Source organism: Paenibacillus sp. NPDC058071, assembly GCF_042885235.1.
In the GTDB taxonomy this organism is placed as follows: Bacteria; Bacillota; Bacilli; order Paenibacillales; family Paenibacillaceae; genus Pristimantibacillus.
Genome location: NZ_JBHVSK010000004.1, coordinates 57672 through 115342, shown reverse-complemented (window position 1 = coordinate 115342; position 57671 = coordinate 57672). Strand labels below are relative to the sequence as shown.

Below are 57671 nucleotides of genomic sequence, written 5' to 3'. Positions count from 1 at the left end.
GCAAATGCTTCTGGACTTTCATAACCGTGCTCAAGCGCAATATCGATAACCTTGCTATCCGTGCCGACTAGCTTCTCAGCCGCCAGCGTAAGTCGGCGGTTTCGAATATATTCGGTGACAGTAAAGCCGGTCAAAGTATGAAACATTCGCTGAAAATGATACTTGGACGACATCGCAGCCTTGGCGATATCATCGATCTCAATGTTTGTATGAAGATGCTCTTCAACATAATCAATCGCTTGCCGCAGCAATCGAAGCGACTCCATTCGCTTCCCCTCCTTTCACATTCAGTATAGAAAAGCGGCTCTATAGCTTCCTGTTCGAGAATGCTTTGTTTTGTCCGGGTGAACTTCGTTGCTTACAGACACTTCAATTATAAGGGATAATAAGCAGGAAAAAGATGTCTCTCTGAATATATCGGCGAAAAAAAGAAGAGCCAGTCGCAGCCAGCTCTTCTTGTCTTATACCGGAGACCAGTATCTCCCGCTGTGTAAATCGGTTTCTTGGAGAGCGCCGTCCGCTTCTTTTAAAATAGATAAGCTCTCGCCTTCGGGAGCACCCCATGATATCCCTAGCAGCAGCCCCTCATCGGAACGAGCAAGAAACAGTACTTCAAACAAGCCCGGTTCGTCGCCGCTATCGACTCGCCATGTACTGAACTCGTCATATTTGGCAGGGTAATCCTTGAACAAAACGGCATTCCTTTTGATATAAGCAATGCTTGCCAGCATATCATCCCCTTGCCGCTCAAACACGAACAGCGCGATTTTTTCTTCGGCCGATTCGGCCAGAAGGCTGCTCGCTTTGACCTTCCGCTTTTTGATCGCCTCGACCTGCGCAATCGTTTCGGCATCCGCAGGCAAGTATTGGCCCGATGGAGATTGGCTGTCTGTTGCGCTTTTCAAATCAATCAGCGCACCCTTACCGATAACCGCATCCTTTACTAACAAATAGGATTTATCCGGAGCAAACTTTCCGTTCTTCGCCTTGTAGACGCAGCCCTTCATATTGTTGAAGTTATACATATTTTGCCGGCCGTTGTCCTGCTCATTCGCTTCCTGGAGACGGACAAATTCGATTTCGATCCATTGTCCGTTATTGCCAATGGCCGCTTTGAATTGCTCCGGATGTTCCGGATCGGCCCCCGATTCGCTCGGAATCGTAATGAGCTGTTCCCCCGACTCATCGGCAAAACCAAACACACTTTCCAGCTGTTTGAATGCTGCCCGCTCCGGTTTAGCTTCCTCCTGATGTTTTTTATCAGGCTGCTGCTCGGCAGGCTGCTGCTCTGGCGCAGCCGTTTCTTCCGTATGATTGTCAACCGCCGGGGATGACGAGGGTTCATTTTCAACAGCCGCATTATTACTGCATCCTGCCAGCAAAACGAAAAGCAACACCGCTCCGATCCATATGCCGCTCTTTCTCATCTTTGCCCTCCTACAAGTTCGTTGTAATGGCTACCCACAGGTAGGCCTTATCCACCGTGACTTCGATACAGCCGATCACTTCGCTACGAGCAACCCGTCCGCCAATTCCTGCATGCGCTCACGGACTGCTGCGTTATCGCCGACATAAAAAAGCAAGATATTAGCCACTTGGTACTTGCTATGCGTTACAAAAGACGCTGGAATATCCTCGAATTCGATCCGTCCTTTTGCAGCATCTTGGCTGGAAGGAAAGACATAAAAGCTTATGAATGTATCGTTGTCAATCGCGTAAACCTCCGGTTTAACGCCATTCAAAGTCCGTATAAATACGTTATCCGGGCTCAACCCCTGCGGTTCGGTTAACGTGATGTCAAATGCGGCAAATGCTTGTTTAAGCTGCTCCGCGGTGATGATTACCGCCTCTTCATTCGAATGCTCGCGATTCGTACAACCCATTATAATAACAACCATCAACAAGCAGACAAGCATCGCCTTTCTCACCCTCATACCCCCTCTTTAATACCCATAATTTAGAACGTGGGAAAGAATAAGGATGTTTCAGCTTTCTCCTCATAAACCTTTGCTTATTCATCACGACTGTTCGGAAAACGCAAAAAAAGCCCTATCCCGTTAAGGACAGAGTTCGCTTGCTTCGGCAATTCAGCTATTCCACCTTATCGTTGAGCAGCACCATATGGACATGGTCTTCCCATTCTCCATTAATCTTCAAATACTTTCTCGCCAATCCTTCATCAGCAAATCTAAGCTTCTCGACTACCTTAAAGGAAGCAGCGTTGCGGGGCATAATATTCGCCTCGATTCGATGCAGCTTCAATTCGTCGAAAGCGTACTGGATCACGCCAGCGAGGGCTTCCGTCATGAATCCTTTGCTCACCTCTTCGTGATCCAGACGGTAGCCCAAGTGGCAGGACAAAAAAACGCCTCTAACGATATTGCTTAGGGCAATGGAGCCGATTATTCGCGCTGGCTCCTCACGCTTGTAAATCCAGAACTTAGCAAGCTGCCCCGCCGCCATCTGCTGAAGATCACCAGCAACCAGATCTCGCTGCGCCTCAAGCGTGTAATAGTCGGCCGTTCGTACCGGATCCCATTCCCGCAAAAAATCCCGGTTTCTCAGCACATAGTCCAGCACCTGTTCGTCCTTCGAATGATCGGAAGGCTCTAACAAAAGTCTCTCCGTATACAAAATCACTTGATGTCCACCGCCTTTTCATTAAAACAGGAACAACATTATATATAACTTTTCCTGAACGATCAAATGTAATCGGATGGAGGAGCAGTGGTTCTGTCACGGTGTCTCTAGCAACGATTCGACTTGCAATATAATTGGCCCGTCTATTTGAACGAAAGAGGAGCTGCAAACAGCGCAAGCGTAAGAATCGCCCCACGGCAAGATATGAACGCTCTTCTCCGCTATTTGGCCGTTATCCAGAATGCGGAACCGGCTGCTCTCTCCTTTGTCCTGAAGAAACGAGAATGAATGCAGGGGAATTTGAAGTCCCTCTCCACTCGTTTTGATTAGGCTTCTTTCATCGTCCATAGCCGAAAAAACTGCTGCGGCCGCTCCTCTTCCTTCAATCCGGCAAGCATCGAGCTTTCTTCCGGGGTGAAAAAGCGCTCCGCCAAGTCCATGTCGACAGTGCGCACCTGCTCGATATCAATACCCACTTCACGATCATGAAATACAGCGGCCACCCACTCTCCTGAATGGCTGAAGTTGAAGAAGGGACCGCCCTCGGCCAAATAAGGTTTTCCGTATGGGCCTATTCGGAACCCGATCTGCGAATCCGATAGCCCATATGTCCGTTGCAGCACTTGACGCACTAACACTTCCGCCAACAAGGAACGGTGCTTGTCGGCTTGAAGGCGAAACCTCGTTATCCGCTGCCTTCGCTCTGCTGAGATGCGGTTCAGCCCGGATTCCCACTGATGCGACTCAATCGTTTGCGGCACTTTAACGGCAAAAACAATCGGATGGGTTTTCAAGGACCAGACTCCTCCCGTTCGACACGCTTAGTTCGGTTCAAGTATAAGTACAGTTAGCCTTTCGCAATTCGGCTTGGTTCTCGGCTTGCAAGCTCTTCGATTAGTGCTTTTAACTTCACCTGGCTCATCGAATCCAAACGAGAATCGACCTCGCAAAACGATAGCTGCTTCGTTATCTCGTTTGGAACGGCAACGCAAAACAGGCCGGCTTGCTTCGCGGCTAACGACCCGTTAGGGGAATCCTCGAAAGCGACAGCCTCGTAAGGCTCGATACCAAATTCAGTTATTACTTGAAGATATAATTCCGGGTCGGGCTTCACCTTTCTAACATCCTCGCGAACGCGGATACAGTCAAAATAATGTATTAAGTTAAGCTTGGTCAGATGGTCCACTACCCATTCCCTCGATGAGCTTGAAGCTAACCCCACCTTTAACCCTAGTTCCTTGGCAGCTTTCAAGTATTCCTCTACGCCGGGCCGAGTCTGCTCGCCCGCAATCAGCCTCTCGTATTTCGTTCTGCGCAAGCTGCTAATTTCCTCTCGATTTAGCGGCTTGCCTGCACACTCGTCCAAGTAATCATAAGGATTGAATTTAGAACTGTCCGTACCCAGCCATAAGCTCCACATCTTTAAATCCAATTGATACCCGTGTTCAACATAGATCTCTTGAAAGGCTTTGAATTCTGGCGTCTCGGTATCAAATATGAGACCGTCGAAATCAAAAACAACCGCTTTAATCATGCAGACATTGCCTCCTTGGCCCCGGCTTGTTTTACAATGAGCGATTTACATTTTTGTTTTTCATTGTACGTCAGCTGCGTTCGTCAATCAGTTGTTCCAGAAAATCGGCAAATGTCGGAGCATACTGCTCGACCTCATCATTTATTAGGTCGTAGCGCATGACCGGCAATTCACCCTGCTCATCCCGGGAGGACGTATCAAAGAAATAAAGCTCGTCGCTATCTGGAACGAATAGGTCCATTCTGTGCGGAAAGCGGCTCACCAACCAATCTTCGCCTAAATTCAGCCGATGGATGTATAAAATATCGGTGTCGTGATACTCCCTGTGTTCCGGGTCACCAACCTTCAAAATCCAGCTGCCGCTCAGCAGGGCGTTTCCGTAATGAAGCAGCCACCAACGGTAAGACGGCGGCAGTCGGAATCCTAGTTCTTCTTCCACTTCAACGATCCAGCTCTCTTCCGCCACGTCATTGGGAAACCATTTTAAAGCGGTCGTCGTTTGCAGTTTTTCTGCCAAACGTTCATACATAAATTTCATCCTCTCTTAATATGCAGTTTCACTTCATAAACATCCCTGTTATTTCCATTATAATGTTCGTTTTCTACGAGTCTACCTCCTTTTCAAAGAAAGTGGCGTTATTGCCTTTAGGTGAGGGGAAGAGCTGCGGGTCAGAGGGTTCTTCCAATCGCCATTAAAAAATGACTGCCCAAGAGTCGAGCAGTCATTTTTTATTATTTACTTCAAGTATTCATATTCTCGTATTCGCTCTTAGTCAGGCCGAATACATATTCATCAAAGGATTGCCCTTTTGTAAAAATCATATTTCTGAGCCTGCCCTCTAGAACGAACCCCAGATGCTGATGAAGCGCGATTGAACCTTCGTTGAACGCATAGACATGACCGTTTACTTTCTGGTAGCGAAGCTCTCCGAAGAAATAGTTGATCAGAATCTTGACGGCTTCTGAAGCATATCCTTTACGCCAGTGTTCTCGGAAAATCGCTACGCCGTACTTGAAAGTACCATGCCGCATATCACAGCCATGCGTACAAATGCTTCCGACAATCTCGCCGTGAAGCGTTTCAATCGCAAGCATGATGTTATCGCCATTCGGACCTTTAGCCGACTGCTGCTCTGCCCAATTCTTAGTGCCTTCTTCAGACCTTGGAAAATAGATCATATCGTAAAGTCTGGCATTTTCCGAATCGAAGTCGTTCTGGTGAAACCTTTCCCAGTCTGCAGGCACAATTGCACGCAGCCTAACTTTATTGCCCGACCAGATATTATTATTGTTATTGTTCATATAGACCCTCCTTATTTGATTCCTGCAATCCCTCTCCTTTGCAAGAAAGAAGGCGGAGGAGATCTTATACGAGGATCTACTTTTCTGGTTGTGACTACATTGTTCTCAGTCCCTTCCTATTACCAAATTATAGCACTGGGGTTGAATATAGAAAAGCGGGGTTGCTAGCTCTTTGCTTTCGTATTCATTTAGGGATGGATGCGTATGTTGGCCGTCATGTCTCCGCAAGCTCCGCAACCAGCGTCCCGTCGCTCTCAAAAGATAAATAAAGCGTTTTGGTCACGATTTGTCCGTTGTTGAAGCTGACGGAAACCGTGATCTTCTCGCGAGAGGAATCGGCAGGATTGACATCTGGATTGCTAGCCATCTCCATAGAAACGTACCAAGGCTCCCAGCTTACAGCAAGCGATTGATCGCCCAATTCCTCATAATAGGCCGCGGTAACCTGATGGCCTGTTTGCTGATAAGAACGAGGGCCTCGCTCCACCATGATAGAAAAGCCGCTCTTCGTTGTCTTCGCTTCATTCCTTGCCCGGATATATTCGGGATCCTTATCTCTCTTAATCATGTCTGTATAAGATAATTCTCCGAGCTCGCTTGTATAGGTTACGGATTTAATGTTATCGCCCGATACGGTAAAGTAACTTGAACCTTTTAAGTAAGTGTTGTAGGTGATCGTGCCATCATCCTGCGGAATCGCTTGATCTCGTATAAGTTTTCCGAATGGCAGCTCGACCTGCGTTCCTTCCGAGATGCGTATTTTATGACTTTCCTGATCCGCAGCGTAGGCTACCATTGTGAACGAAAGTTGAGCCTGCCCTCCCTTAAAGATACTGCCGCCTGCCAATAAGCATAGAACTAGTACGACAGCCGTTACGCTTATTTTCAAGTTTAATTTTGCCCTTCTGCCGAACCGGCCGTCAGCCGATGCTTCCTCTTTCTGTTTGAGAAGCAGCAAATCGTTCAACATTCTCGCTTTCTGCGATTCGCTGGGCGTTATAGCGTCAATCGAGTCCTTCAATCGATCTGTCTTCATGGCGATGACCCCCTGTCAGGTTAAGTTGCAGCTGTTTCCGTCCGTTGCTCAGCCTTGCGCGCACCGCACCGTCTTTAATGCCGATAAGCTCTGAAATCTCTTTGCTCGAATAGCCTTAGTAGTAGAAAAGATAAAGGACCATTTTGTATTTTTCGGGAAGCGCAAGCAACTGCTCTAGCACTTCCCCTGTCGGAGGCTTCTGCTCGAAGATACGTTCGGATATCCGGCTAAAAGCAGAGCGGTTTCGTTTCCACCAATATTTCAATGCATTTTTGCAATGATTTTGTGCAGTCACGATCAGCCATGCTTTTTCATGCTCTTCATCCGCAAAAGTCGGACCTGATCGAATTAGCTTAAGGAATACCGACTGAACGGCATCTTCCGTATCGGGGACGTTTTTCAGAAACATATAGCAAACCCGGAAAACAGTCTCCATATGCCTGCGGTACATCTCCGTAATCTCGTCGTTCGTTCTCCGTATAGGAACCTTCATACTTTCCCTCCCTTCATAAGTAACACAAAGCAAAACGCCAAAATGTTAAATTTGGAAATTTTAAGTTTGCAGCGGTTACCCACGGGGCTCTGTGTGGCGCTGTTTTACAAAAGAGACCCGTCGGCTATCGGAATGAGGGATACGTACAGAGAGAGGTTAAAGTAAAAAAGGGGCTTGTCCGCCGCTCGAACCAGAAGGTGTGGAGACTGTGCTTGGAGACCGCGTGCGGCATATAGAAGAGCGCCCGATCGGGGCGCCCTGTAAATTCGACTTACAGGTGATGCTCTCTTTTAAACTCAAAAATCGCATCGGCCGCCTGCCGGTATCCTTCCGATTTCCGAAAAGATTGACTCATCTTCTCAGCGGCGGTCCGGTAAGAGAGTTCGCTTAGCGCCTGCTCTGCAGCTTCACGCAGCTGACGAGCAGTTAGACTCTGCATTTGCAGGGCGATGCCCGCTCCGATACCGGCAACCTGTTTCGCAATAATTGGTTGATCCGCGCTTTGCGGGATGACGATCAATGGAACACCATAATAAAGGCCTTCATGGGTGCTGTTCATACCGCCGTGTGTAATAAACAGCTTAGCCTGCTGCAGAACAGCCGTTTGCGGAACGTAATTGCGGACGATGAAATTTTCAGGAATATCGCCTAAATCGGAGATTTGGACATGCGCTCCGATCGACATGACAACGACGTGCCCGGTGTCCCTGAACGCCTCAAAGCAAAGCTTATAGAAATCAGTAGACCGGTTAAATACGGTGCCTAATGATATGTATATAGGGTTCGTGCCCTTGATTGCGGAAAAATCGAAGCTTTCTTGCGTTATTCGCGGAGAGATGGACGGACCCACAAATTTAAAAGAGCGATCCAACACATCGCCATCCGGTTGAAACGCTCTTGTTGTGTACACGATAGTCAGCGGCGCAGGGTTGCAAAAGACTTCATAGGGAGAATCAATTTTCACGCCGTAACGTTCCTCTAAGCTTGCCTTCAGGCTCTGATATTTTTCTTCGATAGGCTTCGCGATTTCGGCAGGTACATCTTTATAGAAGTGTTCCAACAGGCTGTCGAAAGCCTCTTTCGTCTGCGCAAAAGAAGTACAGGAACTGATGGCAGGGAGCTTTAGCATTTGAGCCAGCAGCCGGCCGCAGCCAAACATGGAATCATGGATGATATAGTCGAAGCGCTCTCCTCTAATTTGTTCAAGAACGCTTGGGATCACGATATCCGCCGTCAGCAGGAGACCGTTGACCCGTTCGAGCAGGTAGGTTCTTCCGCCTGAGATGAAAGCTTGTATAAACTTCTGATCATCAAAGGTTCGTACCGAAGCTCCTGTCTGCTCGATGCGTTCCCGATACGCTTCTATACAAAAGTACACGACCTCTTCTCCACGCGAAAATCAGCTCTTGCACAACGCCGATCGTTGGATTGATATGCCCTTCCGATCCGCCGTTAATCACCAACACACGCGCCATTGTCGCCACTCCTTTAAATATACCGTTTCAATAGGTTGTAAAAGGAGACACGGTTGCTTCCCCTTATCGCCGCTCACTCATGGATTCAAGATTATCATAGTACAAGAATTATAAATTTCAAAACGCAAATGGGACGTGTGCCAACCTCTGTCCGAGAGGGGGACTTACGCACCTTCGCTTATGCCGTTCCCGAGAAAATGCCCTCGCATCCGTGAAGGTGCTTCCCGACGACGAGGAGTAGCGTAAGAACGAAGAAGGGTAGCCGGGACAATAATCCCGGCTACCCTTTAACTTTGCAATATAGCGTCTCTCGAATCATTGCTGCATCCCGTCGTCGATCCGTTTCATAAATTCTTCGACGGCGCTGTAGCCGTGCTGCTTCAAATACCAATTGTTCGCCGCCGCCTCGATCAAACCGGCCACGTCGCGTCCTGGCTGATGCTGAATTTCGATATGCGGAATTTGAACGCCGAGATATTCCTTGAACTGAGGCGCAACCTCCAAATCATTGTTCAATGAATTGCCCTGCCATGGCGTCAGCTCGATATCTAGCACAATGCGCGTCTCGTCCTGAAACGCTCTGCGTCCGTACTGGCGCACCACATTAATCAATCCAACGCTGCGCAGGGCGAGAAACTCGCGTGATGTCTCATTATGGGACCCGAGAAGCGTCGACGGACCGAGCTTTTTAAGCACCACGATATCGTCAGCCACAAATCGATGTCCTCTTCGGATCAGCGTGTGGGCGGTCTCGCTTTTGCCAATGCCGGATTTGCCTCTAAGCAAAATGCCGATACCGGAAACATTGACGCATACGCCATGAATCGACACCTCCGGCGCTAAAGCTTTCACAAGGTAACGGTCCAGCTTGGCGATAAACCCCGTTGTCGTCTCGGACGTTCTCAGCAGCGGGATGCCCTCCTGTTCGCAGAACAGCGTTAGATAGGGAATCTCCTGCTGTCCCGACGTCACAATAAAACATGGCGGATGATATTTTACAACATTGCCGATATGATGCAGACGTTCTTCTACTGTTAGCGTCAATAAATAGTTAATTTCCTTACGGCCGAGCACCTGCACCCGCTCCATCGGAAAAAAATCGAAATACCCGACAAACTCCAGCCCCGGCCTGTGCGTCCGAGGACGGGTAATGACGCGATCCATTTGGCCCGCTCCTGCGAGCACCTCCAATTGGAATGCTTCCGTTAAGCTTTTCACCGTGATTGTCTTCATGCGCTCTCCTCCTTCAGCATGGCATACCCGGCAATAACAGTTTATAAAAAGCAAGGCCGTCAGAGCAACTTTTCTGACGGCCAACGCTGGTGCAATCGATATTATTTAAGCATTTGGAACACTTGCTCGACATCCTTGTCTCCGCGGCCGGACAGGTTGACGATAAGAATCTGATCCTGGCTCATCGTCGGCGCCAGCTTCTTGGCGTAAGCAATCGCATGCGCGCTCTCAAGAGCAGGGATGATTCCTTCCGTGCGGGACAGCTCCTGGAAAGCCTCCAATACTTCCTCATTCGTGACGGTCGCGTATTCAGCCCGGCCCGTCACCTTCAGGTGGCTGTGCTCCGGTCCGATGCCTGGATAGTCAAGACCAGCGGCGATCGAATACGTTTTCTGCGGCTGACCTTCCTCATCCAGCAGTACCAGACACTTGAAGCCATGAATGATGCTTGGAACGCCTTGCGTTAAGGTTGGCGCTTTATCGGGCTCGACGCCGATCAAGCGGACGCTCGGCTCGTCGATGTAATGGGCGAACGCGCCGATCGCGTTGCTGCCGCCGCCCGCGCAGGCTACCACCGCATCCGGCAAACGACCTTCCTTCTCCAAAATCTGCTGCTTCGATTCTTCACTGATAACCGCCTGGAAGTGCTTGACCATCGTCGGGAACGGATGCGGGCCCACTGCGGAACCGAGCAGGTAGAACGTATTTTGATAATTGCGGACCAGATCGTCCAGCGCCTCGTCCACCGCGTCCTTCAGCCGTCCTTGTCCCTTATTGACTGGAACGACGGTTGCGCCGAGCAATTCCATCCGGAACACGTTCAGCGACTGACGCCGCGTATCCTCGGCACCCATGTAAATGACGCACTCCATATCGAACATGGCGCATGCCGTCGCCGTAGCGACGCCGTGCTGTCCAGCGCCGGTCTCGGCAATAATCCGCTTGGCGCCCATACGCTTGGCAAGCAGAATCTGGCCAATGGCGTTGTTAATCTTATGCGCGCCGGTATGATTCAAATCTTCGCGCTTCAAATAAATTTTGGGTCCTCCCCAAACTTTGGACAGCCGCTCCGCATACGTCAGCGGGCTTTGACGGCCCACATATTCGCGCAGATAATAGCTAAGCTCTTCTTGGAATTCGGGGTCATCTCGAAACTTGTAAAATTGCTCGCTCAAATAGTTGAGCACTTCTTGCAATTCCGGTGGGACAAAACTGCCCCCGAACTCTCCGAAGTATCCTTCTTGCTGCAGCTGTTGATCCATAAGTAAGCGCCTCCATCAATGGAAAAAGTAATGGTAATCTATTCGTCTATATTACCATAAATTCCAACTATCGATGAACACTAGACGCTCAAAATAGAAAGAAAGCGATCATACGAATGGACTTGTCATGTCAAATCATCAAATCTTTATTCCGAGTATGTTCTCGCGGCAAAAAGAATTAGCGGAAGCGAGCTTTTATTTCCGGGCTGTTCAATCTCCAGAGGACCACGATCGGGAGAATAATCCCGAGCAAAAATCCGACACTGTGCCATACCGCGTACTCAGCGATTCGCAGCACGATCATGACGATGGACAGAACGACGGCCGCTCGCAAGCTTGCGGGTTTGGGCGTGCTTAAACGCAGGGCTACAAAAATAGCCGCAACGCCCAATACCAGCATAGCTATGCTTAACGACTTCTTGACCGCATCCGCACTGCCGAACGAGATAATGCCATTCACAATGTTCAATCCGCCCGAAAAATATAGCAAAAGCTGCACGATCCATAAAGAGGCGGGCCGATTTGAACTATCATGCTGACCCATGTTCATCCTTACCACTCCTGTTCCGATGGTTTGTTGAGATGAGGCAGCAGACATCTGTGTAAGCTGCAAATCTGGCCGTACCCGCTCAACTCCCATGGACATCTTTTCCGTATTACTTAGTATGGACGGCCTTGTCCGAAATCATTCGCACTCTCGTTCTCCTGCCCGCTAAGCTAAGCATCTCGGCTAGACTCTGCTTCCCTGCTGTGTCGCCTCCTGCTTGATTGCACAGCAAAAGCTAACGAATATCTCCCAGCAGCTTTGGAATTCAGTCTATGGAGAATGACCTCCTTCATGCAACGCCGAATAGCGCCATCAAAGACTTTGGCTACGTACAAAAGGCCTCCGATTCATCGGCGGCCTTTTGTGGAATGATCCTATTATTTTTAGCATCAAACCTAGTGAACGTCTAATGATTTCGCCCTGTCCTTCGCATGAGCAGCTTGCCCTCCAAGCGGTTTCGCTGCTTGAGACAGCAAGCCTGCGACAGTAACCGCGATAAGCACGACAATCAGGGCGCGAAGGAGTCCAACCGATTCACCGATTACTCCCAGCAATGGCGGACCGACAAGGAATGCGAGATAACCGACGGTCGAAACAGCGCCAACTCTCGCCGCTACTCCGCGCGGATCGTCCCCAGCAGCGGACAGTCCCACCGGAAAACCAAGCGCCGAGCCAAATCCCCACAGTACAATACCGACAAATGCGACCGTATAGCTCTGTCCCAGAATAACGATCAGCAATCCTGCAATCGCAAACAGCGCGGAGCCCCGCAGAACGGCAACTCTGCCGAACCGGTCGAGCAGAAAACCGCCTGCCGCACGGCAAATCGTCATCGCCCCAACAAAGATGCCAAAGGCGAACGAACCCATTTCCGGCGTTACCTTGTAGCCGTCCACAACGATAAGCGGTAGCCAGTCGTTTGCCGAGCCTTCGGCAAATGCCATCCCGAGCACAATGATGCCAATCAGCACCGTACGCGGTTCTTTCCATACGGCCATCCGTTCCTTCACGCTCATTGGCGGTTCACTCGAATCGCTGCCCGATTCCTTGCCGGTGCCGGCTGGTACGAGCCGGTACAAGTATAGAGTAGACAGCACGACTACCACCGCGGCAAGCGCCATGTGAACATGAACGGGAATACCGACTTTCGTTACAGCGGAACCGGCCATCGCGCCGAGCAGCGTACCCACGCTGAACGCGGCATGAAATCCGGTCAGAAGCGACTTCTTTGCCGCCCTTTCCACAGCCGTTCCCTCTACGTTCATCGCCACATCGCACATTCCGTTTCCAAATCCGAAGACAGCCAATCCCAAAAATACCGCAATGCCATTCGTCAGCCACGAGCCGCCCAATCCGACAACTAATAATCCGACCGAACAGATTGCCAAGCCTGCAACCATGACAAAACGTCCACCCTTGTGGGCAATTAGATGACTGGCGCCCAGCAAGCCGATGATAGAGCCTACGGACAGTCCAAAAATAATCCAGCCCATCTGAGCCGTTGAGGCCCCCAGTGCATCCCGTATCGTCGGCGTTCGCGATACCCATGACGCTATAGCGAAACCAGGCAGAGCAAAAATGAAGTAAATGGCGATCCGCCATAAATGAATTTGACGACTGCTTAACGTGTTCATAACGATCCTCCTGTGCTGGCTAGGCTGCGATCTATTTCCAACATGCTCTTTATGGTCAACCGATGCAGTCCATGAAGATAATCCTGCTCCCAGTCGCTAACGACAAAAGCGGGGAGATTCTGTTCCGGAACATACATAGCGCTTCTCGCCCGAATTTGCCCAAGATCAAGGCCGGTCAATTCAGATCGGCTAAAAACGAAGGTATGCGGATTAATAGCGGCCGTGAAAGTTGCGATAAGACGGCTTATGGCGTCCACAAGCCTCGAACGGCTCTCGGTAGGGTCCTGTTCCTGTACCTCCAAAGCGGCCTCGAGTAGCTGCATAAAGCTTTGCGTATCACTCAACGGCAGAAAGGAAATCTCGCCCGAGAACGAGCTTCTGCCTCTCACCACTTGACCGTTTACTATAACACCTGCGCCCGGTCCGTTCTTGCCCAAATACAAGTACACAACAGAGTGCGAATCATCGTTCACATAGCGGTCGTAATATCCCATTGCAGTTGCATTCATGTCATTCTCAACCTCAACTCGAAGCGGAAGGCGTTCCTCATAGAAGGTCTTGAAGTTGAAGTCCGTAAACCGTTCATAGGATGGAATATGAAACGCGCGTCCGTTATCCACCGCACCGGGAATACCTAGCGTGAGCGCACGAATAGAAGGGTAGCGTCCTAAGAAGGCTTCTATTTGCTCCGTCAGCAAAGCCGGCCCGGCCTGCATCACTCCGGGAAGGGTCTCTTGGCCGATGACCTCCCCCTCGTAGTTAAGCAACGAGTAGGTGGAGAAGCTGTGCTCCAAATAGACGGCTAATCCCGTCATGTAATCGGGATTTAGTTTATAGGTTTTCGGTCGTCTGCCGCCGCTAGACTGGCCCAATCCAGTCAGCAGCACCTCTCCGGCAGCATTCATTTCATCGAGCGCTTTACCGACCGTAGGGAAGCTAATGCCCGTAATCTGAGCAAGCTCGGCTTTCGTCGATTCATTGCCTTGAAATAGCTTCGAGCGAATCGCTTGACGAATCATTTCGCCCATCATTTTCGGATTAACAAAAGGCTGTTTTATGGAACTCACCGCCTCGAATCAACTTTTTAAACTTCTTTAATAAGTTAGCACAGAACGCCGATTTATACAATGGCTTGTTTATTGCATCCTCCTCTGTTCATTCTGGTTAATCTGCTCACGCAGCCCTTCAAGAATGGCTTCAACCGAATGGTCCATGAAAAATCGCTCGGGCCGCGATCGAACCAACCATTTTCCATCTCCCATTTCAATCCAGTTTGTGCGACCTCAACAGGGAATAACTGCATTTTGGCAGTTATTCCTCTCGTTTCTTTCGATAAATACAAAATAACTGCGTTTCTGCAGTTATTCCTTCCTCTCCACCGCCGTTTGCGTGTATACCCCTGCAATAACTGCATTTCTGCAGTTATTGGCTCATTCTGGGGGTCAATCAGGCGAAATAACTGCGTTTCTGCAGTTATTTATGTTATCGGTGTTATTGCTGCTACTTGATCAGCACAGTGCGCCGCTGTTGCTTGGCAACGGCTTTACCACGACGCATTGTGCGTAACCGGACCCGTTGCTTCCGACGGAAGTTGTTCGCGTATAGTAGTCGCATCAAGCTAGACATCCGTGAAAAACGAGCGTAACGAAGCAGGCTCTCTCCAGATACACTTCAATAGCACGCGAAAGAGGCCACTGCTTACTTATCGATCATTTCCCAATTCAGCTCGACAGATGCGCCCTCCAATAATTGAATGAGGGCCGATTCAACAAGCTCGAAGCTAACGATATACTTTTGAGGGAATTCACAAGCTTGACCGCCCACGGTAATCTCAACAAATTCATCCTCATCTTCTTCCTCTAGTGCGCCGAGAAGATTGTGTAACGCTGTGCTTGTCTCAACAGTAACAATGAACGCCTCACTTCCTCCGCCGATCATAATCATATTCTCCCTGTACGCGATCGTTACCTGACTGCATGTGAAGCCGTCCATTCGCTGGATAACTTCCAGACACTGTTCAAGTGATGTATGAGAGTGCTCGATGGTATCGGCTACAGCTCCTTTACGCCGTTCCTCATAAATGGTGATCACCGGCCAACACTCCTTTGTACAGCTTAGCTTTATGACCTCACTTTAAATTAGTAATCACGCGCGGCGTCAAACCAACGTTGAGCCAGCTCCTCTGGTATAGGCTCGCCAATCAGATGATCGGACTGGCTGAGCTGCCATACCGCTTCACCAAGATCTTCCCGTTCGGTTGTTTCAATGCCTTTGAGGGAATTGAAGCGTACCGTGAAAGCGGTAATGGCTGCCTCAGCATCGGCAAAGCTGCGAGCATGGGCCAAGGCTGCCTCGGCAACGTTGTATGCTTCATTAGCCTGCTTAGCCAGACGTTTAGGCCAAGACGAGAACGGGCGCCCATACTCGGTGGCCCACCACTCAGGCTTTCTTAATTGGCTCACTGAAGCATAGCCGGCCCACGGGCGGGTTGCAGCGCGTGCCTTCATTTGCTGTCTTAGGCGCTTGCCTGCACTTTCTTCCACATTGTAAGCGATAAATCGATCAAGCAACGGCCAAGCGTTCAAAGGCGGCAAGTCCCCCAGATCAGGCATGAACCGCAGTTCCAGATTGGTTAACCGGGTATGCTGAGCCAACAAGTCCAAGTCGCAGAAGTTCCCCCACAAATTTAGGGAGTCAAGGTTAGGGAACCGGTCCAGACATTTCAGCGAGATAGGCTGTCCCAGCGGCGCGTTTTGCAGGTATAGATTCGTTACCTGATGCAGCTCGCCTAGGTCAGGCAGCAAGAAAGGAGTATCGTTCTTACGTCGGCCCGTGCGCGGCGCTAGCGTCAGAGAAGAGGGCATATCGCCAGTAGCCGAGAAGCGCGATAGATCACCGGATACGCTCAAGCGAAAATGTCGCTGCGGAAGCTTCAGGCTCAGACGTTCCCCGGACTGGTCCAACACGATATGCAAACCATGCATATGGGATTGACTGGCGTTCACCGCCGTGTCTGCTGACAGGACCGGAGCCCAAGTCATTTCTTCAATCGGACGTTGCTGCGCCCAATCAAGGAAGCCTTCATCACTCCCTGTATAGTACAGAAACCGCGGCCAAGGCGAACCTGCCGGAGTGGCAAAGGCATCGAATACGGTCCAATCGATGGGCACATCAGAATCAACGTGAAGGTCTGCCTTCTTCCCCAATTGCGGCGGTCCAATCGATAGACTGCCCACACCAGGCTCAATAACAAGAGTATGACTGCTAGGACCTATCAGATCGATGGGATAACGCCCGGGTTCTCTGATCGAACCAGCAGAAGGTCGAGCTTCGTTATCATTTGCCAATTCTATCATCCTTTCTTCTACAGTATATCGGGTCATCGTTCGCGCAATGAAAGCCGACAGAGATCCTCATCTCGCGAGGCTTACCTTTTACTTTTTCAAGAAAATATATTGATCCGATTGCCGTCCGGGTCGTAAAAATGGAATGATCTGTCCTCCAGCGGAGATATTAGAGTGCTCCATTTTTGCGCTTTCTGGTAGGCTTTCTTCAAATTTTGCCGCTCTACAAAGAAGTATTGGCGTACACCTGGTCTGCTGGCAGCGGAATTAGAGCAGTCCGAACCATGTATAAGCTGCAGGATATTCACGTTTCCTCCGCTATGGCGATAATTCCCTCGCATCAACGCGTGTCTAGCGCCAGACAGGCGACCGGATTTTTTCAAACCGAGCACTTTGGTGTACCACTCCACTGACCTCTCAAGGTTACTGACGACTACGATCGGCGTATCACAACCATAAATTCCCGAACCTGTCGGCGCGGCATCAGAGTCCTTTCCTTGCGTTACAGTCAGCCGGTTGCCGTAAGGATCATATAGATGAAACCATGTTTCTCCACGCTCCTCGAACAGACGGCTTGTGCGGATGCCGTTTTCTCCCGCGTAGGTGTACGCAGCGCTAATATCCTTCGCTTTAATCGGAAAGCAAAAATGATCCGCTTGTTCCCTGATCACTCGAAAATGCTCTTGATCCTCCTCTACCGTAATCAACTGCAGAGAACCGCGTTCATTCGGGAATTGCATAAGGGTCCCTTTCATCGATGGATGAAGCAAGCAAGGACCAAAGCCCGGTTTCGGTTCAAGCCCCAGATGCAGTTCGTACCATTGTATCGCTGTCTCCAGAGAGCCTTCAGGAACGGAGATGTGCGTTTCATCATATTCGAACATCAGCGGTTTGAGCGGTTCAGGAGGCAGATCGGTCTCCTCACCGGCGACGCGAAACGACTTCACGTCCACTTTCGAACGAAAGGCCGAGCCAATTCCAGCCTGACCTTTCACGTGCGAAAATTTCCCTTCCAAAAAGAGCCGCTCAGTTCCATTTACCGTCACTCTCATGAAATCAGGCTCGACTTCCCACACAAAATGATTCCATTCGTCAACAGGAATACTCCCGTTCATATTGTTGTAAGCTCCGCCCTTGGACGGCTCCCCACAGCGCAAGGAATCATGATTTCGTTCCCAATTAAAAATGATTTGCCCCTTCGCATACTTGAGCCTAATATTGCTGGAATCTGTCCGGGCCACCGCTTCAATTCTTACCGGTACCTTATAGGCTCTTGGAGTAAGTACGTATGTTTTATCAAGATGATGCTCCTGATATAAAGAAAGCCCGTCATTCGTTTCCGTTACGTAGTTTTCAATGTTCGCGGTCAAATCTGATAATTTTTCTTCCAGCATTGTATCCATGTTTGTCTCCCTTCGGCTACAGTCCATATAACAGCGTGGGTTTTTCGCCCGATAATTCGATAATTCTGCTCATCCAATTCGAAACCTGATTTAGGTAATTTTAGGTACATATTTCATATTCGTTACTAAAGTATCAAGCCCCTTTTTAGAAGGTGGGAATTTACTTTTCAGTAAATATGCCAATGAAACCTATCAGCCCTTAAAAAAAGTGGAGCCGGTTGCCCGGCTCCACTTTTTTTACCCTATTAGTATTTACTCTTATTTCACAGCGATCGGCTCAACCTCACCGCTTAGATAGTGAAGAACCTTAAACGATTGTGAGGCGGAGCGTATTGCGCCAGCGGCCCAATGGGAAGCCGGTACGTCTGACCAAGCCGGCCCGCCTTCCGCAAGCGGAGGGCGGCCAAGCACACGGTTCAACACGGCGACTGCTTCGGCGCGCGATACGCTTCGATTTGGTCGGAAGCTGCCATCCTCGTAACCGGTTATCCAGCCTTCCCGTTCCGCAGACGCTATCGCCGCAGAGGCCCAGTGAGAAGCGGCATCCGGAAATCCAGCACTTCCCGATGACTGCACGCCGCGCCATCTCACAAGCAAGGTAGCCAACTCGGCGCGCGTCAGTGGATCGCCCGGACGGAACAGGCCGTCCTGACCGCCGCTAACCCAACCGGCTGCCGCCGCATGTGCGATCGCATTAGCTGCCCAATGCGTTTGCGGCACATCACTAAACGCCGCGGTATTGCCACCGCCTGCCGAATCGACTCCCTCGGGCACAGACAGCTTTGCGAGAAGAGCCGCCAGCTCCGCACGCGTTACCGCCCGTGCAGGGGCAAAGCTGCCGTCGGAATTGCCGTTAATATAGCTCTCATATTCGGCAATCACAGGCTCGGCCTGCAGCACAGCCGCACGGCCAGTTGATCCGGCGTTAAAAGCGATGCCGACTGCTTTTTCTTGTGAATCGTAGCGGACTGTACCCGGCTGGATCGATTTTGAATCGGCCCCGCTTTCCAAGAGAACGGCGAGCTTACGCAGCTCCTTGGCATCCAGTCCGTTCGGCAACGCAATGACCAGCGAATGGCCGGCAGCAGAAGCTGCATTGGATGTAAACGAGATAACCGCTCCCGCCGCTTTCGGCTTCCATTCCTTAAAGCCGTTTACGGCTGAGCCGCCAAGCAGTTGTTCTGCATCAGCAGGCTTACGCAGCACCTTTAGTTGGACTACCGCATCTCCTCCTCCAGCGGCCGTTAGTCCGGCTGGGATTTCATAAATTGTGCTCCCAATATCCAGGACAAGTCTAACGCTTCGCTCCTTCATCTGCGACTGCGCCTTTGCCGACAGTGCTAGCGCAACGGCATCGATTTTCAGAGCGGAATCTCCGTTCAGTCCAATATGCAGGACGTTCTCTCCTTTATTATCCACTAGAGCAGCAATCGCTCCAGCATCCTCCAGCCTTAAATCATACTTGATGATGCCATCTGCACCGCGTTCATGACGTTCATCCAGTCCCGCAACCAACTTTCCGTTCAGCTTCGCGACAAAAGCATTGTTTTGCACGCTTCCTGAAGATGTCGAGCTTCCCGGAGATGATGGACCTCCAGAAGTCGGCGGAATTTCACGAGTTGCCTCAATCGTATACGTCCGCTGTTCGGAAGCGAGCGCAGCGGTTACAACGATGCGGATCGTATTGACACCGGCTCTAAGCGCTACTGAAGCCGAATCTCCGGCAGCAAGCGGAGCGCCATTTACGGTGACCGACGAGGCCCCGTCAGCCGGCGCGGCTTTCAGCGTGATCGATTCCACATTTCTGCCCAAACGCAGCGTATAATGCAGCTGTTCGGAAGTGAACGCCGGAGAGATTGACAGCTCCTGTCCAGCATTCAACGCAATAAGCGAAGCAAGAGCCGTGTTCGTATTCCGGATATTGTCTACTGCTATTATTTCTATAGCTTCGTTGCCCGCAAGATCGCGGGCATAAACGGTGTACGTTCCGTTCGCTGTCGCATCGAATTGAAGTTCTGTCGTAATATCATGGCTTGTCCCTTGTTGGAAATAGCTGATCGGAAGATTCCCCGGAGCCCATAGAACAACTTCTATCGCATTGCCATTACCCAGGGCGGAGGCATCCGCCAATACGGCAACTTTATCGCCAATCGGGTCGGCCGTTTGGAGGCTAAGCCGGATTGCCGGCTTATCGCGCATAATATTCGACACGTTAATCTGCCGGAGCGTTTCGTTGCCCGCATTGTCGAAAGCAATAACCGTGTACGTTCCGTTTGACTCCACCAGAAACTGGTCGTCCTCAACCTCCTGGGAAGGCCAAGGTTGATCCGGTTTCGGAGCGGTTGCCGACCAGCGCACTTCCTCGATACCACTGTCGGCATCCGCAGCATTTACTGTAATTGTCACATTATGGTTTGTAGGTACAGTACTGCCCGGAGTCAGCGATAGCGTCGGCGCAGTTCGGTCAATACCCGATACGGTTACTGTGAGAACAGATTCGTTGTCCGCATTATCGATGGCGTACACGGTGTAAATGCCGTTTTCGCTCACCGTAAAGCTGTCTGTAATTGCTGTTCCTTGCGTTGCAAAGTAAGCAGCGGTTTGCGTTCCCGGCGCCCATTTGATCGCCTTCACTCCACTTGCGTCATCTTCTGCCTCAACCTCCACAGTTACATCCTGATTGGTTGCGCCAGCGGGCGATAACCAGTAATCAATGATAGGGCCCGAGTTGTCAAAGATAACGTAAGAGCCGTCAGTCGTTGCAGAGGTAAGCGATCCCGGAGCGCCATCCGCCGCATAGATGTAACCGGATAACGACAGCCTTCCTTCATTGACTGCGCTAGACAAAACAAGACTGGCGCTCCAGTCAGTACCGCTTCCCGTCATCGGCAGCGTAACGCCGCCAATCTTCACAATAGCGATGCTAACCGGAATATCCGTTTGCAGCTCAACCGTGACTGTATCGCCGTTCTTCGCATAGAACGAACGGCCGCTATCGGACGAAATGGTCAACGAGTCTACGGATGGATCTGTTCGGCTGAGGGAATAGGTCGCGTAGGAATGATTTTTGCTTTGCGTCCACCCATTGCTTAAGTCAGCAAGCGCCGCCCACTTCGCGTTAGGCGGAATGTTCAAAGCATTCGCGGCCGTCAGAACGTCGGTTCCATTCACGGAATAACGGAAAACCGTATTACTGATCGGCAGTTGAAATGAAGTGCCTTCAATAATAAATGAGGAAATCGTTGCCCAAGCCGCGGTTGACGGTATACTCAATGCATCGTTCGTTTGGCTAATTTGTCCGAAATTACTGTACGTGTACACTTTATTCCAGCTAGTTACACCCCATGAATTATCAAAATAATTGGAAGGGGTCGCCCAGTCGGCCTGCGTCGGCGGATTGGGGCTTGTATACACGGTGCCGTTCAGACTGTACGTATACTCGGTGGCCCAGCCTTGGTAGACCGCGTTCGTCTCAATCTCGTAGCTGGTCAAGAGCGGCCCTTCGCCGGCCGCAGCGCTAACAGGAGAAAACATTGCGTCTGGCGCAAGCGTACCGATTAGCGGCAGCAGCAGTGTAAGAGCGGCTAATACGGATATTATTTTTTTCATACGGATGTTCCTTTCCTTTCGTTAATGAAATTGTCGATTGCTTCTGCTGTCCCATTGCATCAATGTCCGCTCTCCCGGTGGCGTCACTGCCCCCATATCAACATGGGTAAAAACCCGGCGATGATCAGGGCAACAGGCACCACATTTATCCATGCCGATCCCCGAAAACGACGCTTCCCGTATAAAAGCCAGGAGACTGCCATCATGGCTACCGTTACATAAGGGTAGCTTTGCAGGCTGTAGTAGAAGATAAGCACAGGTGGAAATTGATCGGCATTTGGGTCATCAAACAGCATGACGGAGAACATCGAAACGATATACCAGACCGGAAAAGATAGCAGATACATACTTTGCACGACAATATTCGCAATAAGCGCGAAGCGCCTTCCCCGGGAAAGCGAAGCGGACGCGGTCGTCATTCTGCTCATCCCCCTTTCAAAAACCTCCAATAAATACGAGATTATTTCATTACTGTGCAAAAAACTATTATCCTTTTGGGGTATTTTTGTCGTTTAAACCCCTGTTTTTCCGTTCAAATACACCAAAGGAGGTATGGAGCAGAAAGCGCCTCTTCTTTTAATATAGGAAATCGAGGATATTACGAGGGAAGGATTGGCGCGACTGTATGGAAACATTAGAAAATGTATTAATTGCTTTTGTCGCTATGATTATTTTGACAGTCGTTACGTATGTTGGAACATGGCTGCAAGGAACAGGCTTCACGCGAAAGTCTACAAAGTGGTATTTTATTGTCATGCTAATCGCGACCGTAATCGTCACCATTGTCACCTTCATCGTAAGCAGCGTCGGTTAGCTCATACTGAAAACGAAGTAACGCCAGCGACTTCTCCTTGGCGTTACTTTGTTTTTCTCTCTTGCTTATAGCCTTCTCTCCCTTTATCGCAAATCGACAATTTACAGCGCGAACTGCTAACGATAGACTAAAACAAGATGAATCATGAACTCCTTTCCATTCATGCACTCTTATATTTTTGAGTTTACCTAGCGGGCACTTTGGAATTGCTGCCTAGATTTGCTCGAAGGACGGTTTTAATGATGTCAAATGCCGATATTTCCCGCCATATTTCAGAACAAGCGAGCGATGCGCCTTTTACCACACTGAACGAGCTGCTGCACTCGCGGCCTGCACTGCCCCCTAGTGAATTTCTGCCGCTCGCACGGGCAATGGCAGCCGCTTTTGCCAAGAGCATAGATCAGGGTTTCCCTCTGCCCGATTTACGGCCACCTACCATTGCAATCGACGCAAATGGCGAAATACGGCTGCTCCAGCCCGAACGCCGCGGACCGATAACCGAAACCGACTGGCCCTACTGCTCGCCCGAGCGGACCGGCCGCATGAAGCGGCAAGAGGACGAGCGCAGCACCCTTTATTCGTTAGGCATTATTTATTATGAAATGCTTACGGGGGAACTGCCTTTTACGGCAGGCGATCCGCTTGAGTGGATGTATATGCATTTGGCGCACAGTCCCCCCTCCCTGCGTGAACGTCTGCCCGAGCTGCCGGAATCACTGGAGCAGTTGGTTCTGAAGCTGTTGGACAAAAACCCGGACAACCGCTTCGTCTCAGCGGAAAGCCTGCTGGCAGCACTCGAGGTATGCGAACAGACTGGCCCTGCTCAGCATGGGGCGCCTGGCTTTTACGGCCGGGAATCCGAAGCCGTTCAGCTCGAGCAAGCGTTTCGTTCCGTCTGCCTAGGCTCCTCCGAAGCGGTATATGTATGCGGAGAGGCCGGTATCGGTAAAACAAGACTGATCGAAGAAACCTTCCGCGACGGCAAACTAGCCGATTCTTATCATTTCATTTCCGGCAAGTTCGAGCAGCTTGCAGGCGGCGTTCCTTACGAGCCGATCGTCAAAGCGTTCCGAGGACTCATTCGCCGACTGCTTGGTGAATCAGAAGCTTCCGTAGAGGCATGGCGCATCAAGTTAACGAAATCGTTGGGTAGTGTCTCCGGCGTAATCGCCGACCTTATTCCCGAAGCGCGCCTGCTGCTTGGAACCGTCGCGGGGAGCGAAGAAGAACTGCCAACGGCAGAGGCTCGCAAACGCTTCCTCTATGCGTTCCGACGGTTTGCGCAAGCACTGGCGACTAAGGAGCATCCTCTTGTGCTGTTCATCGACGATTTGCAATGGGCGGACGACTCCTCGCTGCAGCTGCTCGATGCATTAATCCGCGATCCGGAATGCCAATACCTGCTCTTGGTCGGGGCCTATCGCCCCGAGCTCGACGCTCACACGCTTCCCGGATTGGGAAACAAGGGCAGCGCATCGGAACAAACCGCCTTCAGGCATATTCGACTCGCTTCGCTGCCGATGGCGACATTAAACCGGCTGACGGCTGATATGCTCGGCGCGGACGAATACCAGACGCAGTCGCTCAGCTCGGCCATTGCCGCGCGCACCGGCGGCAATCCGTTTCATTACAAGCAGCTGCTGCTGCGATTGCGGGATGAACGGCGCTTGCTGCTTCAGCCGGATAAGAAAATGTGGCAATGGCAGCTCGATTCCATTCCAGCAGACGATGCCGAATTCGAGCTAGGCGGCTTGCTGGAGTATCGTCTTGGACTGCTTCCGCAAGCCGCTGTCAAGCTGGCAGAAGCGGCGTCATGCATCGGCAGCGCCTTTAACGTCAAGCTTGCCGCGAGCGTAAGCGGACTCACGGAGGAGGCCTGTTTGAAGGCCTGGCATGCGGTAGAAGCAGAAGGGCTAGCCGTCACAGAGCCAGACGGAGGTGCCCGCTTCGTCCATGACAGCATTCAGAAGCTGATTTACGGACGTATCAGCCAACCCGAACGGTCGCGGCTCCATCTTGCAATCGGACGTTCTCTTTCCGCCGTTCATGCAGATAAAGGCGAGGGCGATGAGCGCTTATTCGAACAGACGCTGCATATGAACCGCGGCGCAGAGTTGCTGCACAGCGACGACGAGAGGCTTTTGCTCGCTACCCTTAATTTGAAGGCTGGCAACCGCGCGCTGGCTTCCTCAGCCTATGATGCAGCGCTCCATTACTTCAACAGCGGCAGCTCGCTGCTGGAGGAGCAGCATTGGGACAGCCGCTTCGAATTATGCTTTGAGCTGCACGCCCGATTGGCGGAATGCGCCTATCTGTGCGGACAGGCTGAAGATTCGCTTCAGCGGATTGAGCGCTTGCTGACACAAGCGCGCAACCCGATCGAACGAAGCCGTATTCGAATGATCCGCATTATGCAGCTGATCAATCAAGGCAAATATGCCGAAGGAACGGCGCTTGGACTGCAAAGCTTGGCCGAGCTCGGCATTCGTCTTTCCAGCAAACCCGGTCCTTTACGACTTCTTATTGAAAAATGGAAAACAAATAGGCTGTTATCGCGCTCGCGGGAGCGGCTGCACCTGCTGCCAGAGATGACCGATCCGCAATTGAATGCCGCATTGGACCAAATCGCAGCTATTGTGCCGTCTACCTTTTTTACGGATAAAAAAATCTTTTTTCTGCTAACGAGCCAGGCATTGCGCTTATCACTGCGCGGCGGCCAATCGCCGCTTACGCCTGTCGTCTTCTCTGCTTACGGACTTCTTGCCGAGACCGCCTGGCGCAATCACGGACAAGCCCGAACGCTAGGAGCTCTAGGCGTCCAACTAGCTGAAAACGGCGGGGCGGCTTCGGTCAGCAGCATGTCTCTGACCATGCAAGGCGCCGCTATCAGCATTTTTGCGGGGGACGCCCGCGAAGCCGACCGCTGCTTGCCGCAGGCGATGCGACATGGCATGAATGCCGGAAATTATATTTTCGCCAGCTACGCTATGGGCGGCCATGTCAACTCCCTGTATACGCGCAGCTCGCTAAGCGAATTGACGCGTGTAATCGCCGGGTACATGACGGTGCTGGAGACGACCAAAGATGAGTTCGTGCAGCAAAACTTTTACTTATATCAGCAGTGGATCGCCGCACTGCAAGGGAAGACGGAATCGACGTTGTCTTTCAACGACGGACGGTTCTCGGAAGAGGCTTTTCTTTCCCGCATCAAGCAGGAGGAGACGTCCGCAACGACGCTGTATCAATACAGTACATACAAAACGCAGCTTTTCTGCCTTGAAGAGCGCTACGAGGAAGCGGTGGCGTGGAGCGTCGCAGCGGCACCGCATGAGCCGTACGCAACTCATCTGCCGCATATGACCGAATGCTGCTTCTATGAGACGCTCGCCTTAATTGGCTCATGCGTGGCAGAAGGGCAGGTTCCGCAGGGCGGCAAAGCCGCTCGCATTCAAAAGCTGCTGCGCCGCTTCCTCGAATTTGCCGAAGGCAGCGAAGTCAACTTTCGTGCGCGCTGCACGCTGCTACATGCCGCTTATGCCGAGGCGCAAAGGAAAGTTAAAGACGCCGAACGGCTATACGATACAGCGCTGCGGGAAGCGTTGGAATACGGCGACCTGCGCGTCAAAGCGCTGGGAGGAGAACTGGCCGGTCGATTTTATGAGCGGAGCGGAAGGACAGCAGCCGCTCGCCATTACAATCGGATTGCGCTGGAAGGTTATACGGAATGGGAGCTACCTTGCAAGATTTCGTATCTCGAAAGCAAGCTGTCAGGGAATAAGAACGAGAGCAAGCAGGCGCAGGAAGAGGCGGTCGGACAAGTCATTTTATACGAGGCACAATCGGCTCCCGTCGAAGCAGCGGCGGCGACCGAAGCGATTGTCGAAAACCCAATGCGGCCAGCCGCCGATCTGGAGGCCGATCTGGCTGCTATCCTGCGTGCGACCCGCGTTATTACTGGACGGGATAGCGCCGATGCAATGCTTGCCGAGCTGCTGACCGTCATTATGACCTACGCAGGTGCAAGCACCGGCGCCCTACTGGCCGCGGACAGCGGCGACCTGCGCATGCAAGTCTATGCAGAGCCTAATGAATCGGCCGTTGCCGCCGAACAAAAGCTGCAAGGCAGTCCACTGCTCCCCGAAGGCATCGTTCGCTATGTCTATCGTACGCAGGAAACCGTTGTGTACAACGGCGAGCCAGACAGTTGGATTACTCGCAACCCTTATATCGCGCTGCATCGCCCCCAATCAATGCTTTGTCTGCCAGTGAAAATCCACGGTACGCTATTGGGCGTGCTCTATCTGGAGAATCGGCTGGCGGCCGGCGTGCTCGATACGGCGCAAACCGGCGTACTGCTCGCCATGGCCTCGCAGGCGCTGATGATGTGCGTGCTTCGACAGCCTTCGGACTCGGACGAAGCGGAAGAGGCCTCCTCCGCGAGCGGCGAGGCGAATTCGTCGATGGGGCAAAGCGAAGCGATGGAGGAGCCTCTTACTGAACGAGAGCTGGAGGTGCTAGCGCTGCTTGCCGCAGGGCTTTCCAATAAGGAAATAGCCGACCGGCTCGTCATTGCAGTCGGTACCGTTAAAGTGCATGTGAAGCATATTTTCGCCAAGCTGAAGGTCAACCGCCGCACCAAAGCGATCATGCAGGCCAAAGAGCTAAAGCTGCTCGATTGAGCGAAGGCTCGCGTGGTGGCGGAACCGCAAAAAGCGAAGCTGTAAGACAACTTCTACAGTTGCCCTACGGCTTAGCTTTTGTGTTTCTATAGTTGATTGATAGCTTATTCCACAGGCGCGACGACCAAGGCCTTCAGGTTATCCTCTTGATGCTCATCTACCCCAAGGAAAAATGCCGTATAAGAAATGCCGTTCTGCTCCCACACGTAATATGTTTGCGTTTTATACCTCGACTTCTGATTATCGGATTGAAACGGCTCCCAATAAGCATGATCATTATCCGCATACGCGGAAATAGCTATCCCGTTCATCTCAAGCTTCCGCAGGAAGGACAGCTTGCTCACGTCCACAACAGGCGCCTTGCTCTGATAAAACTGAATCGTATCGCTGATATCATAAATAGAGGAATTGTACGGAACGCGATACGAAAGATTCAAAGCATCGCTCCCCGGTCTAATGGAAAACCCCGTGTTCTGGTCTTCAGCCCGCTGAATGATGGAATCGGATAGCTTAAGCCCGTAATCGGAGAGCTCGTACGGAAACTTCACAGGAAAGCCAAGTATGTGCTTAGCTTCTTGCAGATCAGACTCATCGTATAGAGGGAATGAATTGCCCTCGCCCTTGTAATCTACATGCTGGATCTGGTCCGGCCAGACAAAGGATTGCGTGAGTTTCGCCACTTCTTCTTGAGAGAGATCCCCGCTATAGTAGTTAATCGCATACGTTACGCCATTTTCGTCCCAGACAAAGCTTTGTGCCGTTTCCGGCTTTTGCCGGTACTTAGACTTTTTCGTTGTGTACAGGGTGCCCGTTACACCGCCTATTGTCTTCTCTTCTTGTCGATAAGCAGCGGCGCGGCCCGGTTCTTTGGAATAAGAAGCTCCCCACAACAGATTATGCTCCAGTAACGTGCCCTTTCCTTTGGAAGCGTATATTGCGAAGCTCCGCTCGCCCGTTTGTCCAAAGTTGGATACAAAAGTGACCGTTGCGAATTCAATCAGATCCTCCTTGTTTGCTCTGCTGAAATTCTCATTGAGATCTATATTTTGCAGCTGATACCCTTCGGGCAAATAATCAGGTACTTTAAAATCAAATGTTACATATGCGAGCGCCCGGTCCAACTTGTGAAACCATTTGAACGACGGAATCAGCCTGTCTATTTGAAGGGCGGAACCGCTGATCTCTTTCTCCAAACCGGCCGGCTGGGACGGATTTGATTTCGCATTCGCGTTGGTGAGCAATACCGCCCCCAAAACCAGTAAAAGTAAAATAGCGAAGGCGGACAGCCTATAGGAGCCTTGCTTGAACCTCGTAATCATCATAACTCTCCGTTTCGTCTCGTTCTTGCTGTTCATGAATGCGGGAAGATGGATGCGCAGTGCAGAGCTTTTGGAAAATAAACGGGACAGTGTTAAAAGCGTCATGCCATAGGACGAGGCCTCCCGCTCGCCCAGCGCTTCAAGCACAGCCGCGTCGCAGGCCATCTCCCGATCGGAAGCCATCTTTAGCCTAGCCAGCCAAACCAGCGGGTTAAACCAATGCAGCCATACCGCTGCCGACCATAAAGAATTGAACCATAAATCATTGCGTTTATAATGAGCCAGCTCGTGTAAAAAAATATGGGCCAGCTGCCCGCGATCCACTATTACAGCTATATCCTCCGGCAAATAAATGGTCGGCTTTATCGTTCCGTATATGAAAGGACTGCGGGAACCGCGGATCTCTTTCACTTGGATGCTGCGCTTTATGCCAAGTCGTTCCCTGCACGCTTGCAGAACAGACAGCGCCTGTTCATCGTCGATTGGCCATGAGGATCGAAGCTGTTTTCTAAATCTTAGCGTTACAATCAGGTAGTAGAGGCCCACTACAATTAAACCTCCGAGCCATATATACAACCCGATATGAAATAGGCTCAATCCCTCCCCTTTCTCCTGACCGACAGTAGGCGAAGGATTGGCCAAGACTGAATGGGGATCTGCAAGCTGCGATTGCCATAAATCGAAAGGCAAACTTTCTTTTACGCGCTGCGGCGCAACCGCCTTAACATCATAGCCAAGCTCAGAAGCGCCGGAAGAAACAGAGGATTCATTCTCTCTTTGCATCACGGAACCGAATTCATCGGCGGAACGGCTTTGATCACTTGTCCAATTATCGGCCGACGTAGGCGGAATCAGATTAAACAAGCTGATCGGGCTCGAAGGACCGACAGGAACCAGCAGCTTAATCAATACAAAAAACCATAAAACATAAAGCAATCTGGGCGACAGCCGCAGCTGGAACAGCTTTCGAACGAGAAGCAGCAGCAGGATGATTACCGCCGATGCGAGCGATGCGTTCAACAGAAGAGAGAAAATCGTATCAATGGCAGTCTTAGTCATGATTTCTTCTTCTCTTCAAGCAACTGCTGGAGCTCCTCAATATCTTTGTCCGAAAGGCTCTCCTCCTCCAGAAACTTTGCAAAAAGCGTGCCTACAGCACCGTTATAAACGCGATCCAGGAAGGAGCGGTTTTCCGTTTTTAAGTACTCTTCATAAGAGACCAAAGGATAATAAAGATAGTTTCTGCCCGCTTTTTCGAAACGGATTGCGTTCTTCTTGTGCAGGCGGTTTAGAAAGGTTTTGATAGTCTGATACGACCATTGCATCTGCTCCGACAGCCTGAGATTGATCTCATTCGCAGACAGTGGCTCCTTCTGCCAAAGAAGCTTCATCACTTCAAGCTCGGCATCGGTAATATTCGGCGGGTTCATCGGCAAACCTCATTTCGTCTTCATACTATCGTTTACACATGTAAATGATGGTTTAAAATTTACACTTGTAAACGATAAATGTCAACCGCACGGAATGAATCACCAATAGTTACCTAAAAAACTACTCCAGGCTATCCCGCCTGTCACTTGGCAAACGTGCTCCCCATCCACGACGCGAACTTTTCCTTCTCCTCGAATTGCGGATAATGAGCCGACTGGCTGTACGTTATAAATTCCTTTTTGTCTGCATCCATCTGATCGAAATAGGTTTTGGCCGCTTTCGCGGAAGTCATGTAATCGTACTGCCCCATGATGAAATACACCGGCAATTCCAGCTTGGTAACGAACGTAGGCAGAGGCTTTTCGAGAGCTTGCCCGATCAGCACGTCCTGGGCACAGGATACGCTGCGATAGTAACGAATGCGATCCCATAAATTATATTCAGGTTCGAGCCATCGGCCCTTTTCCATGTCGGCAATATCGTCGATCAGCCTTGCAGCGCCGCCATATTTTCGCACATAATCCCGCGGAGTTACGGTTTCGCCGCTTTGAATCTTTTCAGCTAAACCTTGTAAATATTCGACGTCGACTGTATTGCCTCTCGATTTTGCTTGTTCAATCGTGTAATTCAAACCGTCCTGCTCGCTTTCCAGCGTGTTGGACATCTGCCCCATGCCAATGTAGGCTTCGTATTTCTCAGGAGCTTGCTGCGCAGCCTGAATGCCGATGTAGGTTCCGAAGGAATGAGCGGCCAGGATGACCTTCTTTTGGTTGAAACGAGCCGATATGTAATCCGTTACGGCCAACAAATCCTTTACCAGCAGATCAGTGGAAAGATTCGAGTAATCCTCCCTAAAATGAAATGATTTGCCGCTGCCTCGTTGATCGTAATGGACGATCGTAAACTGCTTCTCTAGAGATTTTTGGTATTTGGTTACATAAGGAATTTCCGAAACACCTGGCCCCCCGTGCACAAAAATAATAATCGGATTGTTTTTATCGTGACCCCGAATCATCAATTCGTGACCGGTCCCATTTATTTCAACCTGTTCAAGTAAGCTAATGCTGTTCTCACCGTGTATTTTGGGCGTCCATGTCGGGAAAAATAACGCTATGTCCAACAGTAAAATAATCGCCAAACCGCCATAAAGCAATGCTTTTCTTATCTTTTTAGTCATCGCATCTCACCGGTCCCATGTCGTTATAGATAACCCCTTTTGCTTCATAAAAATTGTACTGAAGTAAATAACAGGGATTAACGGTCAAGCGCCCGATTTTGTTCCTAGCCCAGGGACGGGGATGAAAAATGTGCAGTCTGTCCGCATGTAAGCGTTTGCGACAAACAATTGTCGAATATTGCTACAAAGAATTAATTTTTTTCTTCTTGCTATCTGTAGCGTTTATGTTATTATGAGATTGCGTTAGTTTTGGAAAGCAGATATTCAAATATATAGAGTCTTTCCAAGCGAATAATTTTTGACCACATCCACTTAGGAAGTAAAGGCCATACGGACAGCCGGGTCAAATGCCGACTGGCAACTTTAGTTGCCTTATTGATTGAGCGAAGAGCTCAAATTTTATAAGTTTGGTTTCTTTACAACCAGTGCATTGAATCGCACATCAACTTGTGAAACGATCAATAAGAGTGGTAAAAGTGATTATTTGCTATATAGACTCTGATTCGTTATCGATATATTTGAATATTAAGCAGCTTCCTCAAAAAAGCTATGTCCCGGTTTGCGGAGACATTTTTAATATTCTGCATTTATATCAAAAACAAGTGTGATACGCGGTGATGCGTTTTTACCCACTTGTTTTTTTTGTGCGTAAAAACCGATCGCAATCATCTGGACCGACCATCGTGAGCAAGGCGACAGTACGAGGAAATGAAAAAATTCAGGAGCAAGGGAGATCGAGAAATGGGAAAAGCGTTAATCATTGGTTGCGGCGGGGTGGCATCTGTAGCCATCCATAAGTGTGTTCAAAACAGCGAGGTTTTCGAGGAAATTTGCATTGCGAGCCGTACGAAATCGAAATGCGACGAACTGAAAGCGAAGCTGGACGGCGGTAAAACGAAAATTACGACGGCGCAAGTTGACGCCAACAACGTAGACGAGCTTATTGCTCTGATCAACGAAGTTAAACCGGATATCGTTATGAATCTGGCGCTGCCGTACCAAGATTTGACGATCATGGACGCTTGCTTGGCAACGAAAACGCATTACATGGATACAGCTAACTATGAGCCTGAAGATACGGCGAAGTTTGAATATAAATGGCAATGGGACTACCGCGAGCGCTTTGAAAAAGCAGGTATTACCGCTCTTCTCGGCAGCGGCTTTGACCCAGGCGTAACGGGCGTATTCTCGGCTTACGCGCTCAAGCACTATTTCGACGAAATCAACTACATCGATATTCTCGACTGCAACGGCGGCGACCACGGCTATCCGTTCGCAACGAACTTCAACCCTGAGATCAACATTCGCGAAGTATCCGCTAACGGCAGATACTGGGAAAACGGCGAATGGATCGAAACGAAGCCGATGGAAATCAAACGCGAATATAACTTCGCTGAAGTCGGCCAAAAAGATATGTACCTGCTTTACCACGAAGAGCTGGAGTCCCTTGCGGTTAACATGCCAGGTCTGAAGCGTATCCGCTTCTTCATGACATTCGGCCAAAGCTACCTGACTCACCTGAAAGCTCTCGAGAACGTTGGCATGACTTCGATCGAGCCGATTGAATTCGAAGGAAAACAAATTATTCCTCTCCAATTCTTGAAAGCTGTTCTGCCGGACCCTGCATCGCTCGGACCGCGTACAGTAGGCAAAACGAACATCGGCTGCATTTTCCAAGGCAAAAAAGACGGCGTAGAAAAAACGTACTATGTATACAACGTTTGCGACCACCAAGAGTGCTACAAAGAAGTCGGCTCTCAAGCGATCTCCTACACAACTGGCGTTCCTGCCATGATCGGCGCAGCTATGGTCCTGACCGGCAAATGGAACAAACCAGGCGTGTACAACGTCGAAGAGTTCGATCCAGATCCATTCATGGAAGAGTTGAACAAATGGGGACTTCCATGGGTAGAAGACTTTAATCCTGTATTGGTTGACGACGGACAAGAAGCTCCTAAGCAACCGGCATTGGCTCGGTAAGATGCACTTCGATCAATTACCTACACCATGCTTTGTAGTCGATGAAGCGCTCATCGAGAAAAATCTGAAAATCCTGAACGGCGTTATGCAGCGGACAGGAGCAAAGATTGTTTTAGCTCAAAAAGCATTCTCAATGACAACTCTGTACCCCCTCATTGGAGAATACCTGAGCGGCACGACGGCGAGCGGCTTATTCGAAGCTCGATTAGGCTATGAAGAAATGGGCAAAGAAACGCATGTCTTTGCCCCGGCCTATCGGGAAGACGAGATCGATGAAATCATTTCGATTTGCGATCACATTATTTTCAACTCCTTCTCGCAGCTGGAGAGGTTTAAAGACAGGGCGCTCAAGGCCGGTCGGAAGATCGGTGTGCGCATTAATCCGGAATGCTCGACGCAGGTTGGGCACGAGATTTATGACCCTTGTTCCCCCGGCTCCAGATTCGGCGTCAAGCAAGAGGATTTCCGCCCGGAGCTGCTTGAAGGCGTAACCGGACTGCACTTCCATACGCTCTGCCAGCAAAACTCCGACGACTTGGAGACGACGCTGAACGCGGTTGAGGCACGGTTTGGAGAGTGGCTGCCGAAGATGGAATGGATCAATTTCGGCGGCGGCCACCATATTACGAGAGACGATTACGATATCCCTAGGCTTGAGGCATGCATCAAGCGCATGCAGGACCGCTATGGCTTGGAGGTATACTTGGAGCCAGGCGAGGCAGTTGCGCTTAACGCAGGCTATCTGGTCGCATCTGTGCTCGATCTTCATAAGAACGGCATCGACATTGCGATTCTGGATACCTCCGCTACCTGCCATATGCCGGATGTGTTGGAAATGCCGTATCGTCCCCCTGTTTTTGAGTCGGGCGAAGCTGGCGAGAAGCCGCATACGTATCGACTTGCTGGCCAAACCTGCCTAACGGGAGATGTCATTGGCGATTACTCGTTCGATCAACCGTTAGAATGCGGCGACCGACTCGTGTTCGGAGACATGGCGATTTACTCCATGGTGAAGACCACTACCTTTAACGGCATGGCGCTGCCCGCCATTGCGGTAAAAGGCAAAGACGGCGATTGCCGCGTGGTTCGCCAGTTTGGTTATGAAGACTTTAAAGTGCGTCTGGCTTAAGCTATCATGACGTTTTAATAGACTGGCGCCGGTATGAACCGGCGCCATTTTTTTATTTTAATGGAGGTTGCTTGAAGTCTTGGAACAGACTGCTGGTGCGTAATCCGGTATTAGGAGAGGCTCGATCGTTCTGCGAGTCTGTCCGCCAGCTGTGCTAGAATTTCCTCTGTCTTCATCACTTTAACCCCGATATTCTCGATTTCTCGAATGCCCTTCTCGTATACGCCGGAAATCGCGTCCTCGACCATTACCGCCTTGAAGTCTCTTTCGCTCGCTTGATAGATGCTCGTTCTAGGACAATTCGGAAAATTGCATCCGATAAACAGGAGGGTATCTATATTTTTCTTTCTTAAGAACTCTTCCAGATGGGTTTGATAGAAAGCGCCCCACCTCGGTTTGTACATAACCCATTCTTGATCTGCGATCAGTTGCATCGCGCCTTCAAGAAGCTGCTCCTCGTTAAGTTTATCGCCATTTTCCGGTTTTATGATTTCGACTAAATCTGCTCCCGACGACCCGGGCGTTACAATCTGGCCCCCTGCCTCTATCCGTTCTCTTCGGCAAATATCCGCATTTGTTCCGTCCGCCTTGTACAACCGAATCACATGCAGGATCGGGATTTGCCGGCTTCTGCAAGCATCTAGTATCCGTTTCATTTGCGGTAAAGCCTCAAACGTACCTTCAATCTCGGCAACAGCTCCCGGCAAACTAAAATCATTCTGAGTATCAATTGTAATGACCGCACATTGATCGAAATTCGGGTCTGTGTACTTACTCATCACGGATCACCTTTCAGAAGCAAGTTTATTTCCATTATTATACATGCTATATTCATGAAGCGAAAGACTCTTATCCTAAACGGCTGAGGTCAATCGTTTTCCCAGTAGACGATCAAATTGCTCTTAATATGTAAAAAATGTGCATTCCTATTCCGATTATAGAAGTAATAGACACTACAAATTCCCAGGATAGGAGTACGTTCATCATGCAAATTCAAAGCTCTACTCAACTCGACCTTAATCTATACAAAATTTCAAAGGATCGTGCGGATAAACCAGACTTAGCCGCAGACACGAACTCAGGGCTATACCCTAACACCGATACAGTGGAAATCAGTCCGGCCGCCAGACAGTTGCAATCCGAAATTGTGCATCAGGCAGCTGTATACTTCGGAACGGCTCAAATCAACGATTCGCTGAATCGCGTGCTCAGCGATCAATCGCCGGAAGTGAAGGAAGCGGTGTATGGCCTCATACAGTCCAACTTCATTACCAACGTAACCGATGAAGATGAACGCTCGGCGTTATTGGAGTCGGGGCTCAAGCAGGCTCAGCATATTGCAGATACCTATTTAAAAAATGAAAATGCAGCGGAGTTTATGAATACGATCCGTCAAATCGGGGACATCTCCAAAACGAGAACGATAGACCCTGAAACGAAACAAATTCGTTACGAAACGCCTTCGCAACGACCTGTAGGGGCTCCTATTGATTACATCAATTTGAATGAGTTGATGCAGAAATCTGACCCCAAAACATATGAAAAGCTGCAAGCTGCGTTAGCAAATGGAAGTGACTGGTTTGGAATCCTGCAAGCTTTCGCTAAAAAAATATCGGGCCGTTAGGGTTGTGTGCTATATTCCACCGCTGCCCATTGAACGCCACCCGTCTATGCCCATCCGGTTAATGATTTGTTCATTATCGGATTCCTGATAGGGATAGGCATCCATAACGGTGCTCGGCGGTTGAACTTGCTTGCTATAGTAGCTCCCGTCTTTAAACGTAACGAGCATGTAGGCCTCGCCCTTCAAGCTTTCCCCTGAATTTTTGTAAAAGAAGGAAACCACTTGGATTTTCTCAATTGAATTAAGATCAGGCAACGTAACCGAATCTCCAGCCTCCATAAACCAATTGTTTATGGAGGCTAAATCCTTTTGCTCGGAATAAACGCTGATTAATTCCGGCTGTGTCCTTGTCGTGCCGGTCCTGTATTGAGAGACATCAATGGAATTCAACTGGTCGTTATTATCCGGTGTGGAGGCAGGAGCAGCTGCAGAGCATCCTGTAAACATGACAAGAATAAGGAGCAAGAGCATTTTAGCGGATTTCATGATACTACCTCCAAAAGAAATATATAAACGATTAGACGGTGAAAATGATTAATGAGTTACACAGCGATGGTAATAATGTAAAACTCAACCTGCCTTTTCATCGATAAAAAGAAAACCGCAACGAATGAAGGAGAACGTCCATATCGGCGTTCTCCTTCATTCGTTGCGTATAAAATCTGCAGAGTAAGCGCAGGAAAATCAATGACCCAATACGAAATCATAAATGCCTTTAAACGTGCTGTACAGCGTGTTGCCGCTCAGTCTGACGTCCGTATGGACGCCCGCCTTTGCCAGCTCCTCCGTAAATACAGGTACGAACAGGCTGCCGCTCTTGGAGATTTGACCTCCAATTACGATACAATCGGAAGAAAACAACCGTAGTGAAGGGGCGAGAATGGCAGCCATCCTTCTGCCGAACGTCTCGAAGAGCTCCGCTGCATGCCGGTCTCCCGACAGCGCCATCATCGCGTATTCACGGACATCGAGCCCTTCCGGCCTGAGCGCCGTCTCCACAGCCAATTGCAGAACGCCCCGCTTGGAAATCCAATCGTCAGCGACCTTCCCTTGATACGGTACATTGTACAGCCAGCCTTGATCGGGAACGTCAGGGCCGCTCTTGATCAACTGGCCGTCTACTAGAAAACAGGAGCCAAGCCCCGTGCCAATTGTCAGGCAGGTGACTCTCTCGCATCCGCGAGCCTCACCATATCCCGCTTCTCCAAGCCCGAACAGCGCAGCATCATTCTCGAACTTGACGGCAAACGAAGAGGTGAGCCGGCCCGCCAGTTCCTCATGCGTTCGAACAGCTTCCAACAGCAGCTTCTCGACGGAAAGTCCGTACAACGACTCGAACTTACCCAGCCCTTGAATGAGGCTAATGCCGTGCTCATAATCGAAGGGTCCGGGAAAAGCCATCCCGAGCCCTCCGATCGGCAGCGGCTCCCCTCCTGCACGACGGACAATATCGGCGGCAACCTCCGCAAAATTCGCAATAATACGCTCAGCACTCAAGCTTGCGAGGGAGTCGTAATGCGAGATCGTCTCTTCGATGATCGAACCGCCCACAACCGCCGCCGCTTTAATCTGCGTTCCGCCGACATCGAAGGCGAGAATGAGATTGCGTTCCATCGGCTGCGCCCCCATCCCTTAAGCTCTTACGAATGCTTTGATAATGCCAACCGTCTTGCCCACGCTCGGCCCGCTAGGGCGAATCGTATAACCGCTCACCGATGCAGGAACAATGAACGTTTCGGCATATCGAACGACGAACGGTTCGAACGCGCCTGTCGGACTTTCTACGGTCGCTTCCTCGCCTTCGACCAGGTTCAGCATATGAACGCTGTCGTTCGACTCGTGCAATAGCGGCTCCGAGAACCAGTAGCGGCGGGTTTCAACGAACTGGAGTCTATGCAATCCAGTGACTTCTTCCTTCCAGCCTTCCCCTTCAGCCAACGTCTTCACGGGATTGACGCACTCCGTCGTTGTCCAATCGGTTGTCCGGCTCCAATTAATAACCTTGCTTCCGTGCTCCACATGGACCGGACGAGGTCTGCCGTCAAGACCGAGCCGGTCCCAGTCCCACAGCTTGAAGGTGAAAATATAAGGGGTCGCGCTAATCTCCAGTACCATGCAGCCCGTTGCAGAGCAATGAACCGTTCCGGCCGGAATGAGGAAATGGTCGTGCTTGTTCGCCGGATACACGTTCACGTATTGTTCGGCCGGGAATGTGAAGCCTCCGGCCTCCGCTTTACGCAAATCAGCCAGCATCGCTTCCGGCTCAATATTATCCTTCAGTCCGAGATATACCTCTGCACCCGGCTCGACATCAAGAATGTAATAGCTTTCGTCCTGCGTATACGTCATGCCGAAATGATCGCGGATGTACTCGGTCGTAGGGTGAACCTGCAGACTGAGGTTCTGCCCGCCAATTGTATCTAAGAAGTCGAAGCGGATCGGAAATTCCGCGCCAAATCGTGAATAGACGCGTTCTCCGAGCAGCTTGACCGATTCGAAGAAGACGAGATTGATAGCCGGAAGCTCTACCCGCACATCGCCATATTGGAAATAGAGGCTGTTCTCCTCCGGAACGCCGTCGAAGCCCCACGCATACGGATGCTCCCGTTCAGGCAAGTCAATGTTCGCTTCCAGCCACTTTCCGCCCCATACGCCAGGATCGAAATAAGGGACAAGCCGGAATGGGCCGCTTGCCGTCCGTGTAAAACCGGCGAACAGCGCCTGCCGCGTAAGCAGCTTCGGATCGTCTTTGGCGTTCGTGTCCAAATAGAAATCGATTCGGCCGAGCAGCGATTTTTTCAGCCTGTCGGCCATTCGCCATTCGAAGAAGAAGCCCCGCTTATAAAGCCGCAGAATGTCGGTTTCAACCCGGTTGGTCCGCCAGTTGCCAACCTCCTTCGACCGGTAGCGCTGCTGAATCTCCCAGCGGGCCAAATCCGCGTAGATGACGACGTCGCCCTCGGCAATCAGCGAAGCGCCGAAGCCGATTACGATCGCCGTGCCGTCTCCCGCTTCATCTAATTGACGCCGCAGCGCCGCGATGCGGTCCGAATCGTAAAATTCGCCGATTCTAAACGACGTCATATAACCAAACACCCGGTCGTCCGTCATGTAACGATCAACGATGCTGTCCACCTCTAACGGCTCCAGCGCCGCATCTTCCGAGCGGATCACTAGAGCTGGCTCCAGCGAGCCGGCCAAACCGGCAATGATTTCTTCCTGCCGGACGCCGGGGTAACATTCCACAACAACGATGGCTTTCCTCTTACCTGTCGCGGCAACCGCCGCTTGGATTGTCTCGCCGATTGCCTCATAGCCTGCCCAAGCCTCGTTGTCCATGTTCGGGATCGAAGTATAGGGGGATTTGTTGTACAGTTTGCTCATCGTTTCTCCAGCTCCCATCTTTTTTATGTCTCTTCCTGTTCATCTTCAAATACGACCAATAGATGCTTCATCGTTCTGGCACCCACCGTTAAAAATAATTCCGCTTGCTCCACAACGGCCAACCGATTCAGCCGTTCCTCCACAACGTTCGATTCATATGCCTCTGCGATCTTTCTGCCTGGAAAGCTCAATCGCGCCTCCGCTGCTTCATCCTTCACGCTGCAGAGCCGCACAAGGATACCACTGTTGCCTTCGGCCGGTTTCACATCGAAGATTTGCACGCCGTCGCCTTCGAATGCGATGAATTGTCCGCTTTCCTCTTGCTGACAGTCCACAACCGGCGTCGCATAAATTTGCGATACGGCTTGGGTGGAAGCCAGCGCGACAGCCGCCGGATCGAATGAACGGAAGGTCGACAGCTGATAGGTGAAGGAATGGAACCCCGGCTGATGCGCCCTGAAATTCGTCTCCCAGTAATTGTTCATCGGCCAGGCCAGCAATAAAGGATTCGGCGACCGGTCGATTGTCTTATGCTCTCTGCCGAAGTTGAAATCTCCGACCTGCACCAATGGCGCGTCTTGGCAAACCAAAGTAATGCCGTGCTCGCCGTCGAATACGGATACGCTTTTGTCTACCGTCACGAAATCCCTGCATACCCCAGGAAGCTGCTCTGCATCGAACTCCACCAGTTGTCCGGCCGTATCGTAGAAAGACCGCCAATTGCCTAAGTTCAGCGGGGTTGCGAAATACGTTCCTTCCGGCGTCGTCACATCTTGCTTCTTATAGGATACTTTGACCTCGATCTCTGGGCGGTAGCTGAACAACGTAAATCGCTGCTCCAAATCCTCCACTCCCGGCGCGTCCCATCGCATGATCAAGGTTGCATCGTTTGCTCCCCGCTCGACGCGGCAGCTCCGCAGCCGGGAGTACGACTGCCTGACCGCAGGCCATTCATGATTCCAACAGCTAATGCTGTTGTTGCCTTTCTCGACATCGCGCGGAAATATCGTTTGTCTCGTATTATGGGCGCGGGTCGTATCGATCGTTTCCTGCACGTATTGAAACAACGACCAAGGGCTGGCAGAATCAATGACTTCCCAATCGTTTTGCTTATCGTACAGACTTGTAATCTTGCCAAAGACAGGGTCGAATACAAGGCGATGGTAAGGAGACTCGAGCCTGCCGTCACTCACCTTGATATCGGCAACGAATCGATTCACGGCGCTAAACGGCTCGTGCAGCTTTTCGGTTTCGCCCGAGAAAGCCTCAATGTCCGCCGCCTCTTCCGCTTTACGCAGCTTATCGAACGGCAGCTTACGCCAGCTGAACGGCGGTAACTCAACAATTCCGTAGCTGTCGCCGCTAGATAGGCGCTCATTATTCATGAGCACTTGCCGCATGCGGTCGGCGCCTAAATGCCTTCCCGGCGTCCGAAAGCTCGCAGGAATCCGAAGATCGTGCAGCACCGGCGCAGAGGAGTAATTGACGAGCATCAATCCTTCAGGATCATCCGATTGGAGCGGATTGCCCGCCAGCTTCTCCAACTGGCTGCCCAGCAAATAACCAGTCAGGCTGTTGCCCTGATAAGCATAATGAGCCTTATGCGCCCACTGGATTTCGACGCCTAGGTGATCGGGGTCGGCAACGGAGTTGAACGTTCCCCATGTGTGCTCGTCGTATAAATGGATTTGCTCCCAAGCCTGCTTTTTCAGCAAAAGATACGATTGGTCTATCCCGCCTTGAAAAGCTTCCAGCAGTTGAACCGCCTTCATCCCCTGCTTCGTGCGGCGATTCAGCTTCGTTTCTTTCGCCGAGCTGCCCGAACCGAAGTTCCAGAAATCGGTCCAGTCCCCCGCGTACGTCGGCAGCTCCCGCTCATGCTCGCGAACCCGCGCCAGCAGCTGCTCCGGCGTTACGAACGAAATGACTTGTCCGCGAGACTCGCTGTTCCATTTCTGAATCAGATCGGCCAGATCCTGATCAGGCGGGTTATTGTCGTAAAGCGGCAAATTAGTCCCCGTCAGGTAGACGAAGTCGAACGGATAATCCGGGTTATCTTCGATCTTTTTTAAATATTGGGCAAGGCCTTCAGCCATCAAATCCGTATTCTTCGCATTGACGTTGCAAATTTGGCTGAACAGCGAATAATGTTCACCGTTAAAGGACAACAGCTTTCTCCGATCCGGCGTTTCCCAATGGAACGCGCTTGGCCTCGCAAACGGAATAGCCCCCATATGAATGTTGATGCCCATGATGAAAAACTCAACGCCCGCATCCAGCAGCATCTGGCTATAAGGCCACGGCTGGCCGTTCACATCGTGGTGAATGGCTGTTTTGATATCGATGCCGAACCGGCTGCGCAATTGCTGGGCCGGATAGAGCGTGTTAGCCATTTGCTCAGCTGATACAAGAGGAGTCATATGCAGATACGAGGCGGAAAGGCTTAGCTGACCGTTATGAAGGAAATGCTTGAACCGCTCAATCTGGCTTGGCTGCGCCGTCTCCAGCCATTGCAAGACCGGATAGCTGGCTTCGCACGTCCATCGGAACTGGTTGATTGCGTCGCGGTCTTCCGTTTTCGCACACAACTCTAAGGCTTGATCGATATAATTCTTTTGCATTTCCAATAGAACGGGCTGTGCGTGGGTATAGCCAACGTCCAAATGGCTGTGATGCAAAACGAGAACTTCTTTGATTTTGGACATAGACATAGGTGCTTTCTCTCCTTCAATCAGCCTTTTAACGAACCGGAAGTGATTCCTTCAACGAACTGCTTCTGCAAAGCCAAGTACAGGATGATGATAGGCAGGGAAGCCAAGAACATCATCGCGAACATTTGCCCCCAGTCCACCGAATATTGCCCGATGACACGGTAGATGCCTGCCGTAATGGTTGTCCCTTTGACAGGACCGATAATGATCAGTGGGTTCAAGAAGTCGTTCCAAACCCATAGCCCGATAAAAATAATGACGCTCGACGTACACGGCCCCAGCAGCGGAAAAATAATTTGCCAGAAGGTTCGCAAGTTGCTGGCTCCGTCAATCGAAGCCGCTTCGTCCAGCTCCCGCGGAATCGTCCGGATAAAGCCCGTATACATAAAGATGCCGAACGGAATGTAGTAGCCCATATAAAAGATAATGAGTCCCGCCTTCGTGCTCATCAGGTGAAGCGCTACCAAAACTTTCACGACCGGGATCAGGATGATCGTCGTCGGCACCATTAACCCGAATAGGAAGAAGACCAGCAGCAATCTCGTCTTTTTGCTGTCGTTGCGTACGATATAATAGGCGACCATCGACGAGGACAGGATCACAACAATAAGACTGATACCGGTAATAACGATGCTGTTCCACATACTCGTATAAATGAGATGATCGGGCCTTGTCAGAACCGCCATCAAGTTATCGAAAGTGAATTGGAACGGAAGGCTGAGCGGATTCGCAATGATGGTATCGGTTGGTTTGAAAATATTGACGAGCACCAAATATAAAGGAAGAAAGAAAAGTACGGTAATGGCCAAAGTCAGCAGAACGTGGGCTTTTGCGGATAGTTTGGATGTCATCTTAATGCTCCACCTCTCTGCCCTTCAAGAATGTAACCGTGAAAATGGAGATCACGCCGATCAGCAGGAATAAAACGATAGCCATGCTGGAAGCGTAGCCCATCTGATTTTGCACAAACCCGGTGTTAATAATTTTCAAGGAGATCGTTTCCGTAGTCGTACCCGGTCCCCCGTTCGTTAGAACAACAACGTGATCGTACACTTTGAAGCTGGAAATCAGCAGCATAACCGTGTTGATCGTGATGCCCGGAGCAAGCAGCGGCAGCGTAATATGACGGAAGCTTTGCAGACGGCTAGCGCCATCGATTTTGCCCGCTTCATAGAGGTCGCTCGGAATGCTCTGCAGCGTCGCCAAAAATACGACCGTGCAAAAGCCCATCGACTGCCATACAATAACGGCGATAATGGAGTAAAGGACAATCTGCGTGTCAGAAAGCCAGCTCGCTCCACTTATACCGACTATCTTCAATAGCTGATTAAGCACGCCCTCATCGGTTAAAATAATCGACCAGATAAAGCCGACGATGACAGGGCTCAAAATTTGCGGCGTAAAAAACACCGTTCGCGAAAGTTTATAAATCCAGCCTTTGAAATTAACCAAAAGCGCCGAAAGCACACCTAAAATATTCGAAGCGATGGTGACGATAAACGCGATCATACAGGTCACGAACAGGGAATGTCCAAAGTCGCGATCCTTCAGCAAATCGATATAATTGCTAAAACCTACCCCCGAAAATTCGGGATAAAGCGGATTATAATTCGTAAAGCTGTAAAAGAGGCAAAGGATGATGGGCAAAATAACGAAAACGATGTAGATGAACAGTCCGTGAGATACAAAGAGCATAAAATTTCCGGTTTTGCTTTTCAAATTCCTTCACTCCTTTCCGATTCTATAAGAGCCGGGAGAAGAGAAGATTTCCTCGCTTCTCCCGGCTCACGAATCATCGTTTAGAAATCCATTATTTAACCATCCGCTTGGCGATATCGTCCCACTTTTGATCCAATAGAGACAATTCGGAGTCGACCGATTTGCCCATAATGATGTTTTGTGCGGATTTGTTGATTTCGTCCGTCATGCCGGCAATCATCGCTGCATCTCCGCTCTCCCAAGTAAATACATTCACTTTCTTGCCTTGGTTCGTAATATCGAGCACTTTCTGGAACAACGGCGAGAAGGTGAATTCGAGATCTTGGCCTTCCAGCGGGATCAAGGCGTCAGACTTCACGACTTCGAGAATGGTAGCCGAGTCGATAACAAATTCAGACGCGAACAGCTGCGCCGCTTCCGGATACTTGGTCGTTGCGCTAACGGAAGCAGGTCCGTCTACGAGATAAGGAATGATAACCGATCCATCATCCGTTGGTACAGGGAATACGCCGATCTCGATGTCTGTCTGCGCGTCAGCCGCTGCTATGAACCAGGAGCCCATCGGGTACATGGCGCCTTTTCCTTTCAAGAACGCATCCTGCAATTGCGAATAGCCAATGCTCAGTCCGTCGGAGTTAAACGACTTGGAATCGTGCAGCTCCTTCCATTTCAAGACAGCGTCTTTAAACAGCGGGTCGGAAAATTTCACTTCGCCGTTCTTGCGTTTGTTTACCCAATCCGGTTCTACACTGTAAACGTCCGTACTAATAATTGCGTCCAGCATCATCGTCGTTGTCCAAGGATCTTTAGCTCCGCCGTGCAGCAAAGGCGTTTTTCCAGCCGCTTTCAGCTTCTCAACGACATCCAGGAACTCAGCCCATGTTTTTGGCTCGGCCGTGATGCCGGCTTCTTCAAACATTTTTTTGTTGTAGTAAATGTAAGGGATCGTTTGTCCGCCCCATGGAAGCTTGTACACCTTGCCGTCGATGGCCAGGCTTCTTGAGCCCGGTACTTTATCCAAGTACTGTTCGTCGAAAGCAAGCAAGGAATTGGATGCCAGGAAGTCCGAGACATTCACCGACATTAATACATCTGGAAATTGACCCGTTGCGAGCAATTGCTTCGCGTATTTAGTACGGTCAATGTCGGGCGATACGATTTTATTGATTTTGATATTTGGGTGCTTATCCGTGAATCGCTTGATCGCCGCATCCCAGTATTGCGCAGTTAAGTTCGGCGTCTCGAATACCAGCACGTTCAGTTCTGCTGGCGCCTCTTCTGGCGATCCGTTTGCGGCATTCGTTGCTGCCGGCGGTACATCGTTTTTTTGCGCTGCTTTGCCGCATCCGACAACAGCAAGTAAAAGCATAAGCGTCAGTCCTAATACCACGACTTTCTTCATATTCAATGCCCCCATTTGATTGAATTGAACTTATGTCTAAATTATAGCAAGCGCTCATTTGCGCTTTATAGTGTACGAATTAATGCTTAGCTCTAAATAATAGTGCAAATTTGGGGATTCAATCGAGGGTTACGCTGCGTGTCAGAGGGTTCTTCCGATCGCCATTAAAGCCCGATTCCTACCTCAAACATTAATAAAATGAAGGAATCGGGCTTTAAAAGCGACCACTGCCGTTTCTCCAGAACCCCTCTGACCCTCCGCTTTTCTCTCTTTCATCCCTGGCGGTAAATGAAAAAGAAGATCGCCGATTCCCCTGCTCGGTAGGCAGGGAGCGATTGGCGATCTTCCTTTTTCAAATTTAGATACCCTTTTTAAAATTCAATGGCGATTTGCCGGTCAAGCGCTTGAACTGCATGTAAAAATAGTTGGGCTCCGTATAGCCGACCTTCTCGGCAATTTCCTTCGTGTTGTGTTCGGAGAACAATAAGAGATGCTTGGCGTTGTTGATTCTGACTTGGTGCAAATATTCATTAAACGGCTGTCCTAATTCGATCTTAAGCCGTTTGCCCAGATAAGGCGCGGAAATATGAAACTGCTGCGACAGCTGCTGCAAGCTCAATCCTTCCATGTAGTAGGTGTCGATGTACTTGATGACCTTCTCCACCAGATTCGTATTCCGGTTCGTCTTCAGCTTCTGCAGCAATTGCAGCATCGTTTGCGATAAGGCTTGAAACTGCTCGAACAGCTTTTCCTTCGTATCGGCAAAGAACAAAGCTTCCACGAAACTTGGAAAGCTATTATTATGCTCAGAAATTTCGATTTCCTGCTGCCGAAGCTTGCTCATGCACAATAAAACAAAGTCGATAAACACCGCTCGGAGCAGATGCAGCTCTGGAACGCGAATATCTTGCAGCCGAGCTCCTACGGCGTTCAATTGCAGCCCGACCGACTCGTAGTCCTGCTTTTCCAGCTGCTCATACAGCTGATATAAGCCGATTTCCTTGGCAACTGCTTCCCGCTTCGTCCCCGGATCCTTCATCGTATAATCGATCACCGTAGACGTATCGACGAAGTAACGGTAGTCATTCAACTCTAAAGCGCTTTCATAGGAATGATGAATCTCCCGCCAAAAGGTGCAAGGCCTGCCTATAAAAGCGACCACCTGAATCTTCAGCACGCGGGCAACCAGCTCGGAAATTTTGTTCATCGTTTCGCCGATTCGACCCTCGCTGCCCGAAGAGACAGCAGCAAACAAAAGAACGGTTTGGCCGTTCTGGTTGCCGAAGGCGTATACCTTCTCTTCCTTGCCGATAGCCTCCTGCACGACGTTGCGAATGGCGAATTCGCATAGCTGCCTTTCCTCTAGCAGCGAAACCGGATTCTGTCTTGTAATGGTGTCCAGGACAACAACTTGAAACCCTCCGGTATGAAGGTCGATGTTCAGCATCTCGCATTTCTCGCTTACATCTCGAATCGAATAGTTGTTCATCACGATTTGATTCAAAATATTGTTTTTGATCAGCTGCGTCCCTTCGAACAATTCCCGGGATTTGCGGTACTCCACCATCAGGCTTTCCTGAATCTGCCCGAGCGCGCCTTCCATCTCTTCCTTATTGATCGGCTTCAGCAAGTAATTGTCGATGCCCATCATCATCGCATCGCGCAAGTAATGAAATTCATCATATCCGCTGATGATCAGCACCCTTGCCCGGTAATCGTCGTCTCTTATTTTTCGCAGCAATTCGAGCCCGGTGCAGACGTCCATTTGAATATCGGTAATGACGAGGTCGATTTGTGGATGCGCTTGAAGATACGCCCATGCGTCTTCCCCGTCTTCGAACAACCCGACGACTTCAAAGCCCAGACTGTCCCAATCAATCATGGCCTGCAGCCCTTCGCGAATAATCGGTTCGTCATCTACAATGATGGCTTTTCTCATGAAGGTAATCATAGACTCACCTCTCGAGTTTCGGAAATTGAATCGTGACTGCTGTCCCTTCACCTGCTCGGCTTTCCACATCCAATCCGTATGCTTCGCCGAAGATGAGCTGCAGTCTCGAATGAACATTCATCAATCCAACAGAAGGCGAATCGCTTGAGTGAGTCAGAGGCATGCGAAGATTAGCCTTGATCTGATACAGCGTTTCCGGCACGATCCCCTTGCCGTTGTCCTTCACCGTTAACTGAATGCGTTCTTGAACGTCTTCCACTACAATTTGAATCGCAATTTCTTTTCCTTTGTTCATTGCATGCTTAAAGATGTTCTCAACAATCGGTTGAACCGTGAACTTGGCAATGCGATGATTTTGCAGCTCAAGCGGAAAATCGATCTTGAATTGCAATTTCGGATAACGAAATTGTTGGAGCTTTAAATAGTATTCCACGTAATAGAGCTCCTCGTAAAGCGTGACAAGCGTTTCCTTGTTCCGAATATTCCATCTGAAAATTTCGCTAAGCCGGTAAATCGTATCCGATAATTGCATATTGTTTTCTTTGATCGCCTGCATACGCAATATCTCCAGCATATTGGATAAAAAATGCGGATTCACTTGCGACTGCAGCATCTGCAGCTCGGCGTCCTTCGATTTCAGCTCCAGCACATATTCCTTCTGAATGAACTCCGACAGCTTCTGAATAAGCGAGTTGTAGGTTTCCTCCAGTACGGTAAACTCATCGTTTTTCTGTATCGGGATGGGCTGCACAAATTCCCCTGGCGTATATTTCCGCATATTGCGGGTGAGTGTAATTACTCTTTTAGATAGTCCTCTGGAAATATAAAAAGCGATGGCAACATTGAGGACAATCATCGCCGCGAGCGTCAGCCATTGATTCTTTTTCATGGCGATGATGTTTTCATTCAATTGATTTTTAGAGACGAGCAGCGTAAAAACCATATCATCAGCGGAATTTTGAACCTGTGAGACGAAAAAATGGCGTGTATCGCTTTTCGCCGCCTCAATGTCGACAGAGCTGTCCGGGATGCTGATGGAGTTGCCGGACATCGATACCGTTCCGTTTCCGTTTTTTAATTCGAAGATCGAATCGGCGCGGAGATGATCCCCTTCTTTTTGCAAAAATGCCGTGCTCACGCTCACGACCAACGTGCCGGCCTGCTGCTCCACATCGTATGATTTCGGATCGTTCACTTTAAGAACGAAGGTCAAATAATTGTTCTTCGTGCCCTCTTCCAAGCCCGGGGCCTCCAACGGGAATATGCGGACGAATTCCTCCGGCTTGAAGGTAATCATCGATTCGAAATTCGGCAGCGTGCTTGGGTCGAAATAACGGATAAACGCAAACTTCTCCTCATCGCGTTCCCGAATAAATAATATCGAGTGTATATTCTCATCAGTATAGGCCATCGATTGCAAAAACTGCTGAATTTCAGCCTTCAACCTTAAGTCCACGCCCATCGCCGTACCTTCATACTGATTAATTTTCTCTAGCACCGATTCGCTCTGATTGGTCTCGAAAAAGAGCGAGAATACGTTCGAGCGAGTTTGCTTCAACTTGGCATTGTATCCATCTTTCAGGTCAAGCATATCCTTGCGGGCAATTTCATATTCCCGATCCTGAATAAAATGCGTAACCCGAGCGATATTGAATTGTCCAAAAATCAAAATAATAAAGGTTTGTATAAGGATCACAGCTATAAAGATTTTGACGAATAGGGAGTTTTTGAAATACGAATTCAGTCTCGCCAAATGCTCTCCATCTCCTGACCGCGATCTGTATTAGGCTAAAAACGGCAGTCCATTACAATTATACCGTGTATAGGTTTTGGCAAAAACCCTATCAGATTAACGCTCGACTCTAAAAATTAATCCTATTTTCAATGCCAGCGCTACGCCTGTTTCAAGTCGCCGTTATCGCTCAATTGGCTTTCTCGATACTGCTTTGGCGTTAACCCGGTCATCTTCTTAAAAGCGGCGAAAAAGTGGCTTTTCGTCAGGAAGCCCGAGCGCTCCATAATTTCGTACATCGTCAGGTCGGTGGATGCCAGCAGCTTTTTCACAAGCGTTATCTTCTCGTTCAAAATATAATCGGACATAGTCATGCCGGTCACTTCCCGGTGAACTTGCCGCAAGTAGCTGATCGAGAAGGAAAGATGCTCGGCGACGCGTTCCACGCTTAACTGCGGGTCTTGAAGATGCATGTGGACATATTCATGAATTTCATGAACGACCTTCTCCTGCCGCGTCTTCGCTTTCGGAATCGTTATTTCCGCGATAATTTTCCGAATAACATCCTCCAGCCAGCCTTGCAGCTGAGCCAGCGTGCTGAATCGGTCGAGCACCTTATGAATCCCGTTAAACTCCTTAATCGCGTCCCGCTTATTGAAGGCCTTCGTCAATTCGTAGATGAGATGAATAATGTTCAGCTTGCAATCCTCATAAGAGCATCCCGCGAGCACCTTCATCTGCTGCCGAAGCTTATCGATAGCCTGCTCCGCCTGACCGTTCTGAATTAATTGAATCAATTCCTGCGAGGACAGCTCCGTCGCGGGCAGCGACTGTACGAATTCCTCATATTCATTTTCCATAAAAATATGGTTTTCCCCGCTCAGGAACTTCAGCATCGTCAGCTCATAAATGTGTTGATAAAGAATGCGCAAGTCATTTTGCGAGGAGTTTGCGTTGCTGACGGCAATAGAAACTTCGATTTTGATATTGGCAGAGATATACTCTCGGATATTGTCCAGCAGCGGCAGTAATGCGCCGATATCTTGTTCCTCGGAGCCTATCAGCAGCACCAGATGGTCGGAGCCAAGATCCAAGCTTTCTGCGGCGATCCCCCGTTGATGCAGCACTTCTTCCGAAATGTTGCGAATCGCATATTTCAGCAGCTTGCGCGAATTAAAGTCGTATTGATCGCAAAAGGCTAAGTAGGAATCGATGCGAATGACAGATAAATAGAGATAGCTCTCTTTCAGCAGTCTTGTTTCCTGAGACAGATAGTGACGGCTTTTCTGATTGAGATTGCCTTGGAAAATCCACTGGCTCAAATGCTCGGAACGAACCAATTCCCGATGATCCCGGACGGAGGAGTTCAACTGCTCGACATTGGCGAAAATCGCTTCAAGCCCGCGGTCGATCAGCTTCATCTCGCTGCTGGCCAGAATCGAAGTAATCCGGCGATTGTTGTCATTCAAGTCCGTATCGTATCTCTCCCTAATTTTCTCGGCTAATTGTGAGAAGGAGCCCAAGGAACGTCTAGAGCTGACAAAAAACAGAATCGCAATCAAGCCTAGCGATATGAACGAGAAGATAAGCAGCTTTTCTTTAAAGTCTTGGATGCGCTGCGTGATATAGCCGTAATTGTTGGCATAATAAACGTTCCATTCATACATATCGGATACAGTCCGATTGATATAGTAGCGATCCCCTTGAAACTTCATTTCGATTTTATTGTCCCGGTTCGAGCGGAAGCGCTGATCGATAGCGGCATCGAGCTCTATGGATGCGCTTCCAAAAATCCGTTGACCATCCGTGTTAAAGACGCTAATATCAGTAGATTGCTCGCGGATCGGGCCAAACAAGTAATTCGTCACCTTCGGCTTGTCGATAAGCAGCACCAGATGGCCGTAATCCTTTTTATTCGGCGACGCAGGCACAATCATCGCTAAATACTCGGTATCGTCCACAATATGATTAAAAAATGAGAGGTACATCTCATCATTCAACATCACTTTATCGAGAATCGGCTGGTCCTCGAAATCGTCGAACGAGCTTCTTCCTAGTTGCGAATCGATAACCGAATGCGTAAGCGAGTTAATGATGTACGTTCTTGAGATGAAGGGCTCGTTATACATAAAGTTGTTTTGCGTTTTCATAGCTGCCACGGCCAGCAGCTCGTCGCTTCGATCTCCCAGAAGCCAGTTCTGTATATTTTGATCCTCATACATACTAATGGCGTAGCCTTTCAGCTTCTCTAGCACATATTCCATGTTATCTCGTATATCTGTTACTTTATTATGCGCATTGCGATCCATTTCCTCGACCGCGTATCGCGAGAATTGCGTCGTAATGAGGAAGATGAATGGCAGAAACACGAGGATAAAGATAGCCAAGAACAGCATAAAGATTCGAAAATAGACGCGCTGAAAAGCGGCAAGCTGCATGTGTATCCCCCTGAGGTTTCATAGTTTTCCTTCTTGGTGCTGAAAACCGGACTTTTTGAACTCGCACTATTATAGCAAACCCCTATGTTCAAAATCGATCTTCATTTTAACACTAGGGTGTTCATTCTGACTTTTTTTCGGCGTAAAACGGCGTAAAACCGCGGTCTACCGTCAATTTAACGACTTCCGTACGGTTATCAGGACTTTCTCGCGGATTGGCCCGGGTGTTATTCTCGGCTAAGAAAAGGAGGAAACCTGATGGGCTTCATAAGAGAACTGTACAAGCATCGTTTCATTTATTCGTTAGCTATACCCGGACTGCTCATTCTTGGCATATTTTCTTATTTGCCGCTTGCGGGCCACTTGCTTGCCTTCAAAAAGTTTGAACTGGCCGAAGGCATCTGGGGCAGCCCATGGGCGGGATTCGAGAACTTCCGCTTCTTCTTCGGCAATCCCGATTGGATGCAGATTACATGGAATACGGTCTATTTGAACAGCCTCTTCCTCATCGCTGAGATTGGAATCGCGACCGTGCTCGCGCTCTTTTTGAACGAGGTCCGGCATGCGATATTCAAACGGCTGCTGCAATCCTTTGTTTTTTTACCCTACTTCATCTCCTGGCTCGTCGTATCGTTAATGATATTCGGGATGCTCAGCAATACGGACGGTATCGTCAACCACATGCTAGCGAGGTTCGGAATGCAAGAGGTGGATTGGTACCAGACGCCGTGGGTATGGCCGATTATTTTAACTTTCGTAAGAGCTTGGAAAAATGCCGGCTATTTGTCGATTATATTACTCGCGGCAATTACGGGCATTTCGGGCGAGTATTACGAAAGTGCAAAGATTGACGGCGCAACACGCTTGCAGCAAATTACGAAGATTACCCTTCCTTTGCTGCGGCCGACTATTATCGTGCTGACGCTGCTCGGCATCGGACGCATTTTCTACGGCGACTTCGGCATGATCTACGCCATTATTCAAGATAACGGCGTGCTGCTCTCCGCTACTGATGTCATCGATACGTATTCTTATCGGGCATTACGGCAATTGGGAGACTTCAGCATGTCGTCAGCGATTATCCTTTATCAATCCCTGATGGGGCTTGTCACCATACTCGTGTTCAACACGATCGTACGGAAAATCGATAAAGATTCAAGATTGTTCTGATTCGGATTACAGAAGAGGGAGAGAACATGGAGAAGACCGTTAATCTTGCTTCCAGCATCAAAGTGAGAAACGAAAAATCGTTTCTCGAATCTTTCGTAAGCTTTCTCATTTATACGGTGCTCATCTTATTCGCAATCGCCTGTGTACTGCCATTCTGGATTGTCTTCATCAATTCGTTTGCCACGGAGAGCTCGCTTATTCAGAACGGCTTTCAGTTCTGGCCAAGTGATTTCGGCATGGAAGCTTATCAGTTTCTGCTTCGGGGCAATCAGGTTTTCAGCAGCTATGGCATAACGGTCATTGTAACCGCTGCCGGAACGACAGCCGCGCTTTGGATTACGGCAACATTCGCTTATGTGCTCGCCCATCCGAAGATTAAATATAACAATTTGCTGTCCATGATGACCTATATTCCGATGGTTTTCGGTACCGGATTGGTCGGCTTTTACTTGCTGATCGTGAACTGGCTCCATCTGAAGGATACGATTTGGGCGCTCATGTTGCCTTATCTCGTAAATCCGTTTCTCGCTTTTATATTTGTCTCTTTTTACCGCTCGCTTCCTTTTGAAATCAACGAGTCGGCGACCGTAGACGGCGCGAACGAGTGGCGTATTTTCTTCCAAATCGTTCGGCCGATTATTACCCCGGTCATGGTGACCGTCGCTCTGTTCTATGCTTTGCAATTCTGGAATGACTGGTGGCTAGGGCTGCTGTTCATTGATAACTCGGATTTATATCCGCTGCAAATTTTGCTCAGGCAGCTTCTCGGCTCAGCCGATGCGTTGCGGCTTACGGCCTCCTACGGAATTTCGCCGCCGTCTACCGGACTTAAGCTTGCGATGGTTATCGTAACCATCGGCCCGATCATCTTCGCTTATCCGTTTATCCAGAAGTACTTCGTGAAAGGCTTGACGCTTGGCGCCGTAAAAGGCTGATGAAGGTTTTTTATCGGCAATAGCCGATAGAAATAAAAAAAAGCAGACAAATTTATGGGAGGTCATCATCCACATGAAAAAGAAGAGGCTTACCTTGCTCATGCTTGCCGCTCTCTGTCTAGCCCTTGTGCTGAACGGGTGCAGTCAAGCGAAGGCTCCGGCCGAAACAGACAAGCCGGCACCGGCGAACAACGCTGGCGATTCCGATTCGAAGGATATCGGCAGCGACCCGGTTACTTTGAAAATCGTCGTTCCGGGAACCAAAGGCGGGAACTACGATTCCATTAAAGAAGCAGTCGAGAAAAAGCTGGCAGCAGACGGCCAAAATACGAAAATCAATTTCGTTTACGTCGACTGGTCGGACTTGGATCAGAAAACAAAAGTCATGCTGTCTTCCGGTGAAAATATCGATCTGATCTTCGACGCTCCTTGGCTGCATATGAACCAAATGATTGCAGCGGGGTATTACGAGGAGCTTGGCGATCTGCTGGACAAGTTTGGATCTAACGTCGTGAAGAACCGCTCCCAGCAAATGTGGGACGCCAACAAGTTTAACGATAAAATTATGGGCATTCCATTAGGAATTACCCTCACGCAAGGCCGTTCCATCAACATCCGCAAAGATTTGCGCGAGGAGCTCGGTTTGCCTCCAATCGCAAATTGGGATGATTTTGTAAAGTACTTGTATGCAGTTAAAGAGAAGTATCCGAGCATTACGCCGTTCTGGCCTGGCTCCAGCGACATTACGTATTCGACGGTGAACTGGCAGGTTCGGGACAACTCCGAGCTTCAAATGCGTCCAACTGGGGTAACCGGCGCCGACCTCGTTCTCCACTTCAAAGGCAACGACGGCAAGGTGCATAACTTGTTTGATGAGATGGAACCGAAAGTATGGGACATGATCAAACAAGCTAACCAAATGTATGCCGATAAAGTCATCAATCAGGACGCGATGGCGACCAAAATTGACAGCAAAGGCGCTCTTCAGCAAGGCAAGGCGGCTGCAGCCCCAATCATGCTCTTCGGACCGTCTTGGACAAAAGAGCAAATGAAGCAGGCGGGAGATAACGCCGAGCTTGAGGCCGTCCGTTTGTTCGACTTCACGAGAGGGGCGAATATCTCCAACTTTGCGCAAGACAATTTCGTTGCTATTCCGAAGGCCAGCAAAAATAAAGAACGCGCTATGATGTTCCTCGACTGGGCTAACGCTAATGAAGAAAACTACATGCTGGTCGAGCACGGTATCGAGGGTACGGACTGGAAGAAGGTCGGCGACAAGAAGTTCCAACAGCTGGTGCCTGGACAGGACGTGAACGGCGGCGGCCTTGCTTCCTTCAGCTTGATCTGGAATCCGGTCTTGGAGAAAACGATCGACACCGAAGACGACGACACCATGAATGCGAACAGCTTTATTAAAGAGGCCGACAACTTCACGAAGGATATTCTGACGGGCTTCACCTTCGATTCCGCACCGGTGAAAAATGAAATTGCCCAATACGGCACGATTCAGGCCAAATATTATGCCGGCATTTTCAACGGCGTGCTCAACCCGGATAAATACTGGGAGATTTATAAAAAAGAAGGCTCAGCGCCTCTGAAAAAAATTCAAACCGAGCTTCAAAACCAAATCGATGCATTCCTTGCATCGAAGTAAATCATAGGAAAACCGGGGATGCATTCGCAGGCAGTATGCATGCATTCCCGTTTCCCATACAAAAATGATTAAGGGAGGAAATTTATGATGAAGCAGCAGTTGAAAAAAGCCGTCTCCATTGGCTTGCTGTCCGCAATGACTCTCATACTAGGAGCGGTTGCGCCAGCCCCGGGGCAAAGCGTAAACGCAGCGGGCACGACGTATCAGTATCAGGTAACCCCGGCCCCTGAATGGGATTATGTATTTAATAAAACGAATCACGGGGGAGACGGTTTCCAATGGGTTCCTTTCGGTATTCAAAACCGTCAAGGCCAAGGAACTGTGTCGACGAAATCGGCGATTTTGTTTAACGATTCCTATATGAACGGCAGTTTTATTTACGGAAGCTCTCTAGGACAATACACGGGCCATACCGCCAACAGCAATGAAATCGACTGGATCTGGGGGACAGACGGTCAAAAGCAAGATTTTAGCCCAATGTGGGGAATTGAAAAAGGGGAGAGCGGCTACTCGGGCACGGTCGCCTGGAACCTTGTCAGCGGCTACGGCATGAGCGGAATTCGGAATACGACGGACACGCATGATACGGACTACCGGAAAATGTGGGTTTCCGATCATAATCCGACAGTCAGCGAAAGCTACCTTATTTTCGATGCGTACGCGACCAAAAACTTGGGCCAAATGTACATTTGGAATTTCAATGAAACTGACAATACAACCAAGGGCTTGAAGAACATTAAGGTCTTCACGTCCACAGACGGCGTATCCTATACGGAATTCACAGGCAGCGGTTATCCGTATCAAATTCCGCAAGCAAGCGGAACAGCGCCTGGGTCCTACAACAAGATGATTGATTTGAATGCCACTGCGGCCCGCTATGTGAAAATTACGTATAATCCCGTCTCCAACGACGGCAACTGGGGCTTCTCCGATATGTACGGCCTTAGCGCGGTTCGGATTTACGACAGCTTAGGCAATAAACTCGTTTTATCGGCTAAGGCAGGGTCAACTGCTACGAGAGTGGCATACCCGAACAATCAAAGCTGGAATTTGTCGTCGATTTCGCTCGGCAACTATGTCTATTTCATTCTTCATGGCGCTGACGGCTGCTGTACGCCTTACAAAGCTAATACGACTCAGCTTATGAGATATACGATCGTCAATGGCGAAATCGATTTGAACTCGCTCAAAGCAATTGACGGCTTGCCTTTAGCCTACTATCCGGACATTCCAAGCGGATTCTCGCCTAATGCCGACGACGCAAGAATGGGCAATCAGTATCGGGTTAAACAGTTTGAGAACTTAAGCTATTGGGAAGATGACGACGGCTACGTCTATGCTCTTGGCGCCGATGAGACATTCACTTATGGCTCTTGGAACGAGTATTCCAAATTGCTGCTTTCAAGGGTTCCTAAGAACAGCTTTGAAGATTTTAACGCAAGGGAATATTGGAACGGAACAGCTTGGACGCCATTATATGAAACCGCTTCCAATTTAAAGGATATTTACGGCAATGATGTGGGACCTGTCGGCAATATGCCTACATTATTTAAAGCGCAAGGCGGCCAGTTAGATGGCAAATATGTTCTCGTCTATATGGAAGGCGTGGATGGGGATTCCTTCTTCCGAGTAGCCGATCACCCTTCTGGACCATGGAGCGATAAGCATCTTTTATACGCTCGTAATGGAAACGAGCATCTGTATAACACCGGAGCCGTTCCGTTTATTTCGAATAACGGAGAGTTTTACTTCTATGTGATCAAGGATGAAAGCTCGATGAAGTTCTTCAAGTATTCCGAGGTTTTGAACGGTCAAAGTGCGAACTTGGCGTTAAACAAAACGGCTAGGGCGGATAGTACATGTGTGCCTTCTGAAACCGCAGCTCAAGCCGTAGACGGCAGCGTCAATAATAACAGCAAATGGTGCTCCAAATCCAACGACCGTTGGTTGGAGGTTGACCTAGGCTCCGCTCAGCAAGTGAACCGGTTTGTGATCAAGCATGCATCGGAAGGCGGAGAGAGCGGCGCTTATAATACGAAAGCGTACCAAATCCAAGTCAGCAATGACGGGTCCAATTGGGTAACGGTGGTCAACGTAAACAACAATACGTACGGCTCTACAGTAAATAGCATATCCAGCGTATCGGCACGATACGTCAGATTGAATGTTACGACGCCTACGCAAAACGCAGATCCAGCTGCAAGGATCTATGAGTTCGAGGTTTACGGGCCGTAAAGACGGTGGCAATAGGGGATAGTAAAGATGAATGATCTGCGGCAGAACGGTCCACCGCACACTGGGTTACAGCATTTAAAGCATCAATAACAAAGAGGGGCGGCTTCGTGCCGCCCCTCTTTCTTTCGCTACCTGACAACCGTCGCTGGCCTAAAATTGATTCGGAAACTGCTTGACGATACCTTCTGTCAGGATATCGGCAAAATGGATCATATGGACCTCATTTTTGTCCGTTGTATCAATACTCGCTTGCCAGTCCCCCTTGAGACGAGCAAGAACGATATCCGTTATGTACTGAAGGTGCGCATACAACATGTCCTGCAGCTCTTTAAACGACCAGTTCGGATTCGCATCGCTTAAAAACTTGGCGATCTCATCAGCGTTTTTATGCCAATCCGCCTCGAACTTTTTCACATCCGCCTGATTGTTTGTTTTGGCGGCCTCAATAATTTTCCCTGCGAGCACAATATGTTCTTTCAATAGCTCGGCCAGCTTATTGCCAGCCGCTTCCCCATAATAGGGCTTAATCGCATTGCCGATGTCCTGTTGGTTTTGCAGAAGGCGATTCAATACATACTTCTGATCCTGGCTATCCGATAACGCACTGACAATGTAATTTCTCGTCCAGATCGTGTGGTCGATCCAAGCCTTCTCCAATTCGCTTTTCAACTGCAC

44 protein-coding genes and 2 pseudogenes (2 of these 46 cut by a window edge) are annotated in these 57671 nt (G+C 49.7%); 9 read left to right on the top strand and 37 right to left on the bottom strand.

What is annotated here, in order from left to right; translation table 11 throughout:
* The 22 genes and pseudogenes from ACFVTB_RS08165 to ACFVTB_RS08060 form a co-directional block, all read right to left on the bottom strand.
* Nucleotides 1-266, bottom strand: partial view of an AraC family transcriptional regulator gene (locus ACFVTB_RS08165; protein WP_387747293.1) — the start only. Its footprint begins 616 nt before the window's first position; the window shows 266 of its 882 coding nt (coding positions 1-266); the start codon lies at nucleotides 264-266; the stop codon falls past the left edge of the window.
* A gap of 195 nt (nucleotides 267-461) precedes the next feature.
* Entirely contained in the window at nucleotides 462-1427 is a 966-nt protein-coding gene (locus ACFVTB_RS08160) for a hypothetical protein (protein ID WP_387747291.1), read from the bottom strand.
* A 75-nt stretch (nucleotides 1428-1502) separates the two neighbouring features.
* Nucleotides 1503-1928 (bottom strand): hypothetical protein, encoded by a 426-nt coding sequence (locus ACFVTB_RS08155; protein WP_387747289.1) that lies wholly within the window; start codon nucleotides 1926-1928, stop codon nucleotides 1503-1505.
* Between the two features lie 163 nt (nucleotides 1929-2091).
* Nucleotides 2092-2640 carry a GNAT family N-acetyltransferase gene (locus tag ACFVTB_RS08150; protein WP_387747287.1) on the bottom strand — a complete coding sequence of 183 codons (549 nt, stop codon included), beginning with the start codon at nucleotides 2638-2640 and terminating at the stop codon, nucleotides 2092-2094.
* 326 nt (nucleotides 2641-2966) lie between these two features.
* Nucleotides 2967-3434 carry a 4'-phosphopantetheinyl transferase family protein gene (locus tag ACFVTB_RS08145; protein WP_387747285.1) on the bottom strand — a complete coding sequence of 156 codons (468 nt, stop codon included), beginning with the start codon at nucleotides 3432-3434 and terminating at the stop codon, nucleotides 2967-2969.
* 53 nt (nucleotides 3435-3487) lie between these two features.
* Complete coding sequence (locus tag ACFVTB_RS08140; protein ID WP_387747283.1) at nucleotides 3488-4174, bottom strand: HAD family hydrolase; 687 nt, start codon at nucleotides 4172-4174, stop codon at nucleotides 3488-3490.
* A gap of 70 nt (nucleotides 4175-4244) precedes the next feature.
* Nucleotides 4245-4703 (bottom strand): SMI1/KNR4 family protein, encoded by a 459-nt coding sequence (locus ACFVTB_RS08135; protein WP_387747281.1) that lies wholly within the window; start codon nucleotides 4701-4703, stop codon nucleotides 4245-4247.
* Between the two features lie 212 nt (nucleotides 4704-4915).
* Nucleotides 4916-5476 (bottom strand): GNAT family N-acetyltransferase, encoded by a 561-nt coding sequence (locus ACFVTB_RS08130; RefSeq protein ID WP_387747279.1) that lies wholly within the window; start codon nucleotides 5474-5476, stop codon nucleotides 4916-4918.
* A gap of 214 nt (nucleotides 5477-5690) precedes the next feature.
* Entirely contained in the window at nucleotides 5691-6512 is an 822-nt protein-coding gene (locus tag ACFVTB_RS08125; RefSeq protein ID WP_387747277.1) for a hypothetical protein, read from the bottom strand.
* Nucleotides 6481-6615: pseudogene (locus ACFVTB_RS08120) on the bottom strand (hypothetical protein); the annotation flags it as partial. The gene ACFVTB_RS08125 and the pseudogene ACFVTB_RS08120, both read right to left, overlap by 32 nt.
* A gap of 12 nt (nucleotides 6616-6627) precedes the next feature.
* A complete protein-coding gene (locus ACFVTB_RS08115) occupies nucleotides 6628-7005 on the bottom strand; it encodes an RNA polymerase sigma factor (protein WP_387747275.1) in 378 nt (125 codons plus the stop codon).
* 271 nt (nucleotides 7006-7276) lie between these two features.
* Nucleotides 7277-8480, bottom strand: a pseudogene (locus tag ACFVTB_RS08110) (macrolide family glycosyltransferase).
* Nucleotides 8481-8795: 315 nt separating this feature from the next.
* Nucleotides 8796-9713, bottom strand: coding sequence for an HPr(Ser) kinase/phosphatase (gene hprK / locus ACFVTB_RS08105; protein WP_387747273.1), 918 nt, complete (start codon nucleotides 9711-9713; stop codon nucleotides 8796-8798).
* Nucleotides 9714-9814: 101 nt separating this feature from the next.
* On the bottom strand, nucleotides 9815-10975 hold the full coding sequence (gene trpB / locus ACFVTB_RS08100) for a tryptophan synthase subunit beta (RefSeq protein ID WP_387747271.1): 1161 nt from the start codon (nucleotides 10973-10975) through the stop codon (nucleotides 9815-9817).
* Nucleotides 10976-11153: 178 nt separating this feature from the next.
* Entirely contained in the window at nucleotides 11154-11525 is a 372-nt protein-coding gene (locus tag ACFVTB_RS08095) for a hypothetical protein (RefSeq protein ID WP_387747269.1), read from the bottom strand.
* Nucleotides 11526-11917: 392 nt separating this feature from the next.
* On the bottom strand, nucleotides 11918-13156 hold the full coding sequence (locus ACFVTB_RS08090) for an MFS transporter (protein ID WP_387747267.1): 1239 nt from the start codon (nucleotides 13154-13156) through the stop codon (nucleotides 11918-11920).
* Nucleotides 13153-14223: an ROK family protein gene (locus tag ACFVTB_RS08085; RefSeq protein ID WP_387747265.1), complete on the bottom strand. Its 1071-nt coding sequence runs from the start codon at nucleotides 14221-14223 to the stop codon at nucleotides 13153-13155. Before ACFVTB_RS08085 ends, ACFVTB_RS08090 begins: the two co-directional genes overlap by 4 nt.
* 631 nt (nucleotides 14224-14854) lie before the next feature.
* Entirely contained in the window at nucleotides 14855-15247 is a 393-nt protein-coding gene (locus ACFVTB_RS08080; protein ID WP_387747263.1) for a hypothetical protein, read from the bottom strand.
* Between the two features lie 47 nt (nucleotides 15248-15294).
* Nucleotides 15295-16512: a leucine-rich repeat domain-containing protein gene (locus ACFVTB_RS08075; protein WP_387747261.1), complete on the bottom strand. Its 1218-nt coding sequence runs from the start codon at nucleotides 16510-16512 to the stop codon at nucleotides 15295-15297.
* A gap of 86 nt (nucleotides 16513-16598) precedes the next feature.
* Nucleotides 16599-17903 carry a VOC family protein gene (locus tag ACFVTB_RS08070; protein WP_387747259.1) on the bottom strand — a complete coding sequence of 435 codons (1305 nt, stop codon included), beginning with the start codon at nucleotides 17901-17903 and terminating at the stop codon, nucleotides 16599-16601.
* A 258-nt stretch (nucleotides 17904-18161) separates the two neighbouring features.
* On the bottom strand, nucleotides 18162-21512 hold the full coding sequence (locus ACFVTB_RS08065) for a cadherin-like beta sandwich domain-containing protein (protein ID WP_387747257.1): 3351 nt from the start codon (nucleotides 21510-21512) through the stop codon (nucleotides 18162-18164).
* An 83-nt stretch (nucleotides 21513-21595) separates the two neighbouring features.
* Nucleotides 21596-21931, bottom strand: a complete 336-nt coding sequence (locus ACFVTB_RS08060; RefSeq protein ID WP_387747255.1) for a hypothetical protein — start codon at nucleotides 21929-21931, stop codon at nucleotides 21596-21598.
* 206 nt (nucleotides 21932-22137) lie between these two features.
* On the opposite strand from ACFVTB_RS08060, the gene ACFVTB_RS08055 reads away from it, so the two are divergent.
* Nucleotides 22138-22326, top strand: a complete 189-nt coding sequence (locus ACFVTB_RS08055; protein ID WP_387747253.1) for a hypothetical protein — start codon at nucleotides 22138-22140, stop codon at nucleotides 22324-22326.
* Nucleotides 22327-22565: 239 nt separating this feature from the next.
* Complete coding sequence (locus ACFVTB_RS08050; RefSeq protein ID WP_387747251.1) at nucleotides 22566-27005, top strand: AAA family ATPase; 4440 nt, start codon at nucleotides 22566-22568, stop codon at nucleotides 27003-27005.
* Nucleotides 27006-27109: 104 nt separating this feature from the next.
* Here ACFVTB_RS08050 and ACFVTB_RS08045 read toward each other — a convergent pair whose 3' ends face one another.
* From ACFVTB_RS08045 to ACFVTB_RS08035, 3 genes are all read right to left on the bottom strand, one after another.
* A complete protein-coding gene (locus ACFVTB_RS08045; RefSeq protein ID WP_387747249.1) occupies nucleotides 27110-29383 on the bottom strand; it encodes a M56 family metallopeptidase in 2274 nt (757 codons plus the stop codon).
* On the bottom strand, nucleotides 29380-29754 hold the full coding sequence (locus tag ACFVTB_RS08040) for a BlaI/MecI/CopY family transcriptional regulator (protein ID WP_387747247.1): 375 nt from the start codon (nucleotides 29752-29754) through the stop codon (nucleotides 29380-29382). The genes ACFVTB_RS08045 and ACFVTB_RS08040 overlap by 4 nt, the downstream gene beginning before the upstream one ends.
* A 143-nt stretch (nucleotides 29755-29897) precedes the next feature.
* On the bottom strand, nucleotides 29898-30932 hold the full coding sequence (locus ACFVTB_RS08035; protein ID WP_387747245.1) for an alpha/beta fold hydrolase: 1035 nt from the start codon (nucleotides 30930-30932) through the stop codon (nucleotides 29898-29900).
* Between the two features lie 741 nt (nucleotides 30933-31673).
* Here ACFVTB_RS08035 and ACFVTB_RS08030 point away from each other — a divergent pair.
* Both ACFVTB_RS08030 and nspC read left to right on the top strand, forming a co-directional pair.
* The gene (locus ACFVTB_RS08030; protein ID WP_387747243.1) at nucleotides 31674-32912 is read left to right on the top strand and encodes a saccharopine dehydrogenase family protein; all 1239 of its coding nucleotides are present in this window, start codon (nucleotides 31674-31676) and stop codon (nucleotides 32910-32912) included.
* A gap of 1 nt (nucleotide 32913) precedes the next feature.
* Nucleotides 32914-34041 (top strand): carboxynorspermidine decarboxylase, encoded by a 1128-nt coding sequence (gene nspC / locus ACFVTB_RS08025; protein WP_387747241.1) that lies wholly within the window; start codon nucleotides 32914-32916, stop codon nucleotides 34039-34041.
* A gap of 110 nt (nucleotides 34042-34151) precedes the next feature.
* Here nspC and ACFVTB_RS08020 read toward each other — a convergent pair whose 3' ends face one another.
* Nucleotides 34152-34820, bottom strand: coding sequence for a cysteine hydrolase family protein (locus tag ACFVTB_RS08020; RefSeq protein ID WP_387747239.1), 669 nt, complete (start codon nucleotides 34818-34820; stop codon nucleotides 34152-34154).
* 206 nt (nucleotides 34821-35026) lie between these two features.
* Here ACFVTB_RS08020 and ACFVTB_RS08015 point away from each other — a divergent pair, with 206 nt between their 5' ends.
* Nucleotides 35027-35665, top strand: coding sequence for a hypothetical protein (locus ACFVTB_RS08015; RefSeq protein ID WP_387747237.1), 639 nt, complete (start codon nucleotides 35027-35029; stop codon nucleotides 35663-35665).
* A 9-nt stretch (nucleotides 35666-35674) separates the two neighbouring features.
* On the opposite strand, the gene ACFVTB_RS08010 is transcribed toward ACFVTB_RS08015, so the two are convergent.
* The 10 genes from ACFVTB_RS08010 to ACFVTB_RS07965 form a co-directional block, all read right to left on the bottom strand.
* Nucleotides 35675-36151 carry a hypothetical protein gene (locus ACFVTB_RS08010; protein WP_387747235.1) on the bottom strand — a complete coding sequence of 159 codons (477 nt, stop codon included), beginning with the start codon at nucleotides 36149-36151 and terminating at the stop codon, nucleotides 35675-35677.
* 198 nt (nucleotides 36152-36349) lie between these two features.
* On the bottom strand, nucleotides 36350-37279 hold the full coding sequence (locus tag ACFVTB_RS08005; protein ID WP_387747233.1) for an ROK family protein: 930 nt from the start codon (nucleotides 37277-37279) through the stop codon (nucleotides 36350-36352).
* Nucleotides 37280-37297: 18 nt separating this feature from the next.
* A complete protein-coding gene (locus tag ACFVTB_RS08000; RefSeq protein ID WP_387747231.1) occupies nucleotides 37298-39049 on the bottom strand; it encodes a class I mannose-6-phosphate isomerase in 1752 nt (583 codons plus the stop codon).
* 23 nt (nucleotides 39050-39072) lie between these two features.
* Nucleotides 39073-41760: a glycoside hydrolase family 38 N-terminal domain-containing protein gene (locus ACFVTB_RS07995; protein ID WP_387747229.1), complete on the bottom strand. Its 2688-nt coding sequence runs from the start codon at nucleotides 41758-41760 to the stop codon at nucleotides 39073-39075.
* 20 nt (nucleotides 41761-41780) lie between these two features.
* A complete protein-coding gene (locus ACFVTB_RS07990) occupies nucleotides 41781-42611 on the bottom strand; it encodes a carbohydrate ABC transporter permease (RefSeq protein ID WP_387747227.1) in 831 nt (276 codons plus the stop codon).
* 1 nt (nucleotide 42612) lies between these two features.
* Nucleotides 42613-43479 (bottom strand): carbohydrate ABC transporter permease, encoded by an 867-nt coding sequence (locus ACFVTB_RS07985; protein ID WP_387747225.1) that lies wholly within the window; start codon nucleotides 43477-43479, stop codon nucleotides 42613-42615.
* Nucleotides 43480-43570: 91 nt separating this feature from the next.
* On the bottom strand, nucleotides 43571-44881 hold the full coding sequence (locus ACFVTB_RS07980; protein WP_387747223.1) for an ABC transporter substrate-binding protein: 1311 nt from the start codon (nucleotides 44879-44881) through the stop codon (nucleotides 43571-43573).
* A gap of 358 nt (nucleotides 44882-45239) precedes the next feature.
* A complete protein-coding gene (locus tag ACFVTB_RS07975; RefSeq protein WP_387747221.1) occupies nucleotides 45240-46832 on the bottom strand; it encodes a response regulator in 1593 nt (530 codons plus the stop codon).
* A gap of 4 nt (nucleotides 46833-46836) precedes the next feature.
* On the bottom strand, nucleotides 46837-48585 hold the full coding sequence (locus ACFVTB_RS07970) for a sensor histidine kinase (protein ID WP_387747219.1): 1749 nt from the start codon (nucleotides 48583-48585) through the stop codon (nucleotides 46837-46839).
* A 140-nt stretch (nucleotides 48586-48725) separates the two neighbouring features.
* Nucleotides 48726-51002, bottom strand: a complete 2277-nt coding sequence (locus ACFVTB_RS07965; RefSeq protein ID WP_387747217.1) for an AraC family transcriptional regulator — start codon at nucleotides 51000-51002, stop codon at nucleotides 48726-48728.
* A gap of 258 nt (nucleotides 51003-51260) precedes the next feature.
* Between ACFVTB_RS07965 and ACFVTB_RS07960 the strand changes: the two genes are divergently transcribed.
* The 4 genes from ACFVTB_RS07960 (at nucleotide 51261) to ACFVTB_RS07945 (ending at nucleotide 56996) form a co-directional block, all read left to right on the top strand.
* Nucleotides 51261-52172 carry an ABC transporter permease gene (locus tag ACFVTB_RS07960; RefSeq protein ID WP_387747215.1) on the top strand — a complete coding sequence of 304 codons (912 nt, stop codon included), beginning with the start codon at nucleotides 51261-51263 and terminating at the stop codon, nucleotides 52170-52172.
* A gap of 26 nt (nucleotides 52173-52198) precedes the next feature.
* Nucleotides 52199-53107: a carbohydrate ABC transporter permease gene (locus tag ACFVTB_RS07955; RefSeq protein WP_387747213.1), complete on the top strand. Its 909-nt coding sequence runs from the start codon at nucleotides 52199-52201 to the stop codon at nucleotides 53105-53107.
* A gap of 73 nt (nucleotides 53108-53180) precedes the next feature.
* Nucleotides 53181-54761, top strand: a complete 1581-nt coding sequence (locus ACFVTB_RS07950; protein WP_387747211.1) for an extracellular solute-binding protein — start codon at nucleotides 53181-53183, stop codon at nucleotides 54759-54761.
* An 84-nt stretch (nucleotides 54762-54845) separates the two neighbouring features.
* Nucleotides 54846-56996: a discoidin domain-containing protein gene (locus ACFVTB_RS07945; protein WP_387747209.1), complete on the top strand. Its 2151-nt coding sequence runs from the start codon at nucleotides 54846-54848 to the stop codon at nucleotides 56994-56996.
* A 150-nt stretch (nucleotides 56997-57146) separates the two neighbouring features.
* On the opposite strand, the gene ACFVTB_RS07940 is transcribed toward ACFVTB_RS07945, so the two are convergent.
* Nucleotides 57147-57671, bottom strand: partial view of a glycosyltransferase gene (locus tag ACFVTB_RS07940; RefSeq protein ID WP_387747207.1) — the 3' portion only. It continues 129 nt past the right edge of the window; 525 of the gene's 654 nt are visible here — the last part of the coding sequence; the start codon falls outside the window, past its right edge; its stop codon occupies nucleotides 57147-57149.

Excerpts from the sequence above, each read along its gene's own strand:
- ACFVTB_RS08160 (WP_387747291.1), bottom strand. The coding sequence starts at position 1,427 with ATGAGAAAGAGCGGCATATGGATCGGAGCGGTGTTGCTTTTCGTTTTG.
- ACFVTB_RS08140 (WP_387747283.1), bottom strand. The coding sequence starts at position 4,174 with ATGATTAAAGCGGTTGTTTTTGATTTCGACGGTCTCATATTTGATACC.
- ACFVTB_RS08135 (WP_387747281.1), bottom strand. The coding sequence starts at position 4,703 with ATGTATGAACGTTTGGCAGAAAAACTGCAAACGACGACCGCTTTAAAA.
- ACFVTB_RS08130 (WP_387747279.1), bottom strand. The coding sequence starts at position 5,476 with ATGAACAATAACAATAATAATATCTGGTCGGGCAATAAAGTTAGGCTG.
- ACFVTB_RS08125 (WP_387747277.1), bottom strand. The coding sequence starts at position 6,512 with ATGAAGACAGATCGATTGAAGGACTCGATTGACGCTATAACGCCCAGC.
- ACFVTB_RS08115 (WP_387747275.1), bottom strand. The coding sequence starts at position 7,005 with ATGAAGGTTCCTATACGGAGAACGAACGACGAGATTACGGAGATGTAC.
- hprK (WP_387747273.1), bottom strand. The coding sequence starts at position 9,713 with ATGAAGACAATCACGGTGAAAAGCTTAACGGAAGCATTCCAATTGGAG.
- trpB (WP_387747271.1), bottom strand. The coding sequence starts at position 10,975 with ATGGATCAACAGCTGCAGCAAGAAGGATACTTCGGAGAGTTCGGGGGC.
- ACFVTB_RS08095 (WP_387747269.1), bottom strand. The coding sequence starts at position 11,525 with ATGAACATGGGTCAGCATGATAGTTCAAATCGGCCCGCCTCTTTATGG.
- ACFVTB_RS08090 (WP_387747267.1), bottom strand. The coding sequence starts at position 13,156 with ATGAACACGTTAAGCAGTCGTCAAATTCATTTATGGCGGATCGCCATT.
- ACFVTB_RS08075 (WP_387747261.1), bottom strand. The coding sequence starts at position 16,512 with ATGATAGAATTGGCAAATGATAACGAAGCTCGACCTTCTGCTGGTTCG.
- ACFVTB_RS08070 (WP_387747259.1), bottom strand. The coding sequence starts at position 17,903 with ATGGATACAATGCTGGAAGAAAAATTATCAGATTTGACCGCGAACATT.
- ACFVTB_RS08065 (WP_387747257.1), bottom strand. The coding sequence starts at position 21,512 with ATGAAAAAAATAATATCCGTATTAGCCGCTCTTACACTGCTGCTGCCG.
- ACFVTB_RS08060 (WP_387747255.1), bottom strand. The coding sequence starts at position 21,931 with ATGACGACCGCGTCCGCTTCGCTTTCCCGGGGAAGGCGCTTCGCGCTT.
- ACFVTB_RS08055 (WP_387747253.1), top strand. The coding sequence starts at position 22,138 with ATGGAAACATTAGAAAATGTATTAATTGCTTTTGTCGCTATGATTATT.
- ACFVTB_RS08050 (WP_387747251.1), top strand. The coding sequence starts at position 22,566 with ATGATGTCAAATGCCGATATTTCCCGCCATATTTCAGAACAAGCGAGC.
- ACFVTB_RS08045 (WP_387747249.1), bottom strand. The coding sequence starts at position 29,383 with ATGACTAAGACTGCCATTGATACGATTTTCTCTCTTCTGTTGAACGCA.
- ACFVTB_RS08040 (WP_387747247.1), bottom strand. The coding sequence starts at position 29,754 with ATGAACCCGCCGAATATTACCGATGCCGAGCTTGAAGTGATGAAGCTT.
- ACFVTB_RS08035 (WP_387747245.1), bottom strand. The coding sequence starts at position 30,932 with ATGACTAAAAAGATAAGAAAAGCATTGCTTTATGGCGGTTTGGCGATT.
- ACFVTB_RS08030 (WP_387747243.1), top strand. The coding sequence starts at position 31,674 with ATGGGAAAAGCGTTAATCATTGGTTGCGGCGGGGTGGCATCTGTAGCC.
- nspC (WP_387747241.1), top strand. The coding sequence starts at position 32,914 with ATGCACTTCGATCAATTACCTACACCATGCTTTGTAGTCGATGAAGCG.
- ACFVTB_RS08020 (WP_387747239.1), bottom strand. The coding sequence starts at position 34,820 with ATGAGTAAGTACACAGACCCGAATTTCGATCAATGTGCGGTCATTACA.
- ACFVTB_RS08015 (WP_387747237.1), top strand. The coding sequence starts at position 35,027 with ATGCAAATTCAAAGCTCTACTCAACTCGACCTTAATCTATACAAAATT.
- ACFVTB_RS08010 (WP_387747235.1), bottom strand. The coding sequence starts at position 36,151 with ATGAAATCCGCTAAAATGCTCTTGCTCCTTATTCTTGTCATGTTTACA.
- ACFVTB_RS08005 (WP_387747233.1), bottom strand. The coding sequence starts at position 37,279 with ATGGAACGCAATCTCATTCTCGCCTTCGATGTCGGCGGAACGCAGATT.
- ACFVTB_RS08000 (WP_387747231.1), bottom strand. The coding sequence starts at position 39,049 with ATGAGCAAACTGTACAACAAATCCCCCTATACTTCGATCCCGAACATG.
- ACFVTB_RS07995 (WP_387747229.1), bottom strand. The coding sequence starts at position 41,760 with ATGTCTATGTCCAAAATCAAAGAAGTTCTCGTTTTGCATCACAGCCAT.
- ACFVTB_RS07990 (WP_387747227.1), bottom strand. The coding sequence starts at position 42,611 with ATGACATCCAAACTATCCGCAAAAGCCCACGTTCTGCTGACTTTGGCC.
- ACFVTB_RS07980 (WP_387747223.1), bottom strand. The coding sequence starts at position 44,881 with ATGAAGAAAGTCGTGGTATTAGGACTGACGCTTATGCTTTTACTTGCT.
- ACFVTB_RS07975 (WP_387747221.1), bottom strand. The coding sequence starts at position 46,832 with ATGATTACCTTCATGAGAAAAGCCATCATTGTAGATGACGAACCGATT.
- ACFVTB_RS07965 (WP_387747217.1), bottom strand. The coding sequence starts at position 51,002 with ATGCAGCTTGCCGCTTTTCAGCGCGTCTATTTTCGAATCTTTATGCTG.
- ACFVTB_RS07960 (WP_387747215.1), top strand. The coding sequence starts at position 51,261 with ATGGGCTTCATAAGAGAACTGTACAAGCATCGTTTCATTTATTCGTTA.
- ACFVTB_RS07955 (WP_387747213.1), top strand. The coding sequence starts at position 52,199 with ATGGAGAAGACCGTTAATCTTGCTTCCAGCATCAAAGTGAGAAACGAA.
- ACFVTB_RS07950 (WP_387747211.1), top strand. The coding sequence starts at position 53,181 with ATGAAAAAGAAGAGGCTTACCTTGCTCATGCTTGCCGCTCTCTGTCTA.
- ACFVTB_RS07945 (WP_387747209.1), top strand. The coding sequence starts at position 54,846 with ATGATGAAGCAGCAGTTGAAAAAAGCCGTCTCCATTGGCTTGCTGTCC.